At 43.1% G+C, this 56,257-nt stretch carries 66 protein-coding genes (1 of these 66 cut by a window edge); 40 read left to right on the top strand and 26 right to left on the bottom strand.

The features are described from left to right. Together gyrB and rpoD are read left to right on the top strand one after the other, a co-directional pair. A protein-coding gene (gene gyrB / locus CYLST_RS16340; protein WP_015208836.1) for a DNA topoisomerase (ATP-hydrolyzing) subunit B crosses the window boundary here: on the top strand, positions 1–854 show its final stretch. Its footprint begins 1,087 nt before the window's first position; the window shows 854 of its 1,941 coding nt (coding positions 1,088–1,941); the start codon falls outside the window, past its left edge; the stop codon is at positions 852–854. Between the two features lie 1,798 nt (positions 855–2,652). Beyond that, the gene (rpoD, locus tag CYLST_RS16335; protein WP_015208835.1) at positions 2,653–3,825 is read left to right on the top strand and encodes an RNA polymerase sigma factor RpoD; all 1,173 of its coding nucleotides are present in this window, start codon (positions 2,653–2,655) and stop codon (positions 3,823–3,825) included. Between the two features lie 128 nt (positions 3,826–3,953). On the opposite strand, the gene CYLST_RS16330 is transcribed toward rpoD, so the two are convergent. Then, positions 3,954–4,139 carry a chlorophyll a/b-binding protein gene (locus CYLST_RS16330; protein WP_015208834.1) on the bottom strand — a complete coding sequence of 62 codons (186 nt, stop codon included), beginning with the start codon at positions 4,137–4,139 and terminating at the stop codon, positions 3,954–3,956. Between the two features lie 460 nt (positions 4,140–4,599). On the opposite strand from CYLST_RS16330, the gene CYLST_RS16325 reads away from it, so the two are divergent. Both CYLST_RS16325 and CYLST_RS16320 read left to right on the top strand, forming a co-directional pair. After that, positions 4,600–4,980, top strand: a complete 381-nt coding sequence (locus CYLST_RS16325; RefSeq protein WP_015208833.1) for a hypothetical protein — start codon at positions 4,600–4,602, stop codon at positions 4,978–4,980. Positions 4,981–5,357: 377 nt separating this feature from the next. Then, the gene (locus CYLST_RS16320; protein ID WP_015208832.1) at positions 5,358–6,065 is read left to right on the top strand and encodes a beta/gamma crystallin domain-containing protein; all 708 of its coding nucleotides are present in this window, start codon (positions 5,358–5,360) and stop codon (positions 6,063–6,065) included. A gap of 71 nt (positions 6,066–6,136) precedes the next feature. On the opposite strand, the gene gyrA is transcribed toward CYLST_RS16320, so the two are convergent. Next, positions 6,137–8,656 (bottom strand): DNA topoisomerase (ATP-hydrolyzing) subunit A, encoded by a 2,520-nt coding sequence (gene gyrA, locus CYLST_RS16315; protein ID WP_015208831.1) that lies wholly within the window; start codon positions 8,654–8,656, stop codon positions 6,137–6,139. Between the two features lie 227 nt (positions 8,657–8,883). Here gyrA and CYLST_RS16310 point away from each other — a divergent pair, with 227 nt between their 5' ends. Next, a complete protein-coding gene (locus tag CYLST_RS16310; protein WP_015208830.1) occupies positions 8,884–9,282 on the top strand; it encodes a response regulator in 399 nt (132 codons plus the stop codon). Between the two features lie 107 nt (positions 9,283–9,389). On the opposite strand, the gene CYLST_RS16305 is transcribed toward CYLST_RS16310, so the two are convergent. Then, on the bottom strand, positions 9,390–10,274 hold the full coding sequence (locus tag CYLST_RS16305) for a tetratricopeptide repeat protein (protein WP_015208829.1): 885 nt from the start codon (positions 10,272–10,274) through the stop codon (positions 9,390–9,392). 539 nt (positions 10,275–10,813) lie between these two features. Here CYLST_RS16305 and CYLST_RS16300 point away from each other — a divergent pair. Together CYLST_RS16300 and CYLST_RS16295 are read left to right on the top strand one after the other, a co-directional pair. Next, positions 10,814–12,385 (top strand): efflux RND transporter periplasmic adaptor subunit, encoded by a 1,572-nt coding sequence (locus CYLST_RS16300; protein ID WP_015208827.1) that lies wholly within the window; start codon positions 10,814–10,816, stop codon positions 12,383–12,385. Between the two features lie 22 nt (positions 12,386–12,407). Further along, a complete protein-coding gene (locus CYLST_RS16295) occupies positions 12,408–13,685 on the top strand; it encodes an ABC transporter permease (protein ID WP_015208826.1) in 1,278 nt (425 codons plus the stop codon). A gap of 195 nt (positions 13,686–13,880) precedes the next feature. On the opposite strand, the gene CYLST_RS16290 is transcribed toward CYLST_RS16295, so the two are convergent. The 7 genes from CYLST_RS16290 to CYLST_RS16260 form a co-directional block, all read right to left on the bottom strand. Further along, the gene (locus CYLST_RS16290; protein ID WP_015208825.1) at positions 13,881–14,810 is read right to left on the bottom strand and encodes a hypothetical protein; all 930 of its coding nucleotides are present in this window, start codon (positions 14,808–14,810) and stop codon (positions 13,881–13,883) included. 38 nt (positions 14,811–14,848) lie between these two features. After that, a complete protein-coding gene (locus CYLST_RS16285) occupies positions 14,849–15,085 on the bottom strand; it encodes a hypothetical protein (protein ID WP_015208824.1) in 237 nt (78 codons plus the stop codon). Between the two features lie 9 nt (positions 15,086–15,094). Then, on the bottom strand, positions 15,095–15,493 hold the full coding sequence (locus CYLST_RS16280) for a response regulator (RefSeq protein ID WP_015208823.1): 399 nt from the start codon (positions 15,491–15,493) through the stop codon (positions 15,095–15,097). Beyond that, positions 15,477–16,052, bottom strand: coding sequence for a hypothetical protein (locus tag CYLST_RS16275; protein WP_015208822.1), 576 nt, complete (start codon positions 16,050–16,052; stop codon positions 15,477–15,479). The genes CYLST_RS16280 and CYLST_RS16275 overlap by 17 nt, the downstream gene beginning before the upstream one ends. Positions 16,053–16,066: 14 nt before the next feature. After that, a complete protein-coding gene (locus CYLST_RS16270) occupies positions 16,067–16,516 on the bottom strand; it encodes a hypothetical protein (RefSeq protein ID WP_015208821.1) in 450 nt (149 codons plus the stop codon). Between the two features lie 132 nt (positions 16,517–16,648). Beyond that, a complete protein-coding gene (locus CYLST_RS16265; protein ID WP_015208820.1) occupies positions 16,649–18,472 on the bottom strand; it encodes a hypothetical protein in 1,824 nt (607 codons plus the stop codon). Between the two features lies 1 nt (position 18,473). Next, positions 18,474–18,794 carry a hypothetical protein gene (locus tag CYLST_RS16260; protein ID WP_015208819.1) on the bottom strand — a complete coding sequence of 107 codons (321 nt, stop codon included), beginning with the start codon at positions 18,792–18,794 and terminating at the stop codon, positions 18,474–18,476. Between the two features lie 278 nt (positions 18,795–19,072). Here CYLST_RS16260 and CYLST_RS34600 point away from each other — a divergent pair, with 278 nt between their 5' ends. The 7 genes from CYLST_RS34600 to CYLST_RS16230 all read left to right on the top strand — a co-directional run bounded on the left by CYLST_RS34600 (position 19,073) and on the right by CYLST_RS16230 (position 26,358). Continuing rightward, positions 19,073–19,228: a hypothetical protein gene (locus CYLST_RS34600; protein ID WP_157162598.1), complete on the top strand. Its 156-nt coding sequence runs from the start codon at positions 19,073–19,075 to the stop codon at positions 19,226–19,228. Positions 19,229–19,319: 91 nt separating this feature from the next. Then, positions 19,320–19,991, top strand: a complete 672-nt coding sequence (locus CYLST_RS16255; RefSeq protein ID WP_015208818.1) for an ABC transporter ATP-binding protein — start codon at positions 19,320–19,322, stop codon at positions 19,989–19,991. Between the two features lie 126 nt (positions 19,992–20,117). Then, positions 20,118–21,593 carry a TolC family protein gene (locus CYLST_RS16250; RefSeq protein ID WP_015208817.1) on the top strand — a complete coding sequence of 492 codons (1,476 nt, stop codon included), beginning with the start codon at positions 20,118–20,120 and terminating at the stop codon, positions 21,591–21,593. Between the two features lie 280 nt (positions 21,594–21,873). After that, complete coding sequence (locus tag CYLST_RS16245) at positions 21,874–22,467, top strand: TetR/AcrR family transcriptional regulator (RefSeq protein ID WP_015208816.1); 594 nt, start codon at positions 21,874–21,876, stop codon at positions 22,465–22,467. A gap of 354 nt (positions 22,468–22,821) precedes the next feature. After that, complete coding sequence (locus CYLST_RS16240; RefSeq protein ID WP_015208815.1) at positions 22,822–24,294, top strand: efflux RND transporter periplasmic adaptor subunit; 1,473 nt, start codon at positions 22,822–22,824, stop codon at positions 24,292–24,294. Next, on the top strand, positions 24,291–25,508 hold the full coding sequence (locus tag CYLST_RS16235; protein WP_015208814.1) for an ABC transporter permease: 1,218 nt from the start codon (positions 24,291–24,293) through the stop codon (positions 25,506–25,508). The genes CYLST_RS16240 and CYLST_RS16235 overlap by 4 nt, the downstream gene beginning before the upstream one ends. A gap of 85 nt (positions 25,509–25,593) precedes the next feature. Further along, positions 25,594–26,358, top strand: a complete 765-nt coding sequence (locus tag CYLST_RS16230) for an ABC transporter ATP-binding protein (RefSeq protein ID WP_015208813.1) — start codon at positions 25,594–25,596, stop codon at positions 26,356–26,358. Positions 26,359–26,374: 16 nt separating this feature from the next. Here CYLST_RS16230 and CYLST_RS16225 read toward each other — a convergent pair whose 3' ends face one another. After that, the gene (locus CYLST_RS16225; RefSeq protein ID WP_015208812.1) at positions 26,375–26,905 is read right to left on the bottom strand and encodes an orange carotenoid protein N-terminal domain-containing protein; all 531 of its coding nucleotides are present in this window, start codon (positions 26,903–26,905) and stop codon (positions 26,375–26,377) included. 211 nt (positions 26,906–27,116) lie between these two features. Here CYLST_RS16225 and CYLST_RS16220 point away from each other — a divergent pair, with 211 nt between their 5' ends. Beyond that, a complete protein-coding gene (locus CYLST_RS16220; RefSeq protein WP_015208811.1) occupies positions 27,117–27,494 on the top strand; it encodes a hypothetical protein in 378 nt (125 codons plus the stop codon). A gap of 127 nt (positions 27,495–27,621) precedes the next feature. On the opposite strand, the gene CYLST_RS16215 is transcribed toward CYLST_RS16220, so the two are convergent. Then, positions 27,622–28,257: an HAD-IA family hydrolase gene (locus CYLST_RS16215; protein ID WP_015208810.1), complete on the bottom strand. Its 636-nt coding sequence runs from the start codon at positions 28,255–28,257 to the stop codon at positions 27,622–27,624. Continuing rightward, positions 28,232–29,206: a tRNA epoxyqueuosine(34) reductase QueG gene (queG, locus tag CYLST_RS16210; protein ID WP_015208809.1), complete on the bottom strand. Its 975-nt coding sequence runs from the start codon at positions 29,204–29,206 to the stop codon at positions 28,232–28,234. The genes CYLST_RS16215 and queG overlap by 26 nt, the downstream gene beginning before the upstream one ends. A 355-nt stretch (positions 29,207–29,561) precedes the next feature. On the opposite strand from queG, the gene CYLST_RS16205 reads away from it, so the two are divergent. Further along, entirely contained in the window at positions 29,562–29,996 is a 435-nt protein-coding gene (locus CYLST_RS16205) for a nuclear transport factor 2 family protein (RefSeq protein WP_015208807.1), read from the top strand. A gap of 104 nt (positions 29,997–30,100) precedes the next feature. Here CYLST_RS16205 and CYLST_RS16200 read toward each other — a convergent pair whose 3' ends face one another. The 3 genes from CYLST_RS16200 to CYLST_RS16190 form a co-directional block, all read right to left on the bottom strand. Continuing rightward, complete coding sequence (locus CYLST_RS16200) at positions 30,101–30,526, bottom strand: ATP-binding protein (RefSeq protein ID WP_015208806.1); 426 nt, start codon at positions 30,524–30,526, stop codon at positions 30,101–30,103. Between the two features lie 3 nt (positions 30,527–30,529). Then, positions 30,530–32,203: a SpoIIE family protein phosphatase gene (locus tag CYLST_RS16195; protein ID WP_015208805.1), complete on the bottom strand. Its 1,674-nt coding sequence runs from the start codon at positions 32,201–32,203 to the stop codon at positions 30,530–30,532. Between the two features lie 190 nt (positions 32,204–32,393). Beyond that, the gene (locus tag CYLST_RS16190; RefSeq protein WP_015208804.1) at positions 32,394–33,113 is read right to left on the bottom strand and encodes a response regulator; all 720 of its coding nucleotides are present in this window, start codon (positions 33,111–33,113) and stop codon (positions 32,394–32,396) included. 425 nt (positions 33,114–33,538) lie between these two features. Here CYLST_RS16190 and CYLST_RS16185 point away from each other — a divergent pair, with 425 nt between their 5' ends. From CYLST_RS16185 to CYLST_RS16175, 3 genes are all read left to right on the top strand, one after another. Further along, positions 33,539–34,291, top strand: a complete 753-nt coding sequence (locus CYLST_RS16185) for a WecB/TagA/CpsF family glycosyltransferase (RefSeq protein WP_015208803.1) — start codon at positions 33,539–33,541, stop codon at positions 34,289–34,291. A gap of 163 nt (positions 34,292–34,454) precedes the next feature. Further along, positions 34,455–35,201, top strand: coding sequence for a cell division ATP-binding protein FtsE (gene ftsE, locus CYLST_RS16180; protein ID WP_015208801.1), 747 nt, complete (start codon positions 34,455–34,457; stop codon positions 35,199–35,201). Between the two features lie 78 nt (positions 35,202–35,279). After that, positions 35,280–35,897, top strand: a complete 618-nt coding sequence (locus tag CYLST_RS16175; RefSeq protein ID WP_015208800.1) for a hypothetical protein — start codon at positions 35,280–35,282, stop codon at positions 35,895–35,897. Positions 35,898–35,967: 70 nt separating this feature from the next. Here CYLST_RS16175 and CYLST_RS34595 read toward each other — a convergent pair whose 3' ends face one another. Continuing rightward, a complete protein-coding gene (locus tag CYLST_RS34595) occupies positions 35,968–36,129 on the bottom strand; it encodes a hypothetical protein (protein WP_157162597.1) in 162 nt (53 codons plus the stop codon). A 33-nt stretch (positions 36,130–36,162) separates the two neighbouring features. Between CYLST_RS34595 and CYLST_RS16170 the strand changes: the two genes are divergently transcribed. The 17 genes from CYLST_RS16170 to CYLST_RS16105 all read left to right on the top strand — a co-directional run bounded on the left by CYLST_RS16170 (position 36,163) and on the right by CYLST_RS16105 (position 45,921). Further along, on the top strand, positions 36,163–36,387 hold the full coding sequence (locus CYLST_RS16170; RefSeq protein ID WP_015208799.1) for a hypothetical protein: 225 nt from the start codon (positions 36,163–36,165) through the stop codon (positions 36,385–36,387). Further along, positions 36,363–36,656 (top strand): hypothetical protein, encoded by a 294-nt coding sequence (locus CYLST_RS16165; RefSeq protein WP_015208798.1) that lies wholly within the window; start codon positions 36,363–36,365, stop codon positions 36,654–36,656. The genes CYLST_RS16170 and CYLST_RS16165 overlap by 25 nt, the downstream gene beginning before the upstream one ends. Positions 36,657–36,737: 81 nt before the next feature. Then, positions 36,738–37,547: a hypothetical protein gene (locus tag CYLST_RS16160; RefSeq protein WP_157162596.1), complete on the top strand. Its 810-nt coding sequence runs from the start codon at positions 36,738–36,740 to the stop codon at positions 37,545–37,547. A 63-nt stretch (positions 37,548–37,610) separates the two neighbouring features. Further along, positions 37,611–38,093, top strand: a complete 483-nt coding sequence (locus tag CYLST_RS16155; RefSeq protein WP_015208796.1) for a hypothetical protein — start codon at positions 37,611–37,613, stop codon at positions 38,091–38,093. A 267-nt stretch (positions 38,094–38,360) separates the two neighbouring features. After that, complete coding sequence (locus CYLST_RS34590; RefSeq protein ID WP_157162595.1) at positions 38,361–38,513, top strand: hypothetical protein; 153 nt, start codon at positions 38,361–38,363, stop codon at positions 38,511–38,513. A gap of 44 nt (positions 38,514–38,557) precedes the next feature. Continuing rightward, the gene (locus tag CYLST_RS32325; RefSeq protein WP_015208795.1) at positions 38,558–39,880 is read left to right on the top strand and encodes an eCIS core domain-containing protein; all 1,323 of its coding nucleotides are present in this window, start codon (positions 38,558–38,560) and stop codon (positions 39,878–39,880) included. 23 nt (positions 39,881–39,903) lie between these two features. Then, positions 39,904–40,296 (top strand): DUF6156 family protein, encoded by a 393-nt coding sequence (locus CYLST_RS16145; RefSeq protein ID WP_015208794.1) that lies wholly within the window; start codon positions 39,904–39,906, stop codon positions 40,294–40,296. A 173-nt stretch (positions 40,297–40,469) separates the two neighbouring features. After that, a complete protein-coding gene (locus CYLST_RS34585) occupies positions 40,470–40,607 on the top strand; it encodes a hypothetical protein (protein ID WP_157162594.1) in 138 nt (45 codons plus the stop codon). Positions 40,608–40,724: 117 nt separating this feature from the next. Beyond that, positions 40,725–42,326 carry an eCIS core domain-containing protein gene (locus tag CYLST_RS32320; protein WP_015208793.1) on the top strand — a complete coding sequence of 534 codons (1,602 nt, stop codon included), beginning with the start codon at positions 40,725–40,727 and terminating at the stop codon, positions 42,324–42,326. A gap of 29 nt (positions 42,327–42,355) precedes the next feature. Then, entirely contained in the window at positions 42,356–42,616 is a 261-nt protein-coding gene (locus tag CYLST_RS16135) for a hypothetical protein (RefSeq protein WP_015208792.1), read from the top strand. Positions 42,617–42,689: 73 nt separating this feature from the next. Further along, positions 42,690–42,836, top strand: coding sequence for a hypothetical protein (locus tag CYLST_RS34580; RefSeq protein WP_157162593.1), 147 nt, complete (start codon positions 42,690–42,692; stop codon positions 42,834–42,836). Between the two features lie 89 nt (positions 42,837–42,925). Then, a complete protein-coding gene (locus CYLST_RS16130; RefSeq protein WP_015208791.1) occupies positions 42,926–43,453 on the top strand; it encodes an eCIS core domain-containing protein in 528 nt (175 codons plus the stop codon). A 3-nt stretch (positions 43,454–43,456) separates the two neighbouring features. After that, complete coding sequence (locus tag CYLST_RS16125) at positions 43,457–43,765, top strand: hypothetical protein (RefSeq protein WP_015208790.1); 309 nt, start codon at positions 43,457–43,459, stop codon at positions 43,763–43,765. After that, positions 43,762–44,175, top strand: a complete 414-nt coding sequence (locus CYLST_RS16120) for a hypothetical protein (RefSeq protein WP_015208789.1) — start codon at positions 43,762–43,764, stop codon at positions 44,173–44,175. Before CYLST_RS16125 ends, CYLST_RS16120 begins: the two co-directional genes overlap by 4 nt. Before the next feature lie 116 nt (positions 44,176–44,291). After that, on the top strand, positions 44,292–44,633 hold the full coding sequence (locus CYLST_RS16115; RefSeq protein WP_015208788.1) for a hypothetical protein: 342 nt from the start codon (positions 44,292–44,294) through the stop codon (positions 44,631–44,633). 73 nt (positions 44,634–44,706) lie between these two features. Next, positions 44,707–45,165, top strand: coding sequence for a hypothetical protein (locus CYLST_RS16110; RefSeq protein WP_041233132.1), 459 nt, complete (start codon positions 44,707–44,709; stop codon positions 45,163–45,165). A 306-nt stretch (positions 45,166–45,471) separates the two neighbouring features. Further along, positions 45,472–45,921 carry a hypothetical protein gene (locus CYLST_RS16105; protein WP_015208786.1) on the top strand — a complete coding sequence of 150 codons (450 nt, stop codon included), beginning with the start codon at positions 45,472–45,474 and terminating at the stop codon, positions 45,919–45,921. A 22-nt stretch (positions 45,922–45,943) separates the two neighbouring features. Here the strand turns inward: CYLST_RS16105 and CYLST_RS16100 are convergent, their stop codons facing one another. Both CYLST_RS16100 and CYLST_RS16095 read right to left on the bottom strand, forming a co-directional pair. After that, a complete protein-coding gene (locus tag CYLST_RS16100; RefSeq protein WP_015208785.1) occupies positions 45,944–46,711 on the bottom strand; it encodes a hypothetical protein in 768 nt (255 codons plus the stop codon). A 248-nt stretch (positions 46,712–46,959) separates the two neighbouring features. Then, positions 46,960–47,226 carry a hypothetical protein gene (locus CYLST_RS16095; protein ID WP_051056125.1) on the bottom strand — a complete coding sequence of 89 codons (267 nt, stop codon included), beginning with the start codon at positions 47,224–47,226 and terminating at the stop codon, positions 46,960–46,962. 74 nt (positions 47,227–47,300) lie between these two features. On the opposite strand from CYLST_RS16095, the gene CYLST_RS16090 reads away from it, so the two are divergent. Beyond that, the gene (locus tag CYLST_RS16090; RefSeq protein WP_015208784.1) at positions 47,301–48,200 is read left to right on the top strand and encodes an alpha/beta fold hydrolase; all 900 of its coding nucleotides are present in this window, start codon (positions 47,301–47,303) and stop codon (positions 48,198–48,200) included. Between the two features lie 69 nt (positions 48,201–48,269). Here the strand turns inward: CYLST_RS16090 and CYLST_RS16085 are convergent, their stop codons facing one another. Then, a complete protein-coding gene (locus CYLST_RS16085; protein ID WP_015208783.1) occupies positions 48,270–48,803 on the bottom strand; it encodes a DUF4330 domain-containing protein in 534 nt (177 codons plus the stop codon). A gap of 371 nt (positions 48,804–49,174) precedes the next feature. Between CYLST_RS16085 and CYLST_RS16080 the strand changes: the two genes are divergently transcribed. Next, positions 49,175–50,053, top strand: coding sequence for a M48 family metallopeptidase (locus CYLST_RS16080; RefSeq protein ID WP_015208782.1), 879 nt, complete (start codon positions 49,175–49,177; stop codon positions 50,051–50,053). 41 nt (positions 50,054–50,094) lie between these two features. On the opposite strand, the gene CYLST_RS16075 is transcribed toward CYLST_RS16080, so the two are convergent. Further along, positions 50,095–50,856, bottom strand: a complete 762-nt coding sequence (locus CYLST_RS16075; RefSeq protein ID WP_015208781.1) for a metallophosphoesterase family protein — start codon at positions 50,854–50,856, stop codon at positions 50,095–50,097. A 263-nt stretch (positions 50,857–51,119) separates the two neighbouring features. Between CYLST_RS16075 and CYLST_RS16070 the strand changes: the two genes are divergently transcribed. After that, positions 51,120–51,404, top strand: coding sequence for a DUF2470 domain-containing protein (locus tag CYLST_RS16070; protein WP_015208780.1), 285 nt, complete (start codon positions 51,120–51,122; stop codon positions 51,402–51,404). Between the two features lie 108 nt (positions 51,405–51,512). Next, a complete protein-coding gene (locus tag CYLST_RS16065) occupies positions 51,513–51,830 on the top strand; it encodes a DNA cytosine methyltransferase (protein ID WP_015208779.1) in 318 nt (105 codons plus the stop codon). A 5-nt stretch (positions 51,831–51,835) separates the two neighbouring features. Here CYLST_RS16065 and CYLST_RS16060 read toward each other — a convergent pair whose 3' ends face one another. From CYLST_RS16060 to CYLST_RS16040, 5 genes are all read right to left on the bottom strand, one after another. Next, positions 51,836–52,195 carry a type II toxin-antitoxin system PemK/MazF family toxin gene (locus CYLST_RS16060; protein WP_015208778.1) on the bottom strand — a complete coding sequence of 120 codons (360 nt, stop codon included), beginning with the start codon at positions 52,193–52,195 and terminating at the stop codon, positions 51,836–51,838. Next, complete coding sequence (gene mazE, locus CYLST_RS16055; protein WP_015208777.1) at positions 52,182–52,412, bottom strand: type II toxin-antitoxin system MazE family antitoxin; 231 nt, start codon at positions 52,410–52,412, stop codon at positions 52,182–52,184. Before mazE ends, CYLST_RS16060 begins: the two co-directional genes overlap by 14 nt. A gap of 588 nt (positions 52,413–53,000) precedes the next feature. Beyond that, positions 53,001–53,795, bottom strand: a complete 795-nt coding sequence (locus tag CYLST_RS16050) for a Tab2/Atab2 family RNA-binding protein (protein WP_015208776.1) — start codon at positions 53,793–53,795, stop codon at positions 53,001–53,003. 48 nt (positions 53,796–53,843) lie between these two features. After that, a complete protein-coding gene (gene fghA, locus CYLST_RS16045; protein WP_015208775.1) occupies positions 53,844–54,713 on the bottom strand; it encodes an S-formylglutathione hydrolase in 870 nt (289 codons plus the stop codon). Between the two features lie 259 nt (positions 54,714–54,972). Beyond that, on the bottom strand, positions 54,973–56,082 hold the full coding sequence (locus CYLST_RS16040) for an S-(hydroxymethyl)glutathione dehydrogenase/class III alcohol dehydrogenase (protein ID WP_015208774.1): 1,110 nt from the start codon (positions 56,080–56,082) through the stop codon (positions 54,973–54,975). Between the last annotated feature and the right edge of the window lie 175 nt (positions 56,083–56,257).

The raw sequence follows: 56,257 nt of genomic DNA, 5'->3' as shown, positions 1-56,257 counted from the left end.
AAGTCCTCACCGAATATCTAGAATTTCGCCCTGGTGTTGCTGATTCTATTTTAGATAAAGCGATTCAAGCCTTTAAGGCCGCAGAAGCAGCCCGTCATGCGCGGGAGTTGGTGCGGCGGAAATCGGTGCTAGAATCTTCCCCATTACCTGGTAAATTGGCAGATTGCAGTACTCGTGACCCTAGCGAATCGGAAATCTACATTGTGGAAGGGGATTCAGCGGGTGGGAGTGCGAAACAAGGACGCGATCGCCGCACGCAAGCAATTCTCCCCCTGCGCGGTAAAATTCTCAACATCGAGAAAACCGACGACGCCAAAATCTACAAAAACAACGAAATTCAAGCTTTAATTACAGCCCTCGGTTTAGGAGTTAAGGGTGATGAATTTGACGCTGCCCAACTGCGTTATCACCGCATAGTCATCATGACTGACGCTGACGTAGACGGGGCGCACATCCGTACACTCCTGTTAACTTTCTTTTATCGCTATCAACGAGCACTGATCGAACAAGGCTTCATTTACATTGCTTGTCCGCCACTATTTAAAGTAGAACGAGGACGCAGTGATCCAAAGTATTGTTATAGCGATCGCGAACTGCAACAGCACATCGCCACATTTCCCAGCAACGCCAACTACAACATCCAGCGCTTTAAAGGCTTGGGTGAAATGATGCCAGCCCAACTCTGGACAACTACAATGAACCCAGAAACCCGCACCCTCAAACAAGTAGAAATTGAGGATGCAGCTGAAGCCGATCGCATCTTCACAATTTTAATGGGCGATCGAGTCGCACCCAGACGTGAATTCATTGAAACCTACGGTTCTAAACTCAACCTCACAGATCTAGATATCTAAATAGCAATTACCTCAACTATCCAAATCATCTTTGATCTGGGTTATTAGTAATGGGCAGTAGGCGAAAACCTATTGCCCATTACTTTTTTAGCGTTGCGGCATTCCCATTGTTGCATCTATGCAAACCAGAACATGAACATGTGACAAAGCACCTCCTTTGGCGGATGCAAAATTAGGTAAACACCTCCTCCGGGTGCTTTACGCCATCGCTGGAAAGCAGACGTAGCCTATTGCTCAGTCTGCTACGCAAAATTATTTAGTACAAATAGCACATATATAAAACTCCCACACAGGCATAGTTAACTGAAACCGCCGTGATTAGGTGTATCTAAATCTATACAGGGTGACATTTATTGTCTTATTAATGCTTCCTCTGGTCAGCAACCTGATACTCTCCACAGGGAAATCACCCGGCAACTACGGACTGTCACAATCATGCTATAAACATGATAGGTTCCTCCCTTAGCATCTATTTTAGAAAAATCGTTTCTTGTCAAGAAACTTATAACAAGAAGTAATTGATTATCGGCTGATTAATTTTGTCCGCAAGCAAGAATTGCATTTGTTATGCTTGAAGAGCAAAGCTCAATATAATCTGCCAAGCAGCATTTGGTAAGTATATTGAGAACTTTTAATTACCACGTAACGACCCAGGAATAGAGGTCGTAAGCTTTTTCAGCCCACACTCTAGTTGGCGGTTGGCCCTGCTTACGCCTCTTGACAGACTAGATTAACAGTAACTGTTCAAGTCTTCCCTAGAGATGCTCCCACCAGTCTGAGCTTCTCTAGAACTAGGGGATTAATCAGATAAATCTGTAGTCACGGCTATTATTTTGCATTTATCTGATGCACTTTTGCCATAACTCGTGAAAATCATTGAGCATCTCGAATGTCAAATTTTTTCTCGACTGTTTAAAATATCCTTGTATACAATAAGAACAGTTTGTCAAGTTTCATAAGGTTGAAATCTCAGCAGTGCGCTAATGTGTGAATAAGACCGAATTAGTTAAATCTAAATTCATCTGCCATCGGCTTGATTCAGCCACAGCCTCAACTCCTAAGTGAAGGTTATTGGTGTGTATAAGGTTAAGTGCTTGAACGCAAGCACCGCCACTGTTCCAAAATTGCTGTATTTACAGGGCGGGAAGCCCCGCTTTGCTCTCTGAACTGAGTCATTTATGAAGGAAAAGCCAAAATGGGTGCATTAATGCTGCTTAAGAAAGCGAACAACAAACGCGCTGTTCTAGGTAAATATTGTTGTATATAATACCTTGAATTCCTTAAGAGCAAGTGCACTTACCTTTTCATCTAATGAGAATGCCACTGCAAAACTAAAAAGTTTTAGCAAAGATTTCAGGGTACAACTACCGTTTTTAATGTCTTTTTGATAAAAGTGGCATCACCTTGGTTAACGGTCTCATGATTAACACACAAAAAGAGTGCAATTTCTGTGAAACAGGCTACAATCGGAGCAGTCTTTACAGAGAAATCTGCCAGCAGTCATATTCGTTTGTCTGGAGTGGTGAATTTCTTGATCAAGACGAGTCTTTTTTTAGACCATTAGTTAGAACTTGTCTGCGACTGCAACACGTATGACCTTTACTTTCGTAGTGCAAGTCACATTCAGTCATGACTGCCACTAAAGTAAAAAACTCCGCCTCCTAGAGGCGCAATGAAAGCCGAAAATATCTGAGGCAAATCAGCCAAAACTCTATTTTCGGTTAACAATTAGCTCGATAAAAAGAGCCGTAAACACATCTTGAGTAATTGATTCTGCAAGGAGCATGAGGAACGCGGCATGAACCAGGCTAACAACGTACTCGAAAGCATATATCAGCCTGACCTAGAAATAATGAATCAGCCTGAGCTCGAGTTAGAAGAACTCTTAATCGACGATGAAGAGGACTTGCTGATCACGGATGACGGCGAAATTGATGAGTTTTTAGAGCCTCAGTCTGATGAGGACGACGCAAAGTCTGGAAAAGCCGCTAAATCGCGTCGTCGGACACAAAGTAAGAAAAAGCATTACACCGAAGATTCAATTCGCCTGTACTTGCAAGAAATCGGGCGGATTCGTCTATTGCGAGCGGACGAAGAAATTGAACTGGCGCGGAAAATAGCCGACTTGCTGGAATTGGAGCGGGTAAGGGAAAGGCTTTCAGAGCGGCTGGAGCGCGACCCTAAAGACAGTGAATGGGCAGCAGAAGTACAATTGCCATTACCTGCCTTTCGTTACCGCCTGCATGTTGGACGCAGGGCGAAAGACAAAATGGTACAATCTAACCTGCGCCTTGTGGTTTCAATTGCCAAGAAATATATGAATCGTGGTTTATCCTTCCAAGACTTAATTCAGGAAGGTAGTCTCGGTCTAATTCGCGCAGCTGAAAAGTTTGACCACGAAAAAGGTTATAAGTTCTCTACTTATGCTACCTGGTGGATTCGTCAGGCTATTACCAGGGCGATCGCTGATCAATCACGCACAATTCGCCTTCCGGTTCACCTTTACGAAACCATCTCGCGGATTAAGAAAACCACCAAACTACTGTCTCAAGAAATGGGTCGTAAACCCACCGAAGAAGAAATCGCTACCCGCATGGAAATGACCATCGAGAAGTTGCGGTTTATCGCTAAATCCGCCCAGTTACCAATTTCACTAGAAACGCCCATCGGTAAAGAAGAAGATTCTCGATTGGGCGATTTTATTGAATCCGATGGTGAAACGCCAGAAGACCAAGTTTCTAAAAATCTCCTGCGTGAAGACCTCGAAAAAGTCCTCGACAGTCTCAGCCCCCGCGAACGGGATGTTCTCAGACTGCGCTACGGCTTAGATGATGGTCGGATGAAAACCCTTGAGGAAATCGGCCAGATTTTCAACGTTACCCGCGAACGGATTCGTCAAATTGAGGCGAAGGCACTCCGCAAATTACGCCACCCGAACCGCAACAGCGTCCTTAAGGAATATATTCGGTAGTCATTAGTCATTAGCCATTAGTCATTAGTTTAAAGCTGATGACTAATGGCCATTAACAAATAAAAAACCTGGCAGTTAATCAAGAATGCCAGGTTTTTTTGTTTATGAATAATATGAGATTTCAAAATTTACAGAATACCCCAAAAGTGTAGGAAGCCTTGACCGGAAGCAAGCTCAATCAAAGCGGCTGCTAAAAAGCCGATCATTGCCAAGCGACCATTCCAAATTTCTGCTTGTGGGGTGAAACCCCAGCGCCAGGCGTTGCGGTCTTCAGCTACGGGAGTATTAGTGATAGTTTTTGTTGCATTAGTCATGGTTCGCACTCCAAATTATATTTACTAAGCTTTGTTGCCTTATGTAAACTAATATAACAAAGATTTTCATGAATGCAACATTTATTAACTTATATTGTGGATGCTTTATATTTTTAGTTTTTATTCAAACATCTTATATACAGCAGATTGCAGGTAAATGAGGTACAAATATGAATGATGAAACTCTTGTAGGGTAGGCATCTTGCCTGCCATTGTGTACCTCGCTCGGATGAAATGTGCTGTAAGTAAATTACTTAAAAAATTTACTGGATAAACCCGTTTTCACCTAATTAGCTTTGTCAATATGTACTAATCGTTACAAAATATTAAACTCTGTTTGTAGAAAAATCTTTTTAATTTATATCTATCTATAGATAGATCAAATTTTGCAGTCAAATAGGCATCTCTCAAAGCCTGTTGTGACTGGAGATGAAATTTACAACCCATGAGGATTTTCCCAATGAAAAGGATGATCATTGCCTTCTTAATGATGCTGTCTTTATTCTTTTCCCTAGGACAAGAACAAGCATTAGCTGAAGATTGTATCAAAACAATCAACCAGGGTGCGGCTACCGTACCTCTTGGTCTTTATGAACAATCGTGCCCTACAATAACTTTTTCAAGTGGCGTAATCACAAAAGATGTCAAATACAACTGCTGTGGGCCATCTGTCACTATCCGCATCAACGGAAATGATTGGCAAAATCTGATTGGTCAAGGAAAGCTTGATGGACTCAGATATGAAAAGTTTGAGAACTCAAGCAACACTTACACTTTGACCTTTAGAAAGGTTGTAGGTACTACACCCCAAAGTATCGCCGGTGAAGATTTCTTCAAATAAGCCAGTTGAACAACTATTTTTAAACTTGATTTTTTAGGGACACAACATTGTGTCCCTAGTTTTTTGACTCAGACTCGATTCCTTGCAAGGAACCTTGATTCACCAGATCCGCTACTTTCTCAATCCAGCCAGCTTTATTAACTTGATAAAGCAATTCAGTGATGATAATTGCTGTTCGTCGCTTGCTTTCCCTAGTTGCGGGAATCTCTCCCAGATTGGCAACTCCCCGCAGTATAATTCCACATGATCAGACTAAATTTTGCTGTTTAACTTTAAACTTATGTATTTAATGTAAACATATATTAATATGTGTACGTAGAAAAATATTACGGTTTATATCTACTTTTGTAAGTAAATTCTCAAGAATTTTATTCATCATGGACATTCACTTCAAGAGAAAATTGAGCCAATTGCTCTGTTTAGCTACTTGTGTACTGTCTTTAGTTTTTTTTAATGGTGGTAGAGCCTATGCAGCCCCATCTGCAAATGAAGTAGCTTTCTTCACAGCGACGAACTTTGGTGGTAGCGAACACACATATAACCTTGGTGACAAGGTTGATCTTTACAAAACTGATCCATCCCTCAACGACCAATTCAAATCTGTGAAGATCGGCAGTAGTGATATCAAAGTATTAGCTTGGCAGGATGATGGCTTTCATGGTGCTTTTGAGGAGTACCGCGAAGATACCCCAAGTATTAATATTGCTCTGACTTCCTTTCATGTAGTAACTAACGGTCTCAGTCCCAGCTTCAAGTTTTTTGATGCCACTAATAGCTCATCTCAGTACTGTCTCACGGTTAAAGCCTATGAGTACGGTGACGTGGTTGACTGCTCCAAGGATGGGGAAGATGTATTTCAGGTAATTGGTACTCTAGATAAAAATAGACCTGAACCATTGACAACTGCCATTTATCTACGTAACCAAAGTACTGGAAGTTACGAAACTACAGGGTCGATCTATTTCACCTACAGTGCCGATAAAACTCATGTAGTAGTAGCAAATGATGATGAATTTCCAGCAGGGATGACCTATGAGCCTGTAGGCAATGACCAATTCATTTTTAAGTGGAATGGTTTGCCTTAAGAATACAGCGGTTTTTTGCTCTGTTAAATAAACTCTGTAGGGACACAACAATGTTGTGTCCCTAATTTTTTTTACACTCGCACTTCCACGACTGAGATAATTTTCTCATCGCGGCTGAGTTGGAGGATGCTTTCACCTTTAACATCCCTACCCAAAATCGGCACTGTGTCTACAGGGATTCGCACGACGCGCTCTTTATTTGTCAGCAGTGCTACTTCTGTTCCTGGGGTGGCGCGTACCATAGCAGCTAAGTTGTCAGTTTTGTTGGCAAATTTCAGAGATTGTGTACCTAAATCACCGCGATTAGCTGCTTTTAACTGATTTGCCGGCATCCGCTTGGCAGATCCTTCTTGAGTAACTAGCAATAACTGGTCATCTTTGCCGACAGCGACACAACCAACCATTTGCTGATTTTTCAATAGGCGAAATGCCTGTAATCCCATAGCTGCGCGACCCATTACGGGCAATTGTTCGTCATTTACTGCAAATCGCAATAAGCGACCGCCGGAACTGGCTAAAATTAGATGTTGCCCTGTGGTGGTGAATTGGGTAAATGACAATTCATCATCGTCTTTGAGCTTCAAAATTGTAATTCCGCGCCGAGTTAGGTTGGTGAATTCTCCCATTGACAGGCGCTTAATTCGTCCCTGTTTGGTTAAGAGAACCATTTGGTCAGTTTCGGGATTTTCTAATAAAAAGCGGCTAACAACACTTTCTACATGGCCTTGAGCAGTAGTGGTGAGCATGGTGATTAGTGGTGTTCCCCGTGGAGAACGTCCTGTTGTGGCGGGAATGTCTCCTACCCTGACAGGATAAACTTTGCCGCTACTGTTGAGGATCAGCAAATCTTTTTCGGTGTCGGTTAACTCGGTTTGGATAATGAAGTCGTTTTCATGCAAGCCATTTTCCGTTTTCGGCTTTTTAGCTGTCGGTTGAATGCGACGTACATACCCTCGCTGGGTAAATTCTAAAGCTGCTTCTTCTGGTGGCTGTTCTGGTTTGAGGTTTGGGATTTGGGATTTGGGATTGTCCTCGTCTTCTACTGCTCCTTGTCCCCTTGTCTCCTTGTCCTCTTTTACTGGTGTTTCGCTAGTAGGCATCAGCTTGGTACGTCGGGAGTCGCTGTATTTGCGTTTGAGCGATCGCAAATCCTTTTTCAGTGCTTTCAGTAATTCCCGTCTGTCATCGAGTAATTTCCGCAATAAGGTAATTTGCTCAGTTAGTTGGGCAAATTCCTGCTGTAAGTTTTGCTGTTCTAAACTGGTGAGGCGGCGTAATGGCATCGACAGGATGCCATCGGCTTGTCCCTCGCTCAAATCTAGTCGGCTACAAAGGTTAATTTTAGCTGTACTGCCATCGGCAGCTTGGCGCAAAATTTCGATTACCTGATCTAAGTTAGATAAGGCTTTGAGCAAACCTGATACCAGATTCACCCGGTTTTCCGCTTTTTCTAATTCGTAATTGTAACGACGGTTGAGAGTCTGTTCGCGGTAGCTCAAAAATTCCTGCAATATTTGACGCAAGCTCAACTGGCGGGGTTGTCCATCCACCAAGGCTAAGAGAATTGCGCCAAAAGTCGTTTGTAAGGCGGTTTGGTGATACAAATGTTGGAGAATTTCTTGGGGGCTGGTGTCGCGTTTGAGTTCAATTACTACCCGCATCCCTTCGCGATCGCTTTCATCCCGCAAATCAGAGATTCCTTGCAAGCGTCCTTGATTCACCAGATCTGCTACTTTTTCAATCCAGCCAGCTTTATTCACTTGATAAGGCAATTCAGTGATGATAATTGCCGTTCGTCGCTTACTTCCCCTAGTTGCGGGAATCTCTTCTAGGTTGGCAACTCCCCGCAGCACAATTCCACCCTTACCGGTGGTGTATGCTTCGCGAATTCCCGTTCCACTAACAATTTCTCCCCCAGTGGGAAAGTCTGGCCCAGGAATTAGCTCAAATAATTTTTCATCAGTCAATTCTGGGTTGTCAATTAAGGCAATCAACCCATCAACGATTTCTCCCAAGTTGTGCGGCGGAATATTTGTTGCCATCCCCACGGCAATACCAGCACAGCCATTGAGCAACAGAAATGGTAATTGAGCAGGTAGTACTGTTGGCTCTTGCTGGGAATTATCGAAGTTACCGATAAATTCCACGGTTTCTTCGCCAATTTCCGCTAGCATCCCCTCGTGGCTAATGGGTGAGAGGCGCGTTTCTGTGTAGCGCATCGCCGCTGGTGGGTCATTATCAACGCTACCAAAGTTGCCATGTCCTGCTAATAAAGGATAGCGGCTGGAAAATTCCTGCACCAGCCTAACTAAAGCATCGTACACTGCTTGGTCACCGTGGGGGTGGTACTTACCTAGCACATCCCCCACTACACGGGCACATTTCCGATAGGGTCTGTCGGGTACTAGACCGAGTTCGTGCATGGCATACAAAATCCGCCGATGCACCGGTTTTAAGCCATCACGTACGTCTGGTAACGCTCGCCCAACAATCACACTCATGGCATATTCGAGGTAAGACCGTTGCATCTCAGTGTGCAGGGCTGTTGTGATGACCTGTCCCGTGGAGAGAAGGTTTAACTGTTTTGCCATGAGCTTTTTCCCTGAATTTTAACTACACAAAAGTCGCTGGAACTTAACACTCTAGCAACCACAGCATAACGGATGAAATGGGATTCCTAACAAAATCTTGCTACTTATATGATAAAAAGCAGTAGTATTATCCTTGACGGCGGGGAGGCACATTGATTACTTAAAATGAGGCAGACAACTGTTTTGATCAGGTGGTAATCCCCCTCACCCTTATCAGTCAAATTCTCATGAAAACCGTATTGATTGTCGAAGATGATCTGATTAATGCTCGCGTTTTTTCCAAAATTCTGACCAAGCGCGGTGGCTTGGGTGCGAAACACACCGAAGACGTGGAAGAGATCATGAAAATCGCCCAAGCAGGAGAAGCCGACCTGATTTTAATGGATGTTTCTTTGTCACGAAGTTTTTACCAAGGTCAGGCTGTTGATGGGATCAAAATTACACAACTGTTAAAGTCTGACCCACTCACAGCAAGCTTACCGATTATTTTGGTGACAGCTCATGCTATGGAAGGCGATCGCGAGAACTTTCTCAAACAGAGCGGTGCTGATGGCTACATCTCTAAACCAGTCGTTGACCATCAACAATTTGTTGACCAGATCATTGCGCTTCTACCAACTGGGTAATTGGTAATTGGTAATTGGTAATTGGTAATGGGTAATGGGTAATGGGTAATTGGATAAACAACTATTTCCCCAATCCCCAATCCCTAATCCCCAATCCCCAATTCCTCCTATTGTGTAGGCTGTTGACCGGGGGCTGATGTGTCCTCCCGTCGTTCTAGGGCTGCTTGAATACGGGGTAATTCTAGGAATTTTTTCGTATCTGACAGCAGGCGATCGCCCCAGAGATTTTGCTTCAGGAAATCCAAGTCGGCATAGCGCTGATCGATGCGGAGTGCAGATTCTCCCATTGCCAGACCTTGTTGGCGCTCGCCTTTGGTATACAGCGCGACTGCCAATGCTAGTAAAGGTTCTGCGGCTTGCTTGTCAAGCTTCACCGCTGTTTGCCATTGCTTAATCGCTCCTGGGATATTACCCTGCTCGTAGTTAATTAAACCAATGTTGTTAATTGCCGGCCAGAATTTTTTATCTTGGGAGACAGCTTTGGTGAACTGAGCGATCGCATCTGGCAATCGACCTGACACAAAGTAAGCATTCCCCAAATCAAATAATCCCTCTGGGTCATTGGGTTTTAACTTTAGACCTGCTTGGTAATTGGCAATAGCTACTGGGTACTTTTGCTGCTGAAAATTAGCCGAACCCAAAGCAAACAGAATGTCAGCATTTTTGGGGTTGAGAGTTTGGGCTTTGTTCAGAGCCGCGATCGCTGCATCAAACTCTTTAGTTTGCAAATGCAAGCCACCTAACAGCAACCATACTTTATCATTTTTAGGAGCCAGTTGAGAAGCCAGCCGCGCTCGTGGTAAAGCCAACTCAACCTGTTGAAACTGCGCTAATTGAGCTGCCTCCTGTGCCAAGCTCAACCCCTGCTTCTCCAACTTTGCTGCATCAAGTTGCAGCGTATGGGGTACCAATGCCTGTGCATGAGCTGCTTCGGGCATACTCCACAAACTACAGACAACCAGAAGAGAAATCAACCGAACGTGTTTAGGCACACTACCGCCTCTTAACCACAAATCAAAGAATCTTTCAGATAGCTTAAACGATCTCCGCTCTAGACGAAAGGCAAATTTTGCAGCAGACGCGTGTTTACGGCGGCAATTACCGACAGCAAAAACACATTTAACTGGCGTTGAACAGGTTAGGGCTGGGTATTAGTAATATAACTAATTTAGCTCTTGACATCGCCCTCAACAGCGAGTAGATAGATAATTGTGTAAACACTTAATTTATAGCTCGTACATTCATCATCACCAATCAACCTGGGAAGCCAAGTAGTTTGAATAGTCCACAGGCAATAAGTGGAAATACGTGGTGCGATTCTTTAATAAAACCTAGCATCAAGGCTAATTTTAAAACTGGTGACTTTGGTCATGCGCTGGTTTAAAACTACTAGTGACTTTAGTCATGCATTGAGTTGGAACCTTTTAAAGGATAATTGCTTATATGAATTTATACGACGAGGTTGTTGAACAATTGAAACAAAACCGCGCCTCCATCGTTTTCGCTACTGCCCGATTAACCAAAAGTGGATATGGCAATTGATACATCACACCCTGTGGATTCATCGGCTTTGGTTCCGGAAGTCAAAAAAAAGGGCAAAAATCGTTGGCTATCTTGGCTAATCGCTCTTGGCCTTTTAGGTGGTATGAGCTATGCAGTTTATTACCAGGTAGCAGTACTTTCCCGTCAGGAAGCAAGACGCCGGGTGCTGACAAAGCCTGTAGAGAGGCAAACTTTAGCGATCGCAGTTTCCGCCAACGGTACGGTGAAGCCGGAGCGCTCAATCAACCTTAGCCCTAAAAATTCAGGCATCCTGAAAAAACTGCTGGCGAAGGAAGGAGATATCGTCAAACAAGGACAGATTGTCGCTTACATGGATGATTCCAACCTGCAAGGGCAACTCACCTCTGCGCGAGGACAAATAGCACAAGCTGAGGCGAATCTCCAAAAGTTGCTCGCAGGCAATCGCCCCCAAGATATTGCCCAATCACAGGCACAACTGAACGAGGCTGAAGCGAATCTGCGAAAAATTCAAGTCGGCAATCGCCCTCAAGATATTGCCCAAGCACAGGCACGGTTACAAAGCGCTCAAGCCAACCTCAGTAAAGCTGAAGATGATTTTCGCCGCAATCAGCAACTTTACAATTCAGGAGGCATTTCTCTCCAGACTGTAAACCAAAAACGTGCAGATCGCGACAGTGCCCAAGCCTCGGTGAGTGAAGCACAGCAAGCACTAGCGTTACAAAAAGCCGGGTCACGTCCAGAAGATATTCAGCAAGCACTCTCTGTGGTGCAGCAGAGACAACAAGCTTTATCACTCCTCAAAGCAGGAACACGCCGAGAAGATATTGACGCCGCACGTGCTCAGATGATGTCTGCTCGCGGCTCCCTACAAAACGTCCAAGCCGAAATCAACGACACGATCATTCGCGCACCATTTGAGGGTGTGGTGACGAAGAAGTACGCTGATCCGGGCGCTTTCGTGACTCCCACAACTGCCAGTAGTTCCGTATCTTCTGCTACTTCTTCTTCAATCTTGTCTCTAGCTTCAACGAATGAAGTTGTCGCCAATTTAGCCGAAACCAATATTTCCAAAATCAGCCTTGGTCAAAAAGTCTCAATTAAAGCAGATGCCTACCCAGGAAAAACCTTTGAAGGTACAGTGAGTCAAATTGCTGCCCAAGCGATAGTGGAGCAAAATGTTACCAGTTTTGAAGTCAGAGTAGCGCTCTCAGACTCTCAAAGGTTACTGCGATCTGGGATGAATGTGGCAGCAGATTTTCAAGTCGGTGAATTGGAAAACGTCTTAGTGGTGCCCACAGCTTCGGTGGTGCGGCGAGAACGTGCCACAGGTGTGTTTGTAGCTGGCGCGGATGACAAACCCGTGTTTACTCCCATCGAAACTGGCGTTACCGTGAATAATTTTACTGAAGTCAAATCTGGATTGACAGGAGACGAGCGGGTATTGCTCAGTTTCCCACCAGGTTCACGACCACAATCAACACCACGAGGAGGGGTTTTTCCTGGTCTAGGTGGTGGTGGTGGTGGTGGCGGTGGACGTTCTCAGGGCGGTGGGCGTTCTCAGGGCGGTGGTTCTCCTTAAATTTAGTTTTATATACAACAATATGGCTAAGGCTTATTACGCGAATAAAGCTAAGAATACCCGCACAGTCCCATTGCTAGAAATATTGTTAATGGCAGCAGAGACGCTGTGGAGTAACAAATTACGCACAGGACTAACGATGCTGGGGGTAATTATTGGGATTTCTTCAGTCATTGCCATTACTTCTGTTGGTCAGGGAGTGCAAAAGGGAGTTGAGCAACAGATACAAGCCTTGGGTACGGATGTGCTACAAATCTTGGCCGGTGCGGCTAGAAGTGGTAATATCCGCCAAGGAGTAGGTTCTAGCAGCACCTTGACTTGGGAAGATGCTAAGGCGATCGCTACACAAGCCCCATCCGCTGAACTTGTTTCTGCTTATCTACAACGGAATGCACAAGTTGTTTATGCCGGACAAAACACGTCAACGACGGTTTTTGGTACAGATTTAAACTACCCAGAAGTCAGAAATACCCGCCCCCAGCAGGGGAGATATTTTACTCAGGAAGAACTAGATACTGCCGCACAGTTTGCCATTATTGGCCCTACAGTTCAGAGAACTTTGTTTGGACAGGGTGGTAATGTCATCGGTGAGAAAATTCGGATTCAGGGAGAAGCTTATGAAGTGATTGGGGTGATGGAACCTAAAGGGTCTCAGGGGCCGACAGACCGAGATGACCAAATTTTTATCCCTCTCACTAGTATGTCGAAAAGACTGGTTGGTAACAATGCCCTGGTAGGCGTTTCTGTGAATGGGATTTTAGTCAAAGGAGCCAATCAAGAGCAGTTAGAGGCGGCCCAGTTTCAAGTTACCAATCTCTTACGCCTGCGTCACAACATCTATCCACCGCAAGCCGATGATTTCCGGCTGACTAACCAAGCTGATATTGTGAGCACCTTCACTAATGTTGTGGGCTTGTTTACAGTCATGGTAGTGGCGATCGCAGGCATCTCTCTAGTCGTTGGCGGTATTGGCATCGCTAATATCATGCTGGTTTCCGTTGTGGAACGCACGCGGGAAATTGGGATTCGTAAGGCAGTAGGCGCCACCAATTCAGCAATCCTCAATCAATTTTTAGCCGAAGCGATCGTGATTTCTATTGCTGGCGGCAGCATAGGTATAGCGAGTGGCATTGTGATTGCTTTTACATCTGCAACCATTTTCAAGTTTCCGTTTGTGATATCTTTTTTGTCGATCATCGTCGGGTTTGGACTCTCCCTCAGTGTTGGCTTAGTCGCTGGGGTAATTCCCGCACGAAACGCCGCCAAATTAGACCCCATCACAGCTTTACGCAGCGACTAAAAAACTCAATATTCAAAACCTCCAAGCACCTTTACGCTTACCCCTGCGTGCAGTACTTTGCCAATAAATCAAGTACAGAGATTAGCAGTTAAACTCTTGTTTCGAGCGCCTCAATACATTCACTAAAGATTGATTTAGGCATATATCAAACTTCGATTTAGCTCTAGTATAAAATATCTATTAGTTAGCAGCCAATCAGTCTGGAGGATTTTCAGGGAGATTTTTAATAAATTTATCAAAAAAGGCTAACTGCTCCCTAAATCGTTCAATCTCAAGTAAATATATTAGTTCTTTCTCACCTAACAACTTATCCGTTGGTAGTTCTTCCAGTCGCTTGTTAATCTGACCAAAGAGTTTTTCTAAATCTTCAATAGCTAGGTTGATGTCAGAATTATCCGATGTTGTTTCAAATATATCTTCAGTTAAATTTTCCAGGACATTATTTACTTCCTCCACGACTTCAGAAATCATGGTTTGAGCCATTTCTGAAATATTCTCAGCCAATTCTTCAAAAGAATGGGTGATTTCTTCTAAAGTTTGATTAATGCTATTTTCAGAGGTTGCTGAAAAACTGCCATTAGTCCAATCTTTAGCGAAATTGTCTATGGCTTCAGAAATTTGTTCGCTATTATTTGAAGTTGCTACTTGGGCAAAAGCTGATGGAGTGATATTAGCCCAGATAGTACGGTAGCCAGTTTCACCAGTTGCTTGTAATTGCTTCACAGAAAGAGCCAACCAACTCTCGGTGGATAACAATTGACTGTCAGGATGCTCTTGGTTCAGATTCAGAATATAAGTTGCTGCCTCCATTGCATCAGTTGCTATTTCTAATGGAGACGGCAGTAAACTCGGCTGAAGACCAATTTCGATTTGAATATCATTTTCGGGTAGGAAGTTACCAACTGATAGGGGGCTACGTACTTCTGGCTTAAGATTGAACATTGCCTCGCTGTCAATTCGCTGGTAGAGTTCTGGGTTTACCAATAAAGTAAGATGGTATTCGATTACTTCATTTTCCAGCTTAGTTAAAGCTAGATTGATAACCCGCACAATTAGGGGAGATTGAGAGCGATCCTTTAGCGTTATTTCAGTGTTGAGAGGATAATGTTCAGTCTTTGGTTCCATCTTACCAATAGAAATAGATGAGAAAGGCTACCTGTGTATTAATCAATTAAAGGCCCACAGCCTGGAAAAAGTATATGTCTTACCAATGCCAATACCTGACCTTTTTCGTAGGGCCAAGGGGTAGGTGCTTCGGGAACTCGCTTCCAGCGGGCGCTTTGCGCCATCGCGGAGTTGGACAGTGTAATTTTTACCTTTAAATAGTTTAATTCTTTGTTAATGCTCATTTTTACGACAACTGTAAGTTGGGACTGTTGCCAGATTGTTTGACCAATCATAATCAGCACCTAATTCATCAATTTTGCTTTGAGATGCTTAAAAAGCTGATTAGAGCGAATCATTTTTGATACAGGATAAGGTATAGCAGTAGGAATAATATTTAATATTTGTTTAACTCCTTTAGGATTAAGAGAATGAACGATAAGCCTGACATTTTTGTTGCGAGAAAATTGAATTGCTTTGGCTACGTCTGCACCGTTTAAATCACCATGGAGGTTGTAGTCAAGAGAGATGATATCAAAATCATAGGCGTTACAGAGTGTAATTGCACGATGTCCAGTATTTACCAGTATCCAGGCATGGGAACGATACAAGGAAGTAAGAACCTTCTGACGTTCTTCTGTATCTTCAATAATTAAGACTCTAAGCGGTTCTTTACAATCAATATGATTATTGTCTGGGATCAATATAGTCTCCTAGTGCAATTGAAAAACAACTAGCTACCCTATCGCGTGGCACATCTTGTCCAAGAAGTAAATAATCACTGTCACAATCTTCAAGCAAGTAAATACAGTAGAACATTTCACTTTCACCATTTAGAAGATAGGAGACAGCAACTTCTTTTGCTTCTTCTGACTCAAAATCTTCCTGAAGAGTCCAAATACGAACATCGTGACACGTTTTTCCAAGACAGTTTTTCAGAGTAGGTGAAGCTGCTGAAGTCTCCGAAAGTCGGTAGAGCTTTGTAAATTCATCGCTAGACAAAGTTCCTGGTAAAACAAAAATCGAAAGCTGTTCTCCATATACATCTAACCCATAAGTAAGATTACCTTCAAAGTGAAGTTGTATCGCACCTGGGTTGTGAGAAAAGAATTCAGTTTCAGTAAAATAGCCGCCTTCAAGAAATGATGGAAGGTCAGATCCAAAAAATCGATCAACTTCTATGAGACGACGACCAATAGACTGATTGAGGATATCCTTCTGTTTGGATAGTAACATATTAAATAATTCGTCATCTGTCAACATAGTTATTTAGCATCTTATTTCTTTTCACGCAAAATTTTTCTGAATCGGCCAATAATATTCTCAATATCTCCTTTCGGCCCTTGTTTACGGATGTTGAAGCTAGTTGGATCATTTAGGAAAACTGCACCATCGGATCTTCTAATAACAAATGGAAAGTCACCTACATTAGCATTAGCTTTTTGCAATTTTTGATAAATATCTTCTAAATCATCTATTGTTCTTTGAGTGATAATATCAATATTTTGGGGAGGAGTAAGAGGTGTTTTAGCTCTTCCAATGATTGATTTACTACCTACAGCACCCTCAATCTTCTCAAGAAGTAAAATATGTTCACCGGATTCAAGTACAGACTTTCCGACATATACAGTTGGAATATCTAACTTTTCTAATTCTAGCATGGCAGTAGCTTCTTTTTGCAGACGGCTACCCGCAGGTTTAATTAATAAATTGGGGTCTTCTACCATATTAAAGATATCACTTGTAAAACCTCCATTTTTACCTCTACTAGTAGTAGGTTGGGTTGAGGAACGAAACCCAACATTAATTAGCTACTCAAAATCAAAATAATTGTTGGGTTTCACTTTGTTTAACCCAACCTACATTGCCCAACCTTTGGCGAGATAATCGCGGACATTACCACCAACTTGGGCAATTGTTGCCCCTAACATTGCACCACCCAAAGCATTCATAATGATTGGCAATGCAGCACTTACAAAAGCTGCTGCCCCTCCTCCTGTAATTACATTGGCACCAATAAATATACTTATGGCTGCTGTTACTCCCAATAGCACTTTGGGCCAGTTATTCGACCACCACTGAGAAATCCCTGTTTTCATTAAGTTCCAGCGAACTTCTGCCCGTTGTTTGGGTGAGAGTCCATCATCAGGATTTTTCTGTTCCTGAACTTCTCCTTCCTGAACTTCTCCTTCCTTACCCCCTGTAGCTTCCGACATTATCGCTTCCATCGTGCGGCTGGTATCATTGGAAGCACCAAGTTCCACCTCACCTTCACCCTTTGTCTGCTGCATTAATTCCGCCATTAGCTCTGGCGAAAGTTGCATATTATTCTCTACCGCATCAACTCCTACATTGTCTTGAGTCCAAGGCGCTTGAGGCAATTCTGCATTTGTTCCACCCTCACCCATAGCGCCACCGTTGGCTCCTGGTGCTGCTATACCAGCCTGAGCTAATTCTGCGGGAGATAGGGGTTCATCCAGATTTCCACCCAGCAATTCTTCCAAGCCTGCGGTTTCAAACTGGGGAGGGGCTGCTGCTGCGGCTTCTACTAAGTTGGTCAAGTTCTTGATTAATTCCCCAAATTCACCGCGAATAATCATCCCAATCACAGTGAAAATGCCGTTGTAGATGTCTTGAACAAGTTTTAACAACGAATCCAAGGTATTCGCCAAGAAATCTAAAGCCGCAGCCACACCTTTCTTTAACAAGTCTGCGGCAGTATTTACCGCTTGCACCGCAGTGTTCACCGCTTGGTCAATTTTGTTGTTAATTCTCTTGGCTATTTCTGGGAAGGCAGCAAAAACAAGATTAACTATCCCCTTGAGAATTTCTCCATAAGCTTGGATTAAGGTAGTAATTACCTTTTGTGCCAGTTCAATTGCAGCTATTGCTAATTTCTTCGCTGCCTCAAAGATAAATTTAATGCCTTCCCGTAACTTATCGTAAATAAAGCTAACTGCTTGTTTAATTCCATCAATCAATGCTGCTGCCTTATCAGCTAGCCAGCCTAAGAACCCACCAGATTTCTTTTGACCTTCATCTTTTTTCTGTTGAGCCTCAGTTTCTGCTGTTTGCTTCTTTTGCTCGGCTTCTTTTTCAGCATCGGCTAGATGTTTAGAAGCTTCGGCATCACCTTTGAGTTTTTCGGCATCAATCTTGCTCTTTTGTTCAGTAGTGGCTTTACCTGCTTTGTCTTGATAATCTTTATCTGCATTATCTAACTCAGTTTGCCACTCTAATTTGGCGGCGGTGACTTGAGATTGCGCTTGCTTTTGGGACTCTAATTGTTGTTGACTGGTGTCTTGATTTAGCTTGGCAATTTCTGTGTCTGCATCGGTTCGAGATTTAGCGGTATCTTGGTCAAACTTATTTTTACCAACAATATATTTTTCCTGTTCTCCACCAATGCGTTGTTGAAACTGTGGTGCTAAAGATTGATCCAAGTTAGCAGCAATTTCTGGGGGAATGGTGGGTTGTTTGCCACCCTTAGCCCCTGGAAATTCTGCCAAAGTTAGCTGCTTATTAGCTTTGATTGTTTCATCACTTGATTTAGGGAAAATATCATTCTCCCCATAATCTTTATTAATCTCTTGAGCAGATTTGGCTTTTTCCTGTTGTACCTGTTGATTGGCTTGTTGTTGCTCACTATCTAATTGTGCCGGATTGATAGCTGCATCAGTCAAGTTAACTGTGGGGGCAGTTCCGGCTTGGGTGCGGCTGTTGCTGATATATATTCCCAGGCTGACCTAGGGTAAGCTTCATCTGCAATCTTGGCGTCTTTGGTGGTGTCGGACGATATGCAAATATTGCTCCATCTATGAAACTCTTACCAACTTCCTGTGATTTTTCTGCTTGAGCCTGTTCTTCTGGTGTTTGGTCTTGTTGGGGTGCTACTTCTTCGGTTTTGGGCTGAACAACAAAGCGACGCGGTGCGAATTGATTTGGTGCTGGTGTGTCTGAGGAGTTGGCAGAATTTTTGGAGGTTCTGTGCTGCTTGCTGTACATTTACCCAATCCTCGAAGTAGAAATTTTTACAAGTCATTGCTAGATATCACTTTTGATGATTTCCGCTTTTCACTCAACTGACTAGCACCAATAATTACAACCTAGCTACAAGGGTGGCAGGTGGTTAAACTTATATTTCTCTGCTGCTGACTCGCTCATTCGTTGAATTTCTACAGCTTTATGGAGAACATTTTAGTCTTGTTCTCAGTATATACTATATGTTGTTTTTTGGTTTTTTATCTGAGTTAAAGAAATAAAGCTTGATTTAGAGATCAAGCATGTCAATGGGTGTAGCGATCGCGGGAGCGGGTGCTGTTGCCCAACTATTCTTTCAGGTTGCACTGTGCCGAAGGCACAGTGGAGGCAAGCTGTATCCAGCAAGCCTCGGCAACATACGCGCGATCGCGAACAGCGGGGCGAGTGCCTATGGCTGATGTTAGGTTGTGTCAAGGCTAACTTCCGTTCTGTACAGCCACTTTACCTAAATGGCACTAAGATCAGCGTAAATCCTTTGGCTATCATGATATGGCAACGATGATTTGGATGGAATCCATTACCAAAACCTACCATTTAGGAGAAGTTGATGTTCCTATACTCAAGGGAATTCAACTCTCAATTGAAGAGGGTGAATATGTCTCCATTATGGGTGCGTCAGGTTCTGGCAAATCTACGCTGATGAATATTTTGGGCTGTCTGGATCGTCCCACTACTGGAAACTATATTTTGGAAGGCAGAAATCTCACAACTTTTGATGATGATGAATTAGCGTATATTCGCAACCAAAGGATCGGTTTTGTTTTCCAACAATTTAACTTATTGGCACGGGCAACGGCACTAGAAAATGTGATGTTACCGATGATTTACGCTAATTTACCTAAGCCAAAACGCCGTGAAAGGGCATTGTCGGCTTTGCAAAAGGTGGGATTAGGCGATCGCATTTCTAACCGCCCTAGTCAACTCTCTGGGGGTCAACAACAACGGGTGGCGATCGCCCGCGCTTTGGTCAATCGACCTGCATTAGTTTTGGCAGATGAACCCACGGGAGCTTTAGACACTGAGACTTCTTACGAGGTGATGAGTTTGCTCTCAGAACTTAATCAGCAAGGAATCACCATCGTGATTGTGACTCATGAACCAGATATCGCTGCCCAAACTCAAAGAATTATCCGTGTCCAAGATGGTTTGATTGTGCGCTAAGAAAGGTAATATTAACCCTGTTGCGGGAATTGAAAATTTTTTACCCTGTCTGTTAAATCAAAAATCCAAATGGCGATCGCAGTTTCAAAGTTGTGGAAAAAATCGCTTAATTAACTTAATCTAATTATGAATTCCTTGTTTGTGCATTCTACCTGGGTTACAGCAACACTTGCGGTGATGGGCAACAGTGCCTGCATAGCGATTGCAATCATCATTCCCACTTTAGCCAATAGCGCAGGTGCAAGCACTCCTCCAGTACCGGAGAATTCCTCAATTATCAATGGTTCTAGCTCTGTGCCAGTTCCTGATCATCTCAACCCTAATCCTAATCCTCTACTGTTTCCCACTAAGCCGGAAGAAGTAAAGATCGATCAAACTGTGCCGATCACTTTGGCACAGGCTTTAGAACTAGCACGACGTAATAATCGAGACTTACAGGTAGCCATATTAGAGCTAGAACGCAGTCAAGGTGCGCTACAAGAATCCCAGGCTGTGTTGTTTCCTACTGTTGGTCTTAATAGCAGTGTGACTAACAATGGTAATGGTTTGACTAGCAGTTCATCTCCATCTACCACCTCTTTTAATGGTTCAGCACAACTGAATTATGACCTCTATACCTCCGGTAGACGGCAAGCTAGTATCCGAGCATCTGAAGAACAAGTACGGATCAATGAACTCGCTGTTGAAAGTAAATCTCTGGAAATTAGCTTGAATATCACCACTGAATATTACAATTTGCAACAAGCAGATGAACAAGTCAGAATTAATCAATCTGCTGTGGAAAATTCCTCCGCTAGTTTGCGGGATGCTCAAGCTAGACTAGATGCCGGAGTGGGTACGCAGTTCGATGTGCTGCAAGCTCAGGTGAATTTAGCTAATTCTCAACAAGAACTGACGAATGCTCTCTCACAGCAAAGAATTGCCCGTCGTCGGTTAGCAACCTTGCTCAGTCTGTCGCAGTCGGCTAATGTTAGTGCGGCAGACCCTGTACAATTAGCGGGGCTTTGGCAGCAAACACTGGAAGAAACTATCATCCAAGCTTTTCAAAACCGTCCGGAATTGCCCCAATTTTTGGCACAACGCAATATTTATGAGCAACAGCGACGGCAGGCACTTTCGCAGCTAGGTCCACAGCTTAGTTTGGCTAGTAGCTACAATTTGCAAGATCGATTTAACGATCGCATCAATGTCTCCGATGGTTATTCAGTGGGACTACAAGCCAGTCTCCGGCTGTTTGATGGGGGTGCAGCAAGAGCAAGTGCTGATCAGTCGAAAGTTAATATAGCGATCGCTGAAACTCAATTTGCTCAGAGACGCGACCAAATTCGTTTTGATGTAGAACAATACTATTCTCAGTTGCAATCCAATTTGGATAATGTGCAAACTGCTACTTTAGCTTTAGAGCAAGCTAGGGAAGCTCTGAATATAGCTAGGCTGAGGTTCCAAGCTGGTGTAGGCACTCAAACAGAGGTGATTTCTGCCGAAAATGACCTGACAAGATCTGAAGGTAATCGACTCACCGCCATTTTGAATTACAACCGCGCACTGGCTAATTTACAGCGTTCTGCCACTCCTAGAGGGGCAATTAAATCTTCACCTTGACCGTCGCTTCGCTCCAATTAAAAATTCAAAATAGAGCCTACGGCTCCCGTAAGGGATACAAAATTCAAAAAGGATACAGAACCAATGAATTTATTTAGGGAAAAGAAGGAAAAATATATTTACCAAACGCGCAGCGCGAGAATTACGGCGTCCTTGGGGAGAGAGCAACTAAATTTATTTATGGGGATGTTAATTTTTAATTCTTAATTTTTAATTCCCCCTAGGGGTTGACGTCGCCATCAACCTGCGAGTATATTAATAAGTGAATACATACTTATTTATGGCTCGCACACCCAAAATCACCAATCAGCAAATTTTAGAGGCAGCGCGTGAAATCTTTCTCCAACAGGGCTTTGGTGCTTCAACTATAGAAATTGCACAGCGAGCGGGAATTTCTGAGGCATCAATTTTCAAGCGCTTCTCAACAAAGGAAGAACTGTTTTTCGCATCTATGGGAATTCCAGAAAAACCCCTCTGGATGCAAGAGCTTGAGTCTCTTTCTGGCAAAGGCGATGTTAAAGAAAACCTCATTCAGGTGTGCCTTGATATTCTGGAATTTTATCGCGAGATCATGCCACGATTGATGATGTTGCAAACACGTGGTAAGGCTCTCCCATCCATGGCAATTAAACTAGAGTCAAAGTCTATTCGCGATGTCAAAGTATTGACTGCTTTTCTGGAGCAAGAGATAGCACAAGAAAGGCTTCGTTTTGGAGATCCCAAAACAATGGCGCTAATTTTGCTAGGATCACTAATGAACTATGTTTTTCTAGAACAGATAAACCCCGAAAGAGGTATAACGACAGCCTCACCAATATTTGTCCAAGGTCTTGTAGAGATTCTCTGGCAGGGAATTGCACCCACCCAAGATTAATAGAGCAAAGTAGATAGATGTTTTTTTGGACAATTAATAAGTGATTACTTACATTTTATTTTTCCAGAGTTAATTTTGGACTTTTTAGACAACAGCATCCAAAGTCAACGATTGCCAATTTATTTGCTATTTTTTGGAGAGAAACTAGCAAAATTCACCCAATCAGGTGATGGCGCACAGAACGGCTCAACATTAGTGTAAATTAAAACTGTAAGTATCAGATTTCACTTAATAATGAGGTTTCTCAGCAATACATTTTAGTCTCTATTCCAAAAGCTTTGAAAACTCTAAATTCCTGCACTTGCCAAATAACTCAAAGCAATGCCAGCAAAGTAATATTCAAGAGCCGATAATATGACTAGCCACATAGAAATTCCGTTTATTGGTAAAAAAGTTAAGTACCCCGCACGCTGGCTGATTGGACTGATGACGGCTGGAGTTTTTATTGTGGGCACAACAACAACCTGGAAAGTTGTGAATCAGGGGACAAATAAACCAGACATTACCCAACTAACTGTCCCAGTTGAAGCAAAAAATATTACCGTGCAGATTGCTGCTAGCGGTAAGGTGCAGCCAGTGCAAAGCGTCAATATCAGCCCTAAAGGTGCGGGAATTATCGCCGAACTGGATGTTGAACAAGGTCAGAAAGTACGTTCGGGGCAAATTATTGCGCGGATGGATGTTGGAGACATTCAGGCACAAATCCTTCAGTCCCGCGCTAACTTAGCCCAAGCTCAGGCTCAGTTAGATCAAGCTCGTACAGGGAATCGTCCCCAAGAAATCGCCCAAGGCAAAGCGCGTTTGGCACAAGCAGAGGCGCAACTGTCTACAGCTCGTGCGGGGAATCGTTCGCAAGAGATTGGCCAAGCTCAAGCGCAGGTGAATTCAGCGAAAGCACAGGTAAATTTGACTCAAGCACGGGTAAAACGATATCGGGACTTAACCGAGCAAGGCGCAACTTCTCAAGATCAGCTCGAACAATATATCAGTGAAGACCAAAGAGCTAAAGCCAGTTTAGAAGAAGCACAAAAACGACTTTCGCTGTTACAAAGTGGGACGCGCAATGAGGAAATTGCCGCGAAAGCAGCGGCTGTGAGCGAAGCACGCGCTGCCTTATTGTTGTTGGAAAATGGCAGCCGTCCAGAGGAAATAGCCCAACGCCTAGCAGCGGTGAGGGCGGCTCAAGCTCAACTGCAAGCCGTACAAGTGAAGCTCGAAGACACAATTATCCGTGCTCCCTTTTCTGGGATTGTGACGCAGAAATATGCCAACATCGGTGCATTTGTGACGCCGACAACTTCTGCTTCTACAAGTGCGTCGGCAACTTCTAGTTCTATCGTCGCTGTCGCGCGGGGTTTAGAAGTGCTAGCTCAAGTCCCAGAAGCAGATATTGGCAGAATTAAACAGGGACAGGAGGTGGAAATTGTCGCCGATGCCTATCCTGATCAAGTGTTTAAGGGTCGAGTGCGGCTGATTGCTCCGGAGGCAGTCATTGAACAAGGTGTAACATCCTTCCAAGTCCGGGTGGCTCTCGATACTGGTGCAGATAAACTGCGTTCTGGCTTAAATGTAGATCTGACTTTTTTGGGCGATCGCATCAGTGGTGCTTTGGTTGTGCCGACAGTGGCAATTCTCACCGAACAGGGCAAAACTGGCATATTGGTAGCGGATGAAAACAACAAAGCGCAGTTTCGTAACGTCACTGTTGGGGCACAAATCGAAGACCAAACTCAGATTTTATCAGGATTAAAAGCGGGCGATCGCGTATTTGTCAACCCACCTAAAGATTACAAACTGGAAAAAGCGAAGGAAAAGGGGAATCAATGAACTTCCTAGAAAGCATCCAAATGGCAGGAAAAACCCTGCTATCCAATAAGTTACGTAGCGCCCTGACGATGTTGGGTATTGTAATTGGTAATGCTTCAGTGATTGCCATGATTGGCATTGGGGAAGGGGGACAGAAGTTTGTGGCCAAACAGCTAGAGTCCCTAGGGCCAAATGTGTTGTTTGTGATTCCCGGCAATCAGGAAACGGAGCGCGTTTCAAGAGATGTACCCAAAACCTTGGTTTTAGAAGATGCTCAGGCGATCGCCACTCAAGTGCCAACAATAGCCGGAGTAGCAGCGGAATTGAACAGCCGACAGGTTGCTACATACGGGAATAAAAACACTGATATCAACATTGTTGGCACAGTTCCCTCCTTTCTAAAAGTGCGAGACTTTGAAATTGCTACAGGGAGATTTTTCACTGATTTAGATATGAAGCGCAGCAACCAAGTGGCTGTACTCGGTACAAAATTAACAGAAAGATTTTTTGGCAGTAGTAATCCAGTTGGGCAGCAGTTACGAATTAAAAATACCAGCTTTCAAGTGATTGGTGTACTTGCACCCAAAGGCTCAAACGTAGGTGTGGATTATGATGATGCGGCCCTAATACCCATCTTCACAATGGCTAACCGGATTGTTGGGCGAACTTCTCCCTATGGGTTAGAGTTAACTTATATTGTCACCTCTGCGAAGAATGCAGACAGCGTTGATGCAGCAGAATTTCAAATCACTAATTTGTTGCGACAGCGGCACAAACTGACTGGTGAAGATGACTTTAACATCCGCACTCAAAAGGATGCTTTGCAAACCGTCGGTCAAATTACAGGGGCATTGACCATTATGCTGACGGCGATCGCAGGCATATCTCTGTTTGTTGGTGGCATTGGCATCATGAATATTATGCTTGTATCCGTCACCGAACGCACCCAAGAAATCGGACTGCGAAAGGCGATCGGTGCAACTGAGCAAGATATCTTGTTACAGTTCATGATTGAAGCAGTAATTGTTTCTGCCATTGGTGGCTTAGTTGGGACTGCGGTTGGAGTCAGCGGCATCTTGTTGGTGGCAGCTTTAACTCCCTTAGAAGCGGGAATTTCTCCTGTAGCGATCACCATGGCAGTTGGTATTTCTGGCGGAATTGGTTTATTTTTTGGTGTTGTTCCCGCCCGTCGTGCAGCCCAACTTGACCCGATTGTGGCGCTCAGAAGCGCCTAAACAATTCAAAATTGTCTCATTCAAAATTTAAAATCTGGGTGGGCAACGCCAACCAAAATATAACATCTTGGGGGATAAAATCTCTATGGCAAACACTCTCACCATCACTGATTCCAGTATTCCCAGTCCCGTCTCCCAATCAACAATCATTCGCCTGGAGAATGTTTTTAAGGTTTACGGCAGTGGCGAAACAGAAGTGCGAGCGCTCAATGATGTCAACTTGATGATTGAAGAAGGTGAATATTGTGCAATTATGGGGCCTTCAGGTTCTGGTAAATCGACAGCGATGAATATTATTGGCTGTCTGGATCGCCCCAGTTCAGGACATTATTACCTAGATAACCTCGATGTAGCCCAAATAGATGATCGAGCGTTAGCGCGGATTCGGAATCAAAAGCTAGGGTTTGTGTTCCAACAATTCCATTTATTAACGCAACTATCAGCACTTGAAAATGTGATGTTACCAATGGTGTATGCTGGTGTGAAGCCGGATGAAAGACGCGATCGCGCCGCCGAGGCTCTGAAACGAGTGGGTTTATCCAACCGCCTCCACAACAAACCCACTCAATTATCCGGAGGACAGCAACAACGAGTTGCGATCGCCCGCGCCATTGTTAACCGTCCTGTCGTACTCCTAGCCGATGAACCCACCGGCGCACTCGATTCGCGCACAACCCAAGAAGTATTGGATATTTTTACCGAACTCAATGCCAGTGGCATCACGGTTGTGATGGTGACACACGAATCAGATGTTGCTCGTCAAACCAAGCGCATCGTTTGGTTTCGTGATGGTGAAGTAGTACACTCTCACATCACTCCATCTGAGTTAAATCAACTTGTCGTTTCTTAATTCAAAATTTTTAATTTTACAAACTTGATGTTTTGCCCGTTTGGGCTTGCGTTTCAATCGGCTTGACATCGGTATGACCCATTTGACCAGAAATTGTCCGCAAGATGGAAATTTGCTCTTCAAAATCTAGTTCTTCCAGCCGGGAAAGCAAATCGTTAATTGCCTTAGTTGACTGATAATTATCTGGCATTCCCACTACCGTGTCTTCCATCTCTTCTGCCCAAACATACCAAATGTACAGCTGGTTGTTTTCTTTTAACGCCCCATAGGCACGAGAATATTCTGTATCCTTGCGGTTAACAATATCCCGCATAATTTCTAGTTGCTGCTCATCAGATAATTCCAGGTAGTCTTCCACTAGCAATGGTGCTAATTCAGGTTCGGCAGCTCCTGGGGCTGCTGGAGTGACCGAATCTCCCATTTTTTCATAAACAAAATATAGCCAAGCTAATTTGGCATCGGTATCTAAATTATTAAAATCTGCTACTACTTGTTGAGTTTCCTGACCTTGAACCTGAGCAACAGTTTTGTTGTAACTAGCAGTCATAATTTGTCTCACAGTAAACAGTGCAGACTAATATTTACCAGAGTTTTAGACTCACATTCTACCTCCTATAGAAAGAGTTTGATTGATTGCGCGATGTAACTTTTATATAGCTTCTAATAGATGGAAATCTCTCTCTCAAGGTATGCAGGGATTAGTGAATCACTTTGGTAAAATCTCCCCATCAATAGAAAAATAATCTAAGGTGTTAATTATGTCTGACGTAGTGAAGCCCAATATCAATGAAGCTCCCACCCATGATGCACAATTAGCTGCTGAACAAATCGTTAGTGGTGAAGAAAAAGCCCCAAAGGTTGATTTTGAAGCTGATTATGCAGCTGCACAGCAATTCAGTGTCAGTGAAATCGATCGCACAGAAGCAGGTGCAGCAGCTGCTGAAGCAGCGACTGCACCTAAATATGAAATTACTGAACCAGAAGAGACAAAAACTGTAGCACAGCCTACTGGTAATCCTGATGATTATGCAGAAATGGCTAAGGAAGTTGGAGGTTCTAGGGATGAGGCTGTTACTAGTGTCAGTGATGATTTAGTGCAAAAAGCTTTGAAAAAAGGTCAAGCAGCTAAGAAGTAACTCGAAAATAAAAATTCAAAATTAAAAGTTAGGTTCGTAGTGGGCACTGAAGTGCCCAAAAAGTACTAAGGTATATCTACGTCCTATCTTTTTAAAATTTTGAACGCTCAACCAATGGGTAAAGCATCTAACAAGTTTTAATCACATCCAGCAGTTCCCTTGGTTGATGAATTAAAAAATTTGGATTTTGCTTGGCTAGTGCTTCTGGCGAATTGAACCCCCAAGTCACTGCGATCACCTTAATATTGGATTTTTTGGAAGCTTCTATATCTCTGGTTTCATCTCCAACATAAATCACTGCTTGCGGTTTGAGTTGCCTTTGCCTTAATACATTATTGATGATTGTTGTTTTGCCAAAAATTGTTACACCTGAGTTGATAAAATCAAATAGATAATCTAAGTTATTTAACTTGAGAAATTCAGTAACATTCTCTTGAGAATTAGAAGTGATAATTCCCAGCTTATAACCTTGATTTTTAAGTTCTATTAAGGCTTCTTGAATTCCTGGTATAGGTTTGAATTCGTGGATTTTATCTTTTAATTCTCCTTTAACCTTTTTAAGTAGAAAAGGTATCTTAAACAGAGAAATACCTGAATATTTAATAATTTCTCTAGAAGTTAAATTTCTCAGGAGAGCAAGCTCATTGGGAGTTATTTGTATATAACCAAACTCTACGGCTAAACGATTAGCAATACTTACAAGAGCATCCACTGTATCCGCAATCGTGCCATCAAAGTCAAAAATTATCACTTTTTGGGTCATTCTTTCGCCTAGATGCGTCGAGGTTAGCGCTAGCATTCCGTCTTAACATTTCTGGTTTAATGCGCCGCAACGCTGATGCTGTAAATTTTATATCCCACTCCTGATCTGATATTTCTGCTAATTCTATCAGCTTGGGTGCTACATTCCCAGGATAAGGCTGAAAATCTGTCACATCCGTTACCTGAGAAAACCGCTGATTCCAAGGACAAACATCTTGGCAAATATCGCAACCAGCAACCCAGCCTTGCAAGTGAGGTGCGACTGTCTGGGGCAATTTTTCTGCTCGATTTTCGATCGTATGATAGGCAATACAACGATTGGCATCTACTACAAACGGCTCAGTAATTGCACCTGTAGGGCAAGCCTGTATACAACGAGTACAAGTACCACAATGTTCTGTAGATGGGCGATCGCTCTCTAGTTCCACATTTGTCAGCACTTCTCCCAAAAATACCCAAGAGCCATACTCCCGCGTGATCACATTACCATTCTTGGCAATCCAACCAATTCCGGCTTTTTGCGCCCACACTTTATCTTGTACTGGGCCAGTGTCTGCGTAATAACGGGCTTGAATACTTTGATCAAGTGATTCTAGCCAAGTAGCTAATTGCTTGAGTTTTTTGTGTACAACTCTATGATAATCCCTGCCCCAGCCGTAACGGGAAACTTTAGCGTATTCCTCGCCTTCGGGACGTTGATCATCTGTGTAGTAATTTAGAGCTACACAGACTAGCGATCGCGCTTCTGGCATCACTAAGCGAATATCCTGGCGCTTGGGGCTAGTCATCCACTCCATATCGGCATGATAACCCAGCGCTATCCATGCTTGTAACCGTTGCCTCTCTGTAGCATCTACCCCATCTACAGCAGCAATACCAACTTTGTGAAATCCCAACTCTTTGGCTTTTTCTTTGATTACACTGCTGCTTGTTAAGGCACACTGGTTCATTTTTCTGATTTGAAGTTTGCTTTCTTTACAACATTTCAATTATATGCTATGTCGCCAAGCCCTTGGTTGAATATTTGCCACCAATCTAATATGTAAATATTTTTTTTAAAATGTTAAGAAATAATGCAAAAAAGTAAACATGAGATTACCCTCTACTAGGGTAGTGCAACCCTTTTTCTGATGAGAAAATTGAGTAATGCAAACGTTCGCCTCCCCTTGGGTGTCGGTTGAATTTTGAATTTTGAATTTTGAATTGTTTAAGGCTTCCATCATCAGGAATATCTCAAAAGCGCCTTTCTTTTTCCCTGATTTTGTCGTGAAATAGATGTTCAGCTAGCACTATGTAGGTAAGTCAATGACAGCTACTGAATTTGCGCCCCAAACACCACCAAGCCCAGAACTCCAGATTGAAGGAATTATAGAGCCCAGCATCCTGGATTATTTTGTCACTTTAAACGCCGGAGAATTTGCAGCAACTGCCGCTCTATTCGCCAGGGATGGCGTAATGCATCCACCATTTGAATCTGGGATTGTGGGGACTGAGGCGATCGCTGCCTACCTACAACAAGAAGCCCAAAACATTAAAGCTGATCCTCGCCAAGCAATAGTTGAAAACTTGGCAAACGACCACTTACTCGTCCAAGTGACAGGTAAAGTCCAAACTTCTTGGTGTAGTGTTAATGTTCTGTGGTTGTTTAACCTCAACCAAACAGGGCAAATTATTTACACCAAAATCAAACTTTTAGCCTCTCCCCAAAAGTTACTTGCTTTGCATCCGCCGAGAAAATAACAAACAACTTGGTGATCACGCTGCGTTCTAGTTTAATTAAAAATACATCTTGAGCAAGCAGCCTCATAGAACCAAAAATCCCCTGATTTCTCATCAAGGGTTTTTCAATTAACTAGCTCTGGTAGAGTCGCTTCTAGCTTAAGACAGTTAGCACCATTAACCTGCAACTGGTACTCTACCTTATCCATCAAACGATTCATAATCAGCCAACCATAACCACCTTCTTGTTTCTCTACAGGATTTGGTGGAAAGTAGGTAGACATATCGAAGCCTTCGCCATAGTCCCAAACTTCTATAGCCAGATCCCGGTCTTTTAGTTCCAAACGCAGTAAGATTGGCAAATTTGGCTTGTCTTTGTGGGCATGACGTACTGCGTTAGTGTATGCTTCCACCAACGCCAGTCGCAAACGACTTGATTGCCGTGACCAATCCACGGATTCTCCTAGTTGGATTTTCAAGCATCCCAACAACCAACTTTCAACTATGTTTAAAAAATTCAAGTCACTTGGTACGTGAAGCTCACTTTTCATTACTTACAAAACCTCCAGCGAGAGTATAGTTTGGTCATCTTCTTGAATATAGTTATCTGCCTGGATACGAGCTAATAAATGGTTAAGACAAAGTGGTTGGTCTGCTTGTTGTAACAGTTGCCAAAGACCTTCCTGATTCAGCATAGAACGCTTAACTGGCTGAACGCTAGCCTCGGTTTTCGTAGCTAAATACAAGTCATTTGATACCATCGCTTCTGTAATTCCGTCACTGGCTAGCAATAGTGTGTCTCCAGCAGTCAGAATTAACCGCCCAGATTTTGCCTGCCACTTAGGCAAAATCCCCAAGGGAACACTGCGGACTTTGAGGTAATTGGGCTGGTCACCAACAGTTGCTTGGCGTGACCAAAGGAGGGGATAGATATGACCTGCATTAGCGTAGACGAGTTCTTTTGTACTGGGGGTATAAGATGCTATGACCAGAGTTATAAAGTAATTGTTGCTGATTAAGTCATCTGCTAGAGCATAATTGAGATTTTGCATGATCACATTCGGCTCGGCTGGCACTTCTTGAGACAATTCCCGGCGCAATACCGAAATAGCACTAGCCATGAATAAAGCAGCGGGAACCCCTTTACCGGAAACGTCACCTACTGCTATCCACAAGTCGCCTTTGGGATGGACAAACACTTCAAAAAAGTCCCCTCCCACTTCCCGCGCCGGGTAACAGCAAGCTTGCACTTTTGCACCTTTGATATCAGGTAAACTTTGGCGGAGCAGGTTGTTTTGAATTTGGCGGGCCACCTCCAACTCAGCCCGAATTTGCTGTTGCTTCTCTTGGAGACGTTGATAAAGTTTTGCCTGGGAGAGGGCTAAGGCTGCTTGTTCAGTAACACCTGTGATCAGTTGGATGTCTTCTTCTTGCCAGGGATGTTCACTTCCCCACTGGTAGAGGGCCATAACAGCCAGCAGATGTTGCTGGTAGGTAAGCGGCACAACTAGGTAATGGCAGGGATTGCCATCATGTGTATCTTGAGTAAGTTGATAATTACGGGTTTGGAAAACTTTTTCAATTAAAGCATTGGGGTTGAATGCCTGACTGGATGCCTGAGATTTTGGATCTTGATAGGAAAACTGATCTTGTGTCAGGCGATCGCCTTCTATCGGTCTGAGCAAGCAATTAGTAGCTGCAAAGGTTCGTCCGATGGTTGCTACAATCTTTTGTAGCATACTGTCGTAGTCCAGAGGCTCCCGAATTGCCGTTGTCACCGCATTAAATAGAGATTCTCGCCGCAGGGCGCGACGCAGTTCCTGTGTGCGTTTCTTAACTACGCGATATGTATCAGTAGCTTGTCCTACTAATGCCTTAAGCCTGTCAGGACTCCAGGGTTTAGTGATGTACTTGAAAACCTGGCCAGAGTTAATCGCATCCACCAGATCTTCGACATCTGTGAAACCAGTCAGCAAAATCCGAATAGTATCAGGAAAACGCTCCACTGTCAGACTGAGGAATTCAGTACCGTTCATGTCTGGCATTCTTTGGTCAGAGATAATCACAGCCATCTCGCCTTCTCGGTCTAAAATTTTCAAGGCTTCTAGGGCATGGCTTGCTTTATATACTTTAAAATCTCGCCTAAAGGTACGGTAGAGTAAATCTAAGTTATCTGGCTCGTCATCTACCACCATCAGCTTCAGTTTGATTATCTCTGTCTCAGTCATATTTGACTTTAATTTTCAGATACTTAAATGGCAAGATAACGCAAAATTGATCCCGCCTGAGAAACAAAAAACAAAAACTAATCATTTAGTAATCACTAAATAGAAGCCACCTATTTTGAACCTATAACTTTCTCAAAGTTGTAAATTTCACGAGCGTCTCCTCAAGGATTGATACAGTCCACAAATAAACCTATCCCACTATCCCAGAACGCAAGGCGCGGACTGCTGCTTGAGTACGGTCATCAGCACTTAGCTTATTCAGAATATTGCGGACGTGAGTTTTTACAGTCCCAACTGTGATGTAAAGTCGTTCCGCAATTACCGCATTGCTACAACCTTCGACTATCAACTGTAACACTTCTAGCTCCCTTTCTGTAAGGGTGTAAAGGTCAATAACCTGCTGATTCTCCGCCGATTCCGGATTAAAAATAGATTTTCTTGTATCTGATGATACTGGAGCTAATTTTTGCGGATTTTGTTGGGCTTGTTGCAATACAATCCGAGCGATCGCTGGATCGATCCAAGCGTTGCCATTGTAAGTTACTCGCACTGCTTCCAGCAAATTATCGAACTTGATATCCTTCATACAGTAGGAATCTGCTCCGGCAGCAAAAGCTGCCAATACCGCTTCCTTGTTATCCTGTAGTGTCAAAATTAACACCTTTGTACTTAAGTCTTGGCCACCGTTAGTAGATTTCAGTTCCCTTGTCAGTTCAATACCGTCCTTATCTGGTAAACCAATATCTACAATTGCAATATCTGGTTGTAGGTTTTTTAACATTTTTAGCCCCTCAGCAGCATTGGCAGCTTCCCCTACAACTTCAATTTCCTCCTTTTGCAGTAGTGCTGTCCGAATACCCACACGGGTGAGGTCATGATCTTCAATCAGAGCAATCCGAATTTTACTCATAGCCAACTTCTACCCGTTACACTACCTTAACTTTGACCCTCCCACCGCGTCCTATCGTTCAAGGAGAGAGATTTTTCTTTCAGCCAGCTAACTTATGCTTTAAATGAACCTTTTTGCAGTTTTGAAAGCTGGTATTGTGAATGCTTTAACCTTTTGTCTAACTGATGCCATAACCGAAGACTATCTATTGTATTACCTTAAGAATTAATGTATAAATATTTCTACTAAAATTAATCACTCACTGTTTTCTAGCCAGTTGGGCTTGGATCTGTTTTCTTAGGATAACAACAATTGCAGCTTTGCCGCTGCACTGTGAATCCCCGTAACTGAGAGTGCATCTTGGCATCCACTAATCCTTCTTCAGAGAAAATTTGATAAACTAAACGTTCGAGAAAATCCGGTCTGAGTCTAATCAAGAATAGGCTATGTTTAAACCGCCTAAAGTGTTTTCAGTGTTGGGGTTACCAGTTCATGTAATGACAAATTATCCAGACTGGTTGCTAGAATGCCTGCAACAAGGCAGAGGAACTCATGTGGTAACGCTGAATGCCGAAATGACAATGCAGGCAGAGCGGAATATATCTCTAGCTAAGGTCATTCAAAATGCTGAACTAGTGATTCCAGATGGAGCAGGGGTTGTTTTGTATTTGCAATGGCTGTTGTGGCAAAAAGTACAACGTTTTCCCGGAATTGAACTAGCTGAAAACTTGTTACGAAAACTTGGGCAACATTCGACCGACGCAAAGGTATTTTTCTATGGAGGAGCGCCTGGAGTAGCTGCAAATGCGGCAGAGTTATGGCAGCAGCAAGCTCCTGGTTTGAGGATCGCAGGTACTCACTCTGGCTACCATTCTCCAGAAGAAGAAGAACAATTGCGGCAAACTCTGGCCGAATTACAGCCACAAGTGATTTTTGTGGGCTTGGGAGTGCCACGTCAAGAATTATGGATTGCCGAAAACCGTCATTTGTGTCCCCAAGCGATTTGGATTGGCGTTGGTGGTAGTTTCGATATTTGGTCAGGAACGAAAACTCGCGCTCCTGCTTGGTTGGGAAATAACAATTTGGAATGGCTGTATCGGCTTTATCAAGAACCTTGGCGTTGGCGGCGGATGTTGGCTTTGCCTGAGTTTGCTGTAAAAGCCTTTGTTTATCGCTTGACGGCAAGGGGTGTCAGCTGAGTTTCGATTGCTGAGTCTTGATGGCTAAGTAATAATACGTACTTGGCACTTGGGGCTTCTAGAAAATTTAAATTTTCTTTTTTGGATTTGATATTCCCAGGCATAACCTGGGAATCCTTATTTTGGGGAGACTTTTGGTTGTGGGCGTGAGGAAAATTTAGTAATGCCGATATCAACAACTCAGGAAAATACTGACAAATCTGTTCACAGAGAGAATGGAGAACCTAAACATCACAGTAGTCAGACAGCGGCAATGGTGCAATTACGTGCTGTCACAAAAACTTATACTAATGGCTATGATGCTCTATTAGATGTGAGCATAGAGATCAAACAGGGAGAATTTCTGTTTATCACAGGCCCAAGTGGTTCTGGTAAATCTACGCTTTTGAAACTGCTGTATGGGGAGGAATTACCTACACAGGGAGAAGTGATTGTTGACGAATTGGATGTGGCGGCTTTGCGAGGCGATCGCTTATCGTTATTGCGCCGTCGCATCGGCATTGTCTTTCAAGACTACAAACTCATCCCCCAGCGGACAGTAGCGGAAAACATCACTTTTGTGCTGCAAGCCCAAGGGTTTACTCGCAAGGAAATTCAACGGCGTTTACAACCAACTTTAAAGTTGGTGGGTTTATTGTCCAAAGCTGATAGCTTTCCCGATCAACTTTCTGGGGGAGAGCAGCAGCGGGTGAGTATTGCGCGGGCAATTGTGGGAACGCCACCGCTGCTATTAGCAGATGAGCCTACGGGAAACCTCGATCCTGATAATTCCTGGCAAGTGATGCAGATTCTCCAGAAGTTAAATTCTTTTGGGGCAACGGTAATTGTAACTACCCATGATGAACAACTGGTGCGGCGGTGCAATAAACCAGTGGTGCAAGTCCGCAATGGACGGCTTTATCGAAAATAGTCTAGGACTACACCAATTATCAACAGTCCTCAAACATCTGGATCAAGAAAGCGACTTCTACAGACATAGGACTTTTGGATGAAAGCGGCTAATTTGATTAGTTTGATTATTGTGCTTATCTTGGGGTATCAAGATTCAACAAGTGGACACACTAGCTCAATTCCTTTAATCTCAGAATTAAACAAAACGGAAAAACCAATTACGACACTCAAGAAACCAACAAATCGGGTAAATTTCACCCCTGAACTCACAATTAAGCCATTTAGTGTGCTGCTAGATTGGCTCAACCACCAAGTCAAGACAACTTCTGGTTCAAGAAAGCAACTTCGACTCCCAGTGGTGATTCGCTTTAAAGATTCGTATCGACTCGCCATCGGTAATGCTTTCGTTGGCACTTCTGATACAGACCTTGACAAAGATGCAATCTTTTTATCTCTGGATGACACTAGCATGGGCATATCACTGTTGTCTCGGTTGAGAAATATCTGCCCAAAGAATTCAAATTCCTGTGGTGTATGGCTTGAAGGTTATTGGGGTTCACTGCTTGAGTTAGATTTACCAGACCACCCCTTGCCAGGAGAAAATAAAGCAGAGGTCAGCAAATGGCCTTTTACTGTTCTGAAAGTTCACGAACTAATTAAACAGCCGGAGCAGGGTGAGCAGATCAGAGTTTTCATCGAGTCTTCCTCTCTGTGATGATGGAGATTGATCATCATTGATAGAGAAGTGCTCTTGGATGATGAGACTGAGAAATGTAATGTGCGATCTACTGAAAGCAGCAGCACTGAGTGCAAAGCACACGCTGTTCGGGTTCGCGATCGCCTATACTTGTCTCGAAGTATGAAAAAAACTGGCGAATGCTACCTAGTCCTTGCAAGGGTGTGCCAAAATTAATATAAGCGGTGTTGAGAGAATAGTGAAGCATCATCGCTAGTACAAAAATATTTCGTGGATTAAATAAATGTATATCAGAGAACACAGAACAGCTAAAAGTTCTTCCAACTCCTCTGACAGACCTGCGGCGAATCAATTCGCGCCGCGTCGCTTTGTCGTTCAGCCGAAAACTGAGGAAGTCTCGCCAGTACAAGACCAAACACCAGATGCACAGGCTAAAGCGGAAGAATTAAAGGAAGTTGGTCATAGTTTTCTCGATAGGCAGGTGTGGATGCCTATTATGAAGTGTTAAAAGATAAGCTAAATTATGGCAAGGCTCAGGACATTCCTTTTGATAAAAATACAGGTATTAGAAAAGGTAATATTCCAGCCGGAAATATTATCTTTATCAATGGACTCAATCATGTAGTGATTTATAAAGGTACAGAAGATGGTAACGGAAGACATCAGGTTCTCAGTTTATGGGTCATTCCTGATAAATCTGGTGTCATGCAAGACACTATATTAGAAGATGTAAGTAAACCGATAAAGCCAGTAAAATTTGCTCCAGCACCTTGGTAATATAAAGCCTGCTTAGGTAGACTAGGAAAGAAAGTAAAATATTGAATTCCCTGCTTCTATCTTGATGTCATAGCATAAATTTTGGCAAGTTATCAAGTGATTTATTACCCACAAAGATCATTTATTTGTCTCAGTCTTCTAATTTTTTGCTTATCTGGAAGCTATGAGCAAAAGCAAAAATTAAATACAAATGTGCCTAAGTCTAGCAATTCAGTCATACCTCAAATAAGCAATAAAGAATCATCTATACAACTAAACTACATTCCCAAACTCACTTGGTCAATTCCTTGGGGAAATGATATCAAATCAATACCTCAAAGACCTTATGAAAATATGCCATTATCAGGTAAATTCATAACCAAGTCAAGACGGATGATTCGTCCTGTATATAGCATACGTCTTGATAAAAATAAAAATTTATATATACTTTTTGAAGTTCCTCAAGAGACTGAACCAGATGAACGAAAATATAGAGTTATGCGTTTCAATTCTCAGGGCAATTTTATAGATCAATTAGATTTGAGTGTGAACGCCAACAGTATAGATAGGTGGGATATTGTTGATTTTTATCCTGATCACCAAAATGGTATTTATCTATTGGAGATTTTGGAGACAAACCAACATAAATTATCACATCGACTGCGTAGAATAAATAGTCAAGGTAAGGATATATGGGTAAAACAAGGTGAACTAAATTATCAAAAATTGGATTTTCCTAGTTTTGCGGGTAAATTTGAATCTTTGATTGCTCCTGATGAAAATTCCCTATATTTACCAGTGCGCTCTCCTAAACAAGGATTAGCTAGTTTTGATGTTGCTACTGGGGAGATACTTGCTGTTTATAACTGGGATGAACCTTCTGATAAATTGACGATTAGTTCTGCTAAATAAGTTTATTTTATTCGTCTTTTAGATGATGCTTCAGGTAATAGACACGTTTTAATTAAACGCAGTTTGACCAGTGATAAACGAGAAGTTATTGAATCAAAAATTCAATATTTACATAATCTAGCTGGTGTTGATGCCAAAGGTAATATTTACCCCCGTATTTATGATGGGATAGTTCGCTTATCACCAACAGGTGAAGTTGAGTGGAAACAAGAAATTCATGGAATTTTCGTTAGAGAAGAAGATAATCATATTTTTGTATGCAGCCGTGCAGATGTAGTAAATAATGTGGTTATTCTTAAAGTTGAGCACTACGACTATTCAGGTAAAAAAATCCAAACAATCTCCTTTAAATTGCCAGAAGAACAACTGCCCATTAAAGAAGATACACCTCGCTTGGTAAGCGTTGACAAAACGTCAATGTTTTATTTCTATGCAGGTGAAACTGAGCGTCAAGGCGGAACTCTATTTGTCTATTCTTTGGACGGAAAGTTACAGACAACTACATCTTTGAAAAAAACAGATGTTAATGGTTTCCCTTTGATCTAGTTAATCAAGATTTATTGCCGATAGAATCACAAGTAGGATCTCCAAGTAAGTTAGAAATAGATCCATCTGGTAATGTATATATACCTTTAAGTGATCCTCAAGGTTTCAAAGTTATCCGTCTACAACCAAACAGTAAATAAGAAAGCCGCGGTCAGCAAATGGCCTTTTACGGTTTTGAAAGTCCACGAACTCATTAAACAGCCGCATCTGGGTGAGGAGAGCAGAATTTTCATCGAGTCTCCGTCTTGATGACGATGGAGATTGAGCTTGATTGATAGAGAAATGCCGGTGGATGGGGAGAATCAGAAATATTACAAGCGATCGCCTATACTTGTCTCGAAGTATGAAAAAAAGTGGCGAATGCTACCTAAGCTGTGCAAGGGTGTGCCAAAATTAATACAAGCGATGTTGAAAGAATAGTTAAGCATCATCGCTCGGACAAAAATATTTTGTGGATTAAATAAATGTATAGCAGAGAACACAGAACAGCTAAAAGTTCTTCCAACTCCTCTGACAGACCTGCGGCGAATCAATTCGCGCCGCGTCGCTTTGTCGTTCAGCCGAAAACTGAGGAAGTCTCGCCAGTACAAGACCAAACACCAGATGCACAGGCTAAAGCTGAAAGATTAAAGGAAGTTGGTCATAGTTTCCTCGATGGCGTGAAACTTGCACCTCGTTCAACACCAGCAAAGACGCCGAGAATTCAGATGAAACTCTCCATTGGTCAGCCTGGAGACAAGTATGAGCAAGAAGCAGACAAAATGGCGCAGGATGTAGTACAGCGGATTAGTGCGCCTGAGAGTGAAAGTGTCCAGCGCCAAACACCAGAAGAGGAAGAACCTGTTCAAGCCAAATCTCTGTCTGAGACTATTCAGCGTCAAACACCAGAAGAGGAAGAGGTACAAGCCAAATCTTTATCTGAGACTATCCAGCGCCAGACACCGGAAGAGGAAGAGGTACAAGCCAAATCTTTATCTGAGACTATCCAGCGCCAGACACCGGAAGAGGAAGAACCTGTTCAAGCCAAATCAATGGTGCAGCGAGTTTCTAGTGAGGGCGGCACAGCTGCCACACCGGATATAGAAGAATCTATTCAACAAGCAAAGGGTAGCGGACAGCCACTAGCGGAAAATGTCCGGGAACCGATGGAAAAAGCTTTTGGGGCTGACTTCAGTGGTGTGAAGGTGCACACAGATAGTAAATCTGATCAGTTGAATCAATCAATTCAGGCACGGGCGTTTACCACAGGTCAGGATTTATTCTTTAGAGGTGGAGAATACAACCCTGGAAGTAAGGGAGGACAGGAGTTGATTGCCCATGAGTTGACTCATGTTGTCCAGCAGACGGGTGCGGTACAGCGCAAAGGCAAGATGGGTGCAGGAACATCACGGACATTAGACTTCATTACTATGAAGCGAAAACATATTCAGCTCACTGGAGATGATAAGTATGGTCATTGGTGGACAGAAATAGACGGTGGTGAGAGCTATGGGTGGTGGCCGAAGTATCATGTAGGACTAAAGGGTACATTGTTTGGCGTGGAAGGTGAATTGAATGGTATGACCTCCTTTGGTGGCTCTTCAACAAAAGATCCGCACCACGGAGATTCTGCCGAACAGTTTCATCCTGTATACACAGGATCTAAGACGAATGCAGCAATTAAGGCAGACATTCGCAGTTTTGCCTCTAGTTACAGTGGACAGTGGCGATGGACATTTGGATTCGGTCAAAATTGTCATACCTTCCAGAAGTCATTGATGAACACTATAGGGATTAAAGAATCGTAAAAATCTACAAATTAGCCAACACAATGTTATTACCGATTACATTATTAGTAATGATGGCGATCGCATCACCTAATTTGTCTGGATGTATACCTTCACCAAACCTTAACAGCAGAATGACAAACAGCACAAATAACTCTGCTACTTATTTTGGAAGCTGGAAATCTTACCAAATTCCTTTTGTACCTGAAGAACCTATTTCTCAGGAGGAAGCAGAAAAGCGTCGGTCGTATTATATTGGGTACTACAACAGTAGTAAACAGTTAGAACGCTTTGAAAAATACTTGGATGCTAAGTTAGAGTGGCAAGATCAATATGTCTACTGGGATAACGGGAAGTTGAAAACCAGGAGCATGAATAAAGCTGATGGTTCACAAATAATTCAAAACTTTGATCGTAGAGGAAATATAATCAAGTAGTCTTTATCAAAGTGCAACTGATTCCTCATCAATACCTTGTGATAAATGTCACAGCCAAATAAAAAATCTTTACTACGAAAGAAGGGGATCGTTACGTACAAGATAATGGCGCTTTGCGCCCGCCGTTAGCGATGGCGCAAAGCGCCTGCCGGAGGCGAGCGCACATTTTTATTTTGCTAATAGAAAAAGTGGCGATCGCTAATTTATTTCTTAATACAAGTGCAATGTGCGATCGCAAGAAGGCGGGGCGTAGCCCATCGCTCTTTGAGCGATCGCTTTGCGCCATCGCCTATACTTGTCTCGAAGTATGAAAAAAAGTGGCGAATGCTACCTAAGCTGTGCAAGGGTGTGCCAAAATTAATACAAGCGATGTTGAAAGAATAGTTAAGCATCATCGCTCGGACAAAAATATTTTGTGGATTAAATAAATGTATAGCAGAGAACACAGAACAGCTAAAAGTTCTTCCAACTCCTCTGACAGACCTGCGGCGAATCAATTCGCGCCGCGTCGCTTTGTCGTTCAGCCGAAAACTGAGGAAGTCTTGCCAGTACAAGACCAAACACCAGATGCACAGGCTAAAGCTGAAGGATTAAAGGAAGTTGGTCATAGTTTCCTCGATGGAGTGAAACTTGCACCTCGTTCAACACCAGCAAAGACACCGAGAATTCAGATGAAACTCTCCATTGGTCAGCCTGGGGACAAGTATGAGCAAGAAGCAGACAAAATGGCGCACGAAGTAGTGCAGCGGATTAGTGCGCCTGAGAGTCAAAGTGTCCAGCGTCAAACTCCGGAAGAGGAAGAACCTGTTCAAGCCAAATCTCTTTCTGAGACTATCCAGCGCCAAACACCAGAAGAGGAAGAACCTGTTCAAGCCAAATCTCTTTCTGAGACTATCCAGCGCCAAACACCAGAAGAGGAAGAACCTGTTCAAGCCAAATCTCTTTCTGAGACTATCCAGCGTCAAACACCAGAAGAGGAAGAACCTGTTCAAGCCAAATCTCTTTCTGAGACTATCCAGCGTCAAACACCAGAAGAGGAAGAACCTGTTCAAGCCAAATCTCTTTCTGAGACTATCCAGCGCCAAACACCAGAAGAGGAAGAACCTGTTCAAGCCAAATCTCTTTCTGAGACTATCCAGCGTCAAACTCCGGAAGAGGAAGAGGTGCAAGCCAAAGCTCTTTCTGAGACTATCCAGCGTCAAACTCCGGAAGAGGAAGAACCTGTTCAAGCCAAATCTCTTTCTGAGACTATCCAGCGTCAAACTCCGGAAGAGGAAGAGGTGCAAGCCAAATCTCTTTCTGAGACTATCCAGCGTCAAACTCCGGAAGAGGAAGAACCTGTTCAAGCCAAATCAATGGTGCAACGTCTTTCTAGTGAGGGTGGCACAGCTGCCACACCAGATATTGAAGAATCCATTCAAGGGGCAAAGGGTAGCGGACAGCCACTGGCAGAAAATGTTCGGGAACCGATGGAAAAAGCTTTTGGGGCTGACTTCAGTGGGGTGAAGATTCACACAGATAGTAAATCTGACCAATTGAATCAATCAATTCAGGCTAGGGCGTTTACAACAGGTCAGGATTTATTCTTTAGAGGTGGAGAATATAATCCTGGAAGTAAGGGAGGACAGGAGTTGATTGCCCATGAGTTGACTCATGTTGTGCAGCAGAGTGGAAACCAATTATTGCAAAGTTCTTCGCTCTCCCAAGTTCTATCCTCTCCCGACAAATCCACAGTCCAATGTGCAGGTAAGCCGGGAGAGTTTAAAGATCAGAGTTTCTTGGATAGCCATTATCAAAAGCATGTGACAACGCAGAATGATGCTGGAGATTCATATGCAGACAGTGCTACATATGAGCAAGCGGCTATAAATATCGTGAATGGTGGTTATGATGAAACAGGTACAAAGGGTAGTAAGACCTATTATTGGAAGAATGCAACTGGACAGTTTGTAGTCACGGATGGAACGAATATATTGTCCATGTTCGTACCATCAAAAGGGAAACCGTATTTTGACAATCAAATCAAGTGAAAAAGTCAAACAGATGAAAAATTAGGGAGATGACAGCCGTGTATTTATGCCCAGTATGTGGATATGACCAACTGCAAGAACCTCCATATGGAGAGGATGGGACAGCATCATATGAGATATGTCCCTCCTGTGGAGTAGAGTTTGGTCATGATGATGATGAGTGTTCCATAGAGGAACTGCGGCAAAATTGGTTGCAACAAGGAGCCAAATGGTGGAGTCAGTCTACACCGTCACCGCAAGACTGGGAGCCGCATGAGCAATTAAAAAAAGCGGGAATATTAGAGACATAATCAATCACGGAAAAACTCCAAGAAGCAATCATTCATATACATAGATGGAATCAGCGATTGGGAAAGTAACATTTTGGGGAAGTCGATTGTGGTGACTGGTGTACTTCGTCGCCGGAAACTCGCCCCAGATCCTGAGGTTGGCCCAAATGGCGAACAGAGTCATGGCATCAAAGGGGATAGTTATGTTTTAGATAATTCTACATGGACAGTCGATAAATAGTCTGCATCCCGATACTTTGCGGTTTTGCATTTCCCGTAGAGGCAATTTATGAATTGCCTCTACAATCTATGTAGGATGCGGCAATAACAGTGATCGCCTTTGATACACTACGCGATGGCGCAAAGCGCCATCGCGGGAGCGGGTGCCGTTGCCCATCGCCTATACTTGGCTGGAAGTATGAAAAGACTATCCAGCGCCAGACACCGGAAGAGGAAGAACCTGTTCAAGCTAAATCAATGGTGCAGCGAGTTTCTAGTGAGGGCGGCACAGCTGCCACGCCAGATGTAGAAGAATCTATTCAACAGGCAAAGGGTAGCGGACAGCCACTAGCGGAAAATGTTAGGGAACCGATGGAAAAAGCTTTTGGGGCTGACTTCAGTGGGGTGAAGATTCACACAGATAGTAAATCTGATCAGTTAAATCAATCAATTCAGGCACGGGCGTTTACCACAGGTCAGGATTTGTTCTTTAGAAGTGGAGAATATAATCCTGGAAGTAAGGGAGGACAGGAGTTGATTGCCCATGAGTTGACTCATGTTGTGCAGCAGACAGGTGGTGTACAACTTAATCGGGAAACGAAAGTCATGGATGAATCTAAACGACAACCCACAAATTAGCAGGTGCAATCGAAAGTCTTTCAACTCTGGCCAGCCAACTCTACACGACATCTCAAAGATCAAGCTCAAAATCGAGGGATTAGAGAGGCAGAAGTGGACGCGGCATATCAACACGGCGAAGTGTATGTTGATCCAGACTATGGTGGCACTGTACGTTGGGATAGTAGTACAGAAGTGGCAGTATGCATCAAGCCAGATGGTACTGTTACCACTTGTTATCAACGGACAGGACCAAAGTCTAGGTGGAAGAAAAAAACTAAGCTGGAAGATCAAGATGTCAGTGTCAGTCCAGAGAGAAGAGGAATTTTATGATTAAGTTTGCGAACTGCTTTTCTGAGTATGCCCCGTTGCAGATCGAGATATTGATACAAGAAAAAAACAGCGAAGGTTGGCGACCCTATAAAATGGCTTTGGTTCTCGATGAAAAAGGGAATAAGTTAGTGGAATTCGAGCATACGCTGAGTGTAGAATGCATAGAGCGATGGCAATCTGGGTTATCCGATATAGCAAGCCAGAAAATAGAAGAATTCAATTTTGAACCTCTAGAGCCAGCATTCAGCGTTAATATATCTCGCTTGGATTCTGAAAGAGTAGAAATGCTGTGGATAGTAGACATCAGTTATGTACAAGGAGGACCGGCAACTGAAACCGGTGTTGGCTTCAAGATTTACGTCGAAACTGATGAAGTCAAGAAAACAGTTGTGGAACTGATGAAACTGTAAAGCTGGTTGTGCGATGGCGCGGAGTGCTCCTTTATGAGGCGATCGCACATTTTTATTTTGCCGACAAACAAGTGGCGATCGCTAACTTGTTTTCTAAATGAGGAAGACAGTTTTTTATGAAGAAAGCTTGCTGTATATTAATGGTGTTCTTAGTTTTTCCTGTGTTATTATCTTGTGTCAAACAAGTAAAAGGGGAACAAAGAGTAAATAATGAGTCGTATAGAAAAATTTCGGAGCAGTCTTCAGAGATTGCTAAAGAGCAAGCACTTGCAATCGCAGAGAAAGACGCATCAGCAGTATATAGAGATATAAGCCTTTATAAGGTAAAGACTGAATTAAAACAGAATAATTGGTACATTGATTACGATCTGATAAATCAAGAATTACAAGGAGGCGGACCTCACTATATAATTTCAGGCTCAACTGGTGAAATTATTTCAAAACGTTATGAGCAATAAAAAAAGCCATTGTTATGATCACTTGTAATAAGTTAGTAGGCAGATCAGACAGATACACAAAAAAAGATGTAGTATGCAGTCAAAGCGCAATATGTTGCGGAAATTTTTCTTTTTCGGTATTACCTCAACGCTCATCTTAACAGCGTGTACACTTACACAATTTCCATCAGCAAACCCAGATAAAGCCAGGGCTGAAAACATGGGTGAGATGAAAACGAGCAAAGGGAAAAAGGATACGGCAGAAGATTTAATGTATGAAGCAAAGATCAACGAACGCGTCACCATTAATGGTAGTGCAAGAAATGCTATGCTCGGCGCGATTGTTAAGACAAGCGACAACACACCCATATACATAGATGGAATCAGCGAATGGGAAAGTAAGATTTTGGGGAAGTCGATTGTGGTGACTGGTGTACTTCGTCTCCGGAAACTCGCCCCAAATCCTGAGGTTGGCCCAAATGGCGAACAGAGTCATGGCATCAAAGGGGATAGTTATATTTTAGAGAATTCTACATGGACAGTCGATAAATAGTCTGCATTCCAATACTTTGCGGTTTTTGATTTCCCGTAGAGGCAATTTATGAATTGCCTCTACAATCTGTGTAGGATGCGGCAATAACAGTGATTGCTTTCTATACACTACGCGATGGTGCGGAGCGCCCGCTCTCCAGCGATGGGCTACGCCCCGCCTTCTTGCGATCGCACCAGTTGATCATACATTTAATCGATTGCAAACCAAAATACTGGTTTATATGTACTCGGTGAACTACTTAATTTGCAAAATGCCCATCCGCACCTTATTCATGCGATCGCAATTTTTAATTTCCAGCAGAGCCTGATGAAAACTCTACGAAAGTTTTTCTTTTTCGGTATGCAACACACAATTCTACTCTGGATTGATTTGATTGTGGTGGTAGCATCTGTCGGGTGCAATTTAAATCGGGCAGATTCTTCTGGAAATAAGATGGTAGATGCCACAGTACAAGAAGGATGGACAATCACAGTTACCGGTGAGGTGATGCGTCTACACAAGACAAATGTAGACAAGAGTGGCAGACATCCCAAATACATGGTGCAAATCCAGATGAAAGTGGAGAGTGTCGATGATGCTGGTGCTGGAATAGAATTGGAATCTCCGATTTTACTTCAAGGTAGAGAAACTGAAGTTGTTAACTATCTTAAACGGCTACCGACAGTGGGAGAACGTCTTGTAGTTCAGAGTTATGGTTTGGAAAAACGACCACGGCTATTGCCTATCAATGGTGCTAAATTTGCTAGTCTAAAATAGATGGAAGCATTGCAAAACTTCACTAAGCTAAAATTCGAGCCTTAACTTTTGTTGGTACAGATGTAAAAGCCGCTGTAGTGCTGGATGGTAGAACATGCAAGCGCTCAAGGGCCTGTAAACTGTTGAAAACTGCTTCTCGAATCACTGCTTCCTCTTCCCGACACAGTAGGAGTCGCAAGCATTCGATAACATCTTGCTGCACTGAAACATCAACTTGCTTCCGGGTGATGAATTTAGTTAGTTGACGCACGGCAAGTAAACGCTTTAAGGGATCTGTTTCTGTTAAATTGACTAACAACTGATCGATGTGGTCTTCCTCTTGGCTGCCGTAAAGGCTGAAGATTTGCCACACCAACAAGACTAGAGTTAACAGCATCCCGACACCTTGGACAATCACACCAACGGCAATCCAAGGGCTGTTGGAGTCAACCCAGATTGTAGCTGCCATGTAAGTACTGAGAGTGGCAATACCGCCACTACCGACTGCTAAGGCTAACCGACGGTTGGAACCAGTTAAAAACCTGCGAATGTCGAACAAGCGTTTTTGCCAGTCCCACTTCTGCATTGAGTAAGCTAATACCATCACCCCAATGCCAATTCCTAGAGCCAGCAGCAGTTTCCAGTTCCATAACAGCATAGCAACGACGATTGTCAGGAACCCAAGAACGCCCCCAGGTTCAGAGAAACGCTTTAAATTTCGCTGTTTTGGGCGAACTGTCTTAATCTCTGGAAGCGACCAGTTGGGGAGCTGGTTGATCAATTGCCGCCAAGAAGACGAAGCCTGTGCCACAGTGTTTACCTACTTAATTACAATTCGACTGTCTAAAATATATAATTTTTGCCTAAGAACAGGAAAGAATAGGCAACCAAAAGGCTTGCTAGCTAAAGTCTAGGGTGAAGGCAGAAATTTCACACTTCCAACTTCCAACCTCGTTCCTTTCCCGTAACTAGGGGTGTGATTCATCAGTCTACTCTACCAGAGTACCTGGGCTGGGCAGATGCAGAGCGCTTTTGTGGTTGAGTTTTGAGGATTTTGAGCTAAAAACCAAAACGAAGGTTATCAAGGGTGAATTGACCATTAAAGGCCCAGAAGGTAATGCTTTTGATGTTCTCTGCCGCTACAGATAATAAAGCATTGGGGGGCAACTTTGAGTCAAAATTAGCTTTCACTAGCGGCTGGTAGTGCTGATTGGGTAAGCAGTTGGCGATCGCTTTCCAGCGATTGCCTACGGATCTGACGGTGGTAGGAGGTTTTGGAGTTATTGGTTCGCCGATAATTAATAAACAAGGATGATTTGTTTCCACTTAATTAGTAACCGTGACCGATTTATGCAAGTGTTACACATCCAAATTAATGACACGAGTGCAAAAAAATACTTATGTTTCAGCCACTGGGATTTGAGCAACGCTCCATAAATACCTCTTTAGGTAGAATTACATACTATACTGCTTCTGGCTCACCTTGGGAGGATAATATCACCGCCAAAACCGAACGAGAAACTTTGGTATTTTTGCACGGGTTTGGTGGTGGGTCTTCGGCTTATGAATGGTCGAAAGTCTATCCTGCTTTTGCCGCCGAATATCGGGTGATTGCACCAGATTTGATCGGTTGGGGTAGATCTGAACATCCGGCACGAAATTATCAGATTGAAGATTATTTGACGACAATTCGGGAGTTTATTGAGCAGACTTGTACAGCGCCAGTGACGGTGATTGCATCTTCCCTGACAGCAGCGTTGACAATTCGGTTGGCTCTTACTCATCCCAATTTATTCAAGTCTTTAATTCTCACCACTCCCGCTGGACTTTCTGACTTTGGTGAAGACTACTCCCGCAGCTTTTTTGCCCAGTTAATCAGCGTTCCCATTGTTGACCGCTTGTTGTATAGCACTGGAGTTGCTACCGAGGGGGGTATTCGCAGCTTCTTGGAGCAACGGCAATTTGCTCAATCTAATCGAGTATACCAGGAAATTGTTGAGGCTTATCTACAATCTGCCCAGCAGCCAAATGCTGAGTATGCGGCGCTATCCTTTGTACGTGGTGACTTGTGCTTTGATTTGTCCCAATACATTCAACAGTTGACAACTCCCACTGCTATGATTTGGGGACAAAAATCCCAATTTACAGGTCCTGAAGTTGGTCATCGCCTTGCCAAATTAAATCCCCAAGCAATCAGATTTTTTCAACAGTTGGAAGATGTGGGGTTAACGCCACAGTTGGAATTACCAGCAGTGACAATTGGCTTAATTCGTCTATTTTTACCCTTACTTAATGAGTAAGTTATCATAATCAAAAATATCCCCCATCGGGCAGGCAATGGGGGAATAGAAGCTCAAAAAAAGATAATATTATTTGTTTTTCTCTCTGACATCGATAACAGTGGCGTTAAAGCTGTAATTGAAGCCTTCTAATTCAAAAGGCATACCAATTTTTACTTTACTGTTACCAAGAACTAATCCATTGTCTGTTTTTCGGGCTTTACCGTCTAAAGTCAAAAGTAAATCTGTACTAAAATTGTTTGTTTTGGGATCTGGCAATTCTTTAACAGTCCCATCAGGTTGGGTAACATTTATTGTTCTTGGTAGCTGTTTAATAGATTTAATTTCAATCTGCCCGTGGGGTTGATTGCGGATAATTACATTAGTTTTCCCGCCTTTTGTTAATCCGTTTTTGAATAACTGCTCAGGGTCACGCACATTCAAACCACGAACTACTAAATCTACTTCAATAGGTACTTTTTCCTCACCGATTTGGGCAACTGAACCGGAAGTTCCCGGAAAGAGAAAAATGCCAAATATAACTAGCAGAATTACTAGGGCAGCACCTAAATCGAGAAAGTTAATTTTGCCAAACAAGCGACCTTTGGAATCTAAAATAGCCATAACAAATTTTCCCAGATATGAGCGGAGTAATTGATTGTAGCAGCAATGTTTTTCAGGGAAACGGCAATTTTACCTGTTTGGGCACAACTCGAAGCGGCTGGGCGTTGCAGTTATGCGCCAGTTTATCATGACTGCGGAAGTTCCGAGCGCTGGCAACCAAACCTCTGAGTTGTGGCTGTGGGAAAAAAGCCAGTTGGGTTGAATTGAAAAATGCCCCATCGCGCCAAATGCATAAGTATTTTCACTAATGAATGCTTTAGTCCCATAGGGAGGATCTCCCATCTTCGGTCTTAAGTTTAGAATGCAACATAGAAAGCTCTAAATCCGTCCCTTAACTTAATGTTCTCTCACAATTATCGAACAACCGGATCATGAACAATTGGAAAAGCTATTTGACAAATTACCGTTTGTGGCGTCGTCGCTGGTTTTATCCATTAATTTCGGCAGTCGTCGCCCTGAGTCTGTGCCTGAGTACACCCCTTCAGGCAAGGGCTATAGACATCTGGCAGATTATACGCAAGGGAGCAGAGATAGCTCCACAAGTATCGCAGATAATTCAACTGTCTAATTTATCGATGAGCGATGAAGTTGGAATTGGCAAACAGATGAATCAGGAATTGCTTGGCGACGGTGTGCGAATTAACCGCAATACCGAGATAAATCGCTATGTTGAGCAAATTGGGCGGCGTTTAGTAGCTAATAGCAGTCGCCCCAATCTCCCCTATACCTTCCAGGTAGTTGATGATGATGCTGTTAACGCTTTTGCCACTCTGGGAGGCTTTGTTTATGTCAACACGGGTTTGATGAAGACCGCAGACAATGAAGCAGAACTAGCTAGTGTACTCGCCCATGAAATGGGTCATATTGAGGGAAAACACTTAATAGAACAGATACGGCAAAAATCCATCGCTAGTGGTGTAGCCACAGTAACAGGTTTAAATCGGAATCAAGTAGTAGGTATTGGTGTAGACCTAGCGCTCAACCGTCCCCGCAGTCGTCAAGATGAATTTGATGCTGATAAAAGAGGTTTAACCGCTTTGACACGCTCTGGTTATGCCCAATCTGGAATGGTTTCGTTTATGACAAAGCTGCTCAGTAAGGGTTCTGGCCCCTCATTTTTGAGTACCCACCCTGCAACTGGCGATCGCATTAAAGCCCTCAAAAATCAGATTAAAGCCAAGCCTAGCAATGGGGGTTATGGGTTGGATAATACTGCTTATCAAGCTAACGTCCGCAGATTTGTGCAGTAAAAATATCCATTGTCTTCCCATCTGCCAATTATCGAGAGAGATTATGCTCGCTGCTTGTGGCGGCGATTAATCTTAACTTGGGTGGGATCAATGTCGATGACTGCTTCATCTTTGGGCAGAGTGCGGATGCGATCGCTAAAAACGTTAGCTTGATAAACCAGGTTATTTGTGGCATCAAATCCAGTCAACCAGCCACTCCGGGGATGATAAGCACCAGTATCGATGTCTAGCCACCCCTGTCCTTGCGCCAGTTTACCAGCAGTAACACCAGGTAGGGTAAAGGTAATGGTATGACCAACGATAATCAGCTTATCTGCGAAGTAGGGTTGTTCAATGCTGTGAAATTCATCGCGGATCCAGCAGAGTTGATCGGTGGTTTGTTCTGACACAGGTTTAGCAGGATCAACACCTGCATGAGCTAACCAAATATCCCCCAAGTCCAGATATGTGGGCAAAGTCTTAAACCAATCGAGATGTTCTTGGGGAATCGTGGCTGCTTGGTAACTCGCCAAGGTTGCTTGCCCGCCACTGTACAGCCATGCTTGCATAATTGAAGAAAAGTTCTCTGTATTCGTCAAAATGCTTAATAACATCTGCTCATGATTGCCTAGCAAACAAGAGTAGTTACTTTCCTTTACAAACTCTACTACCTGTGAACTTTGAGGTCCGCGATCTATTAAGTCTCCTAGAAAATAGACTTGATCGTCTGATGTCGGGGCGATCGCCTCCAACAATGCCATTAAACCTTTGTAGTGACCATGTACATCCCCAATGACAATTCTACGGTAACTATTTTCGCTCATCGGCTCTTAGCTTAAATAATTTAGCTGAACACTTCTGCTACAGTCTAATCTTTCTAGTTTCCGAAAAGAAAGGTAAAAAAATATTGATAATTTTAATTTTAATCGTAAAAATCAGGTTAATTTGCAAAAACATAAATTAACCTGCCGTTGCCTCTGGGGATAATGGACTGAGACTTTTTCTGCCTCCCAGGTAAATATACAAATTTCTACCGGGATAGCTTAAAATTTAGACAATTCCTGTATAACCGACTTTAAAGCTGACAATGTCTGATATATTTTCTGCTGAAATTAGCTCACGCATCTGCAAGCATATGAATGAAGATCACGCTGATGCCATAATTCTTTATAGCCAGGCTTTTGGTGGTGTAACAAATGCCACAGCAGCACAGATGCTGTCAATTGATGCTGAGGGGATGAATTTAACAGCACAAGTGAATGAAGAATCGATACCAGTCCGCATTCAGTTTGATCATGTTTTAGCAGATGCAGAAGATGCTCATCAAACCCTAATTGCTATGGTGAAGCAAGGGCGAGTGAAGGCAAAGTAGAAATCGCGTCAATGAAACTCCAATGTTTTTGTGTATTCATACTGCCAAAGGCTAGTAATGAATAATTAGTTGTGCCAATTATTCATTACTAAACGTAGCTTCATATCCATGCCTAAAATTCGGTTTGTTGATTTTTCTTCCGGACTTGGGGGAATTAGATTAGCCATTGAACAGGCGGCTAATTCCCTAAATATAGAGACTGAATGTGTTTTAAGTAGCGAAATAAATCCAGACGCTCAATTATTTTCTAAAAATAACTTTGCTCACAAGCCTTTAGGCGATATTCGACTAATAGATAAACTATCAGAACCTGAAATTTTATTAGCTGGGTTTCCTTGTCAGTCTTTCTCTCATGCTGGTAAAAAATCAGGTTTCGGAGATACGCGAGACCCAATATTTCCTCTAAATTCGCTTCTATTTCCTTAAAATCCTTAAACCACAAACCCCAAAACTATATTTAAAGCTGTGTGAATGGGTTCCCAGTATTCTTCCTCAAGAAGACCTGTTAAACCTAAAATACGACTATTATCAACAGAACGAATTTGACCAACATCAATAAAACGATCTTGGTCTAATCCATTAATTGATGTTGCTTTCACATTCACAACATAGGGGGCTTGTTTGCTTCCCGGTCGAAATGGCATGACAATTGTCAGCAATCCGTACTGATTCATAATGTCATTTTGCACAATCAAACAACTACGGGTTTTGTAAGCTTCAGCCCCCACTGTTGGATCAAGGTTAACCCAACGGATTTCTCCCCGTCGGTAAGTTAAATTACTCCCTGGCATTAATGCCATCTCCAACAACATGATCCCAAGCAGCAATTTCAGCCTGATATTCTGGATCTTCAGCATCCTGCTTGAGGGCTGCAATCATTTCTGCTTCCAAAGTTTGGCGGCGACGTTCTGCCAGCAGTGCATTGATGTATGCACTGCGGTTACCTTGTGCGTATTTATCTACAAATCGGAGGTTGGCTTCTTCTAAGGTAATTGTGGCTTTAATCATTTGTATTACCTTACGGAGTTACTAATTAGTATGACTATTTAATCATACTATAATTTGCCAAGTTTATAAAAATGTTGGCTGAAAACCCCGAAATGACTTCATAAAAACCTAAAGAGTTTTTATGAAGTCATTTCTTTTAAGTCGGGGATGAAAGCCTTTTGGGGGATTTATTCCCCAGTGACAAGTGACTTATTGGGTTATAATGTTTTTAACAGGAAAGGTAATAAACCTGTATAAAAACCCAACTGCCTAACGGCAATCTGTACCTTGACAACTGAATCTATGCGGTTCTACTGCATTGTTCTAGTTTCCTCCTAGCAGTAGGTAAAAGATTCATAGGAACTAGACGACTCAGAATTTTGAAACGAGAAAGTTTCAAACCAAACAGGACTTGCAGCAATGCAACTACCGGAGGGCATCCGGAAAGTTAACGCTTGAGAGCCAGTGCGTTGGGCGGCTCTGCCGACTTGAAGCACCTGGCGTGGAGAGTCCCACCTCTGGGCTAGATAACGCAAGGAATCTAGTTTAAGTGGTCTCGTTGAACCAAGAATCCCCGTGCATTTATGCCGGGGAGTGTCAACCTCCTGTTCAATCTACCGCCTGCAACAGCCAAAAACCGGTGTAAGTCATCCCCGAATCATCAGGCTGCACCAACAAAAAATGCAATCCCCGACTTTGCTGTTTCCGCTGTTCATAAACCTTAGCGGCATCTGTCACTTCTGAATCGTCAAACGTCGCCACAATCCACCTATCTTGCAAACCCGCTTCTAAAATTAAGCCATCAGGCGCACCAGACATATAATTTAACGCCACAGGATCAGCTTCCTGTAACCAACGCGCTAAACGCATCGATTGCCGTCCCCCATAAATTATCACACCAGGAACGGAAACCGTTGACGCCAAACCGAGATTAATCGGTTTAAGAAATTCTGGTACTTGTAAAATGGGAATCGGGCGTTCTGTGAAAATATCTGCAATATCACCTGCTGGGAGTTTAGCAAAGCGCCACTCTTCCCCCCAAAGATTTTCTGGTAATGGTGCTGGGGGTGGTTTTTCCACAGCTAAGGGAAATTGCTTTTGTTGCAACCACTGTTTTAATGCCAAAGTCCGGCGGTTAGGTTCGACATTAATACCTAAAGTGCGTCCAGCGGCGGCAATTAAATTCAAAGACTGGGGACGAAACACCTGAATTACATCTGGCAATTTTTTATTAGCTGCTAGCTGAAGTTGTGTAGCAACCCAAGTCGAATTTGCTTGTGATTGGGGACAGGTAGCTGCAAATTCAAAGCTGCGAGTCTGATCACAAATCGACAACTCCCATAATACTTGTTCTGTGGCATCCTTTTGCGGACGCTTGTAAAAATCAGCTTGCCAAATTGTCATGAGTTAAAACAGATGAACAAATACATCAAAAAAATTAGCAAATCTAGCTCATATCTCGCGGTGAAATTCTGACTGAATGCCTAAAGTAACGGCATGATGGCGGATATGGTCTTCAATAAAACTAGAGATAAAATAATAACTGTGGTCGTAGCCCGCTTGGTAACGCAAGTTGAGAAGCTGATTAACTGTTGCACAAGCTTGCTCAAACACCTCTGGTAATAATTGCTCAGTTAGAAATTTATCGGCAGTTCCTTGATCAATGAGAATGGAACTATGATATCTCACTTGCTTGATTAATTCACTAGCATCATAAGCCAGCCAAGTTTCTTGATTGCTTCCTAGATAACGGCTGAAGGCTTTTTGCCCCCAAGGACAGCGCATGGGTGCAGTGATAGGTGCAAAGGCGGAAACTGATTTATATAGCTGCGGGTTTCTCAATGCACAGACTAACGCCCCATGTCCTCCCATTGAATGACCAAAAATGCCTTGTTTATCAGGTTGAGTGGGGAAATGTGCGTTGATTAAGGCGGGTAATTCTTGGACGACATAGCTATACATTTGATAATGCGATCGCCATTTTGCCGTTGTAGCATCAACATAAAAGCCCGCACCCGTACCGAAATCCCACTCGTCATCCTCACCTACAATACCTGTATTCCGGGGGCTAGTATCCGGTGTAACCAACATTAAACCATACTCTGCCGCGTAGCGTTGCGCCCCCGCTTTGACCATAAAATTCTCTTCTGTACAAGTTAACCCGGAGAGGAAATAAAGAACCGGCACAGGTTTTTGTGTTGCTTGCGGTGGTTGATAAACAGCAAAGCACATTTCACCGTTGCAGGTTGAGGAGGGATGAGAGTAAAAGCCAACTTGGCCACCAAAGGATTTATATTCTGAGATGAGGTTAAGATTAGTCATGAATGATTAGTTATTAGTTAAATGTAAGATGTGTTATGGCAATCCTATTTGATTTGTGGTTCTTCTATTTTTGCTAATGTTAATAAATAACTGAACGAACCGCAGAGGCACAGAGGACACAGAGAAATGAGAGTTTGAGAGATATTTTGCGTAAGTCCTATTGAAATAAAATTATCCTAACCGTTAATCAAGTTTTTGCTTGGTTAAAAATGGGCCGTTAGCGCCAAGGTGCGTTAGCCGCAGCGTAACGCACCACTAACTAAAACGTTACCACGCTGCGAATTGACTCGCCTTTGTGCATCAAATCCAAAGCATCATTAATTTGCTCAATTGGCATGACATGAGTAATTAAATCGTCAATATTTATCTTCCCATCCATATACCAATCAACAATTTTCGGTACGTCTGTACGCCCTCTCGCGCCACCAAATGCTGAACCTTTCCAAACGCGCCCAGTTACCAGTTGAAAAGGACGAGTACTGATTTCCTGTCCAGCACCAGCAACACCGATAATTACACTCACGCCCCAACCTTTATGGCAGCATTCTAAAGCTTGACGCATCACATTGACATTACCTATACATTCAAAGCTGTAATCAGCGCCGCCCTTCGTTAAATTAACCAAATAGGCAACTAAATCACCCTCAACTTCCTGGGGATTAATGAAGTGTGTCATGCCAAACTTTTCTGCCAAGGTGCGTCTGTTGGGATTAATATCCACCCCAACAATCATATTTGCCCCCACCATCCGCGCCCCTTGGATGACATTTAAGCCGATACCACCCAAACCGAAAACTACAACATTTGCTCCCGGTTCCACCTTGGCTGTATTAATGACTGCACCAATACCCGTTGTTACGCCACAGCCAATGTAACAAACCTTATCAAAGGGGGCATCTTCGCGAATCTTTGCCACGGCGATTTCTGGCAGCACCGTATAGTTAGAGAAGGTAGATGTGCCCATATAGTGATGAATCATTTCCCCACCGATGCTAAAGCGACTAGTGCCATTAGGCATCACACCCCGTCCTTGGGTGAGGCGAATCGCTTGACAGAGATTGGTTTTCATGCTTAGACAATATTCACACTGGCGGCATTCTGGGGTATAAAGAGGAATTACATGATCCCCTGGTTTGACACTGGTGACACCAGCGCCCACTTCCACCACCACACCAGCGCCTTCATGTCCCAAAATTGCCGGGAACAAACCTTCAGGATCGGCACCAGAAAGGGTGTAAGCATCGGTATGACAAACCCCACTGGCTTTAATCTCAACCAATACTTCCCCAGCAAGTGGCCCAGATAGTTGAACGGTTTCGATAGTTAACGGCTTCCCGGCACTGTAAGCAATTGCTGCTTTAACTTCCACGCGTCAGCCCTCCTGAATAAATATAGGTTTCGTGAATCAGCTGATAACGAGTGTATATCGGGGAGTGGTTTGTGTTTCAGTCTCTTTTTGCAACCGATTCTTCAAGGTGATTCCCTGATCGCTTTCACTGTATGATCGACTTTCGCACGATTTTGTGAGATTCGCTTTGCAGGAA

This window comes from Cylindrospermum stagnale PCC 7417 (assembly GCF_000317535.1).
Classification (GTDB): Bacteria; Cyanobacteriota; Cyanobacteriia; order Cyanobacteriales; family Nostocaceae; genus Cylindrospermum; species Cylindrospermum stagnale.
Note: the sequence above shows the minus strand (reverse complement) of the source record. Positions and strands in the feature narration are given on the sequence as shown.

Excerpts from the sequence above, each read along its gene's own strand:
- CYLST_RS16185 (WP_015208803.1), top strand. The coding sequence starts at position 33,539 with ATGTTTAAACCGCCTAAAGTGTTTTCAGTGTTGGGGTTACCAGTTCAT.
- CYLST_RS16085 (WP_015208783.1), bottom strand. The coding sequence starts at position 48,803 with ATGGCTATTTTAGATTCCAAAGGTCGCTTGTTTGGCAAAATTAACTTT.
- CYLST_RS16105 (WP_015208786.1), top strand. The coding sequence starts at position 45,472 with ATGAAAACTCTACGAAAGTTTTTCTTTTTCGGTATGCAACACACAATT.
- CYLST_RS16090 (WP_015208784.1), top strand. The coding sequence starts at position 47,301 with ATGTTTCAGCCACTGGGATTTGAGCAACGCTCCATAAATACCTCTTTA.
- CYLST_RS16205 (WP_015208807.1), top strand. The coding sequence starts at position 29,562 with ATGACAGCTACTGAATTTGCGCCCCAAACACCACCAAGCCCAGAACTC.
- CYLST_RS16290 (WP_015208825.1), bottom strand. The coding sequence starts at position 14,810 with ATGGAACCAAAGACTGAACATTATCCTCTCAACACTGAAATAACGCTA.
- CYLST_RS16065 (WP_015208779.1), top strand. The coding sequence starts at position 51,513 with ATGCCTAAAATTCGGTTTGTTGATTTTTCTTCCGGACTTGGGGGAATT.
- CYLST_RS34600 (WP_157162598.1), top strand. The coding sequence starts at position 19,073 with ATGTCAATGGGTGTAGCGATCGCGGGAGCGGGTGCTGTTGCCCAACTA.
- CYLST_RS16310 (WP_015208830.1), top strand. The coding sequence starts at position 8,884 with ATGAAAACCGTATTGATTGTCGAAGATGATCTGATTAATGCTCGCGTT.
- CYLST_RS16050 (WP_015208776.1), bottom strand. The coding sequence starts at position 53,795 with ATGACAATTTGGCAAGCTGATTTTTACAAGCGTCCGCAAAAGGATGCC.
- mazE (WP_015208777.1), bottom strand. The coding sequence starts at position 52,412 with ATGATTAAAGCCACAATTACCTTAGAAGAAGCCAACCTCCGATTTGTA.
- ftsE (WP_015208801.1), top strand. The coding sequence starts at position 34,455 with ATGCCGATATCAACAACTCAGGAAAATACTGACAAATCTGTTCACAGA.
- CYLST_RS16230 (WP_015208813.1), top strand. The coding sequence starts at position 25,594 with ATGGCAAACACTCTCACCATCACTGATTCCAGTATTCCCAGTCCCGTC.
- CYLST_RS16300 (WP_015208827.1), top strand. The coding sequence starts at position 10,814 with ATGGCAATTGATACATCACACCCTGTGGATTCATCGGCTTTGGTTCCG.
- CYLST_RS16145 (WP_015208794.1), top strand. The coding sequence starts at position 39,904 with ATGTTATTACCGATTACATTATTAGTAATGATGGCGATCGCATCACCT.
- CYLST_RS16325 (WP_015208833.1), top strand. The coding sequence starts at position 4,600 with ATGAAAAGGATGATCATTGCCTTCTTAATGATGCTGTCTTTATTCTTT.
- CYLST_RS16200 (WP_015208806.1), bottom strand. The coding sequence starts at position 30,526 with ATGAAAAGTGAGCTTCACGTACCAAGTGACTTGAATTTTTTAAACATA.
- CYLST_RS16075 (WP_015208781.1), bottom strand. The coding sequence starts at position 50,856 with ATGAGCGAAAATAGTTACCGTAGAATTGTCATTGGGGATGTACATGGT.
- CYLST_RS16175 (WP_015208800.1), top strand. The coding sequence starts at position 35,280 with ATGAAAGCGGCTAATTTGATTAGTTTGATTATTGTGCTTATCTTGGGG.
- CYLST_RS16295 (WP_015208826.1), top strand. The coding sequence starts at position 12,408 with ATGGCTAAGGCTTATTACGCGAATAAAGCTAAGAATACCCGCACAGTC.
- CYLST_RS16255 (WP_015208818.1), top strand. The coding sequence starts at position 19,320 with ATGGCAACGATGATTTGGATGGAATCCATTACCAAAACCTACCATTTA.
- CYLST_RS16060 (WP_015208778.1), bottom strand. The coding sequence starts at position 52,195 with ATGCCAGGGAGTAATTTAACTTACCGACGGGGAGAAATCCGTTGGGTT.
- CYLST_RS16120 (WP_015208789.1), top strand. The coding sequence starts at position 43,762 with ATGATTAAGTTTGCGAACTGCTTTTCTGAGTATGCCCCGTTGCAGATC.
- gyrA (WP_015208831.1), bottom strand. The coding sequence starts at position 8,656 with ATGGCAAAACAGTTAAACCTTCTCTCCACGGGACAGGTCATCACAACA.
- CYLST_RS32320 (WP_015208793.1), top strand. The coding sequence starts at position 40,725 with ATGTATAGCAGAGAACACAGAACAGCTAAAAGTTCTTCCAACTCCTCT.
- CYLST_RS16215 (WP_015208810.1), bottom strand. The coding sequence starts at position 28,257 with ATGACCCAAAAAGTGATAATTTTTGACTTTGATGGCACGATTGCGGAT.
- CYLST_RS16135 (WP_015208792.1), top strand. The coding sequence starts at position 42,356 with ATGACAGCCGTGTATTTATGCCCAGTATGTGGATATGACCAACTGCAA.
- CYLST_RS34595 (WP_157162597.1), bottom strand. The coding sequence starts at position 36,129 with ATGATGCTTCACTATTCTCTCAACACCGCTTATATTAATTTTGGCACA.
- CYLST_RS16330 (WP_015208834.1), bottom strand. The coding sequence starts at position 4,139 with ATGACTAATGCAACAAAAACTATCACTAATACTCCCGTAGCTGAAGAC.
- CYLST_RS16080 (WP_015208782.1), top strand. The coding sequence starts at position 49,175 with ATGAACAATTGGAAAAGCTATTTGACAAATTACCGTTTGTGGCGTCGT.
- CYLST_RS16240 (WP_015208815.1), top strand. The coding sequence starts at position 22,822 with ATGACTAGCCACATAGAAATTCCGTTTATTGGTAAAAAAGTTAAGTAC.
- CYLST_RS16070 (WP_015208780.1), top strand. The coding sequence starts at position 51,120 with ATGTCTGATATATTTTCTGCTGAAATTAGCTCACGCATCTGCAAGCAT.
- CYLST_RS16275 (WP_015208822.1), bottom strand. The coding sequence starts at position 16,052 with ATGTTGACAGATGACGAATTATTTAATATGTTACTATCCAAACAGAAG.
- CYLST_RS16190 (WP_015208804.1), bottom strand. The coding sequence starts at position 33,113 with ATGAGTAAAATTCGGATTGCTCTGATTGAAGATCATGACCTCACCCGT.
- queG (WP_015208809.1), bottom strand. The coding sequence starts at position 29,206 with ATGAACCAGTGTGCCTTAACAAGCAGCAGTGTAATCAAAGAAAAAGCC.
- CYLST_RS16270 (WP_015208821.1), bottom strand. The coding sequence starts at position 16,516 with ATGGTAGAAGACCCCAATTTATTAATTAAACCTGCGGGTAGCCGTCTG.
- CYLST_RS16170 (WP_015208799.1), top strand. The coding sequence starts at position 36,163 with ATGTATATCAGAGAACACAGAACAGCTAAAAGTTCTTCCAACTCCTCT.
- CYLST_RS16110 (WP_041233132.1), top strand. The coding sequence starts at position 44,707 with ATGCAGTCAAAGCGCAATATGTTGCGGAAATTTTTCTTTTTCGGTATT.
- CYLST_RS16250 (WP_015208817.1), top strand. The coding sequence starts at position 20,118 with ATGAATTCCTTGTTTGTGCATTCTACCTGGGTTACAGCAACACTTGCG.
- CYLST_RS16260 (WP_015208819.1), bottom strand. The coding sequence starts at position 18,794 with ATGTACAGCAAGCAGCACAGAACCTCCAAAAATTCTGCCAACTCCTCA.
- CYLST_RS16195 (WP_015208805.1), bottom strand. The coding sequence starts at position 32,203 with ATGACTGAGACAGAGATAATCAAACTGAAGCTGATGGTGGTAGATGAC.
- CYLST_RS16220 (WP_015208811.1), top strand. The coding sequence starts at position 27,117 with ATGTCTGACGTAGTGAAGCCCAATATCAATGAAGCTCCCACCCATGAT.
- CYLST_RS16235 (WP_015208814.1), top strand. The coding sequence starts at position 24,291 with ATGAACTTCCTAGAAAGCATCCAAATGGCAGGAAAAACCCTGCTATCC.
- CYLST_RS32325 (WP_015208795.1), top strand. The coding sequence starts at position 38,558 with ATGTATAGCAGAGAACACAGAACAGCTAAAAGTTCTTCCAACTCCTCT.
- CYLST_RS16320 (WP_015208832.1), top strand. The coding sequence starts at position 5,358 with ATGGACATTCACTTCAAGAGAAAATTGAGCCAATTGCTCTGTTTAGCT.
- CYLST_RS16245 (WP_015208816.1), top strand. The coding sequence starts at position 21,874 with ATGGCTCGCACACCCAAAATCACCAATCAGCAAATTTTAGAGGCAGCG.
- fghA (WP_015208775.1), bottom strand. The coding sequence starts at position 54,713 with ATGACTAATCTTAACCTCATCTCAGAATATAAATCCTTTGGTGGCCAA.
- rpoD (WP_015208835.1), top strand. The coding sequence starts at position 2,653 with ATGAACCAGGCTAACAACGTACTCGAAAGCATATATCAGCCTGACCTA.
- CYLST_RS16115 (WP_015208788.1), top strand. The coding sequence starts at position 44,292 with ATGAAGAAAGCTTGCTGTATATTAATGGTGTTCTTAGTTTTTCCTGTG.
- CYLST_RS16285 (WP_015208824.1), bottom strand. The coding sequence starts at position 15,085 with ATGATTGGTCAAACAATCTGGCAACAGTCCCAACTTACAGTTGTCGTA.
- CYLST_RS16225 (WP_015208812.1), bottom strand. The coding sequence starts at position 26,905 with ATGACTGCTAGTTACAACAAAACTGTTGCTCAGGTTCAAGGTCAGGAA.